43 protein-coding genes, 1 tRNA gene, 1 rRNA gene and 1 pseudogene (1 of these 46 running past the window's edge) are annotated in these 57671 nt (G+C 72.0%); 33 read left to right on the top strand and 13 right to left on the bottom strand.

Translation table 11 applies throughout. The features are described 5' to 3' along the window. Positions 1–82 (top strand): 5S ribosomal RNA (gene rrf, locus ACFYM6_RS32230); the annotation flags it as partial. 92 nt (positions 83–174) lie between these two features. Here rrf and ACFYM6_RS32235 read toward each other — a convergent pair. After that, a complete protein-coding gene (locus ACFYM6_RS32235; protein WP_387281243.1) occupies positions 175–1806 on the bottom strand; it encodes a hypothetical protein in 1632 nt (543 codons plus the stop codon). Here ACFYM6_RS32235 and ACFYM6_RS32240 point away from each other — a divergent pair. Together ACFYM6_RS32240 and ACFYM6_RS32245 are read left to right on the top strand one after the other, a co-directional pair. Then, a pseudogene (locus ACFYM6_RS32240) lies at positions 1783–2512 on the top strand (hypothetical protein); the annotation flags it as partial. The gene ACFYM6_RS32235 and the pseudogene ACFYM6_RS32240 sit on opposite strands and share 24 nt — an antisense overlap. A 436-nt stretch (positions 2513–2948) precedes the next feature. Then, positions 2949–3968 (top strand): HAD-IIA family hydrolase, encoded by a 1020-nt coding sequence (locus ACFYM6_RS32245; protein WP_387281244.1) that lies wholly within the window; start codon positions 2949–2951, stop codon positions 3966–3968. A 28-nt stretch (positions 3969–3996) separates the two neighbouring features. On the opposite strand, the gene ACFYM6_RS32250 is transcribed toward ACFYM6_RS32245, so the two are convergent. Beyond that, complete coding sequence (locus ACFYM6_RS32250; protein WP_387281245.1) at positions 3997–4332, bottom strand: alkyl sulfatase C-terminal domain-containing protein; 336 nt, start codon at positions 4330–4332, stop codon at positions 3997–3999. Positions 4333–4445: 113 nt separating this feature from the next. Here ACFYM6_RS32250 and ACFYM6_RS32255 point away from each other — a divergent pair, with 113 nt between their 5' ends. The 5 genes from ACFYM6_RS32255 (at position 4446) to ACFYM6_RS32275 (ending at position 11295) form a co-directional block, all read left to right on the top strand. Next, positions 4446–4970, top strand: a complete 525-nt coding sequence (locus ACFYM6_RS32255; protein ID WP_387281246.1) for a hypothetical protein — start codon at positions 4446–4448, stop codon at positions 4968–4970. Next, positions 4967–5179, top strand: a complete 213-nt coding sequence (locus tag ACFYM6_RS32260) for a hypothetical protein (RefSeq protein WP_387281247.1) — start codon at positions 4967–4969, stop codon at positions 5177–5179. The genes ACFYM6_RS32255 and ACFYM6_RS32260 overlap by 4 nt, the downstream gene beginning before the upstream one ends. 23 nt (positions 5180–5202) lie before the next feature. Then, entirely contained in the window at positions 5203–6063 is an 861-nt protein-coding gene (locus tag ACFYM6_RS32265) for a TlyA family RNA methyltransferase (protein ID WP_387281248.1), read from the top strand. Further along, complete coding sequence (locus ACFYM6_RS32270) at positions 6060–6944, top strand: NAD kinase (RefSeq protein ID WP_073833321.1); 885 nt, start codon at positions 6060–6062, stop codon at positions 6942–6944. Before ACFYM6_RS32265 ends, ACFYM6_RS32270 begins: the two co-directional genes overlap by 4 nt. Before the next feature lie 610 nt (positions 6945–7554). Next, positions 7555–11295, top strand: coding sequence for a S8 family serine peptidase (locus ACFYM6_RS32275; protein WP_387281249.1), 3741 nt, complete (start codon positions 7555–7557; stop codon positions 11293–11295). 45 nt (positions 11296–11340) lie between these two features. On the opposite strand, the gene ACFYM6_RS32280 is transcribed toward ACFYM6_RS32275, so the two are convergent. Further along, positions 11341–12327, bottom strand: a complete 987-nt coding sequence (locus tag ACFYM6_RS32280) for a helix-turn-helix domain-containing protein (protein ID WP_387281250.1) — start codon at positions 12325–12327, stop codon at positions 11341–11343. 90 nt (positions 12328–12417) lie between these two features. Between ACFYM6_RS32280 and recN the strand changes: the two genes are divergently transcribed. From recN to ACFYM6_RS32325, 9 genes are all read left to right on the top strand, one after another. After that, a complete protein-coding gene (recN, locus tag ACFYM6_RS32285; protein ID WP_387281251.1) occupies positions 12418–14175 on the top strand; it encodes a DNA repair protein RecN in 1758 nt (585 codons plus the stop codon). 118 nt (positions 14176–14293) lie between these two features. Further along, positions 14294–15472: a putative cytokinetic ring protein SteA gene (gene steA / locus ACFYM6_RS32290; RefSeq protein WP_387281252.1), complete on the top strand. Its 1179-nt coding sequence runs from the start codon at positions 14294–14296 to the stop codon at positions 15470–15472. Positions 15473–15499: 27 nt separating this feature from the next. Further along, positions 15500–16453 (top strand): copper transporter, encoded by a 954-nt coding sequence (locus ACFYM6_RS32295; protein ID WP_387281253.1) that lies wholly within the window; start codon positions 15500–15502, stop codon positions 16451–16453. A gap of 58 nt (positions 16454–16511) precedes the next feature. After that, positions 16512–17375, top strand: coding sequence for a hypothetical protein (locus tag ACFYM6_RS32300; protein ID WP_387281254.1), 864 nt, complete (start codon positions 16512–16514; stop codon positions 17373–17375). Between the two features lies 1 nt (position 17376). Then, positions 17377–19050 carry a murein biosynthesis integral membrane protein MurJ gene (gene murJ, locus ACFYM6_RS32305; protein ID WP_387281255.1) on the top strand — a complete coding sequence of 558 codons (1674 nt, stop codon included), beginning with the start codon at positions 17377–17379 and terminating at the stop codon, positions 19048–19050. Between the two features lie 115 nt (positions 19051–19165). Then, positions 19166–20299 carry a glycosyltransferase family 4 protein gene (locus tag ACFYM6_RS32310; protein WP_387281256.1) on the top strand — a complete coding sequence of 378 codons (1134 nt, stop codon included), beginning with the start codon at positions 19166–19168 and terminating at the stop codon, positions 20297–20299. Beyond that, positions 20299–22626, top strand: coding sequence for a hypothetical protein (locus tag ACFYM6_RS32315; RefSeq protein WP_387281257.1), 2328 nt, complete (start codon positions 20299–20301; stop codon positions 22624–22626). The genes ACFYM6_RS32310 and ACFYM6_RS32315 overlap by 1 nt, the downstream gene beginning before the upstream one ends. Positions 22627–22776: 150 nt before the next feature. Next, positions 22777–24534 carry a CTP synthase gene (locus ACFYM6_RS32320; protein WP_387281258.1) on the top strand — a complete coding sequence of 586 codons (1758 nt, stop codon included), beginning with the start codon at positions 22777–22779 and terminating at the stop codon, positions 24532–24534. Positions 24535–24610: 76 nt separating this feature from the next. Beyond that, the gene (locus tag ACFYM6_RS32325; RefSeq protein WP_387281259.1) at positions 24611–25216 is read left to right on the top strand and encodes an NUDIX domain-containing protein; all 606 of its coding nucleotides are present in this window, start codon (positions 24611–24613) and stop codon (positions 25214–25216) included. Positions 25217–25285: 69 nt separating this feature from the next. Here ACFYM6_RS32325 and ACFYM6_RS32330 read toward each other — a convergent pair whose 3' ends face one another. Next, positions 25286–25540: a TM2 domain-containing protein gene (locus ACFYM6_RS32330; RefSeq protein WP_083673085.1), complete on the bottom strand. Its 255-nt coding sequence runs from the start codon at positions 25538–25540 to the stop codon at positions 25286–25288. 287 nt (positions 25541–25827) lie between these two features. Between ACFYM6_RS32330 and ald the strand changes: the two genes are divergently transcribed. From ald to ACFYM6_RS32405, 15 genes are all read left to right on the top strand, one after another. Continuing rightward, positions 25828–26943, top strand: a complete 1116-nt coding sequence (gene ald, locus ACFYM6_RS32335) for an alanine dehydrogenase (RefSeq protein ID WP_387281260.1) — start codon at positions 25828–25830, stop codon at positions 26941–26943. After that, the gene (locus ACFYM6_RS32340) at positions 26940–27947 is read left to right on the top strand and encodes a site-specific tyrosine recombinase XerD (protein WP_387281261.1); all 1008 of its coding nucleotides are present in this window, start codon (positions 26940–26942) and stop codon (positions 27945–27947) included. The genes ald and ACFYM6_RS32340 overlap by 4 nt, the downstream gene beginning before the upstream one ends. Before the next feature lie 189 nt (positions 27948–28136). Further along, positions 28137–29060: a ParA family protein gene (locus tag ACFYM6_RS32345; protein WP_387281262.1), complete on the top strand. Its 924-nt coding sequence runs from the start codon at positions 28137–28139 to the stop codon at positions 29058–29060. 41 nt (positions 29061–29101) lie between these two features. Further along, entirely contained in the window at positions 29102–30076 is a 975-nt protein-coding gene (locus tag ACFYM6_RS32350; RefSeq protein WP_387281263.1) for a segregation and condensation protein A, read from the top strand. A gap of 31 nt (positions 30077–30107) precedes the next feature. Next, on the top strand, positions 30108–31139 hold the full coding sequence (gene scpB, locus ACFYM6_RS32355) for an SMC-Scp complex subunit ScpB (RefSeq protein WP_387281264.1): 1032 nt from the start codon (positions 30108–30110) through the stop codon (positions 31137–31139). Continuing rightward, positions 31126–31896 (top strand): pseudouridine synthase, encoded by a 771-nt coding sequence (locus tag ACFYM6_RS32360; protein WP_357441600.1) that lies wholly within the window; start codon positions 31126–31128, stop codon positions 31894–31896. The genes scpB and ACFYM6_RS32360 overlap by 14 nt, the downstream gene beginning before the upstream one ends. Before the next feature lie 189 nt (positions 31897–32085). After that, positions 32086–32766 carry a (d)CMP kinase gene (gene cmk / locus ACFYM6_RS32365; protein WP_387281265.1) on the top strand — a complete coding sequence of 227 codons (681 nt, stop codon included), beginning with the start codon at positions 32086–32088 and terminating at the stop codon, positions 32764–32766. Next, a complete protein-coding gene (gene der, locus ACFYM6_RS32370; protein ID WP_387281266.1) occupies positions 32763–34169 on the top strand; it encodes a ribosome biogenesis GTPase Der in 1407 nt (468 codons plus the stop codon). Before cmk ends, der begins: the two co-directional genes overlap by 4 nt. Positions 34170–34339: 170 nt before the next feature. After that, positions 34340–34413, top strand: a tRNA-Pro gene (locus tag ACFYM6_RS32375). A gap of 113 nt (positions 34414–34526) precedes the next feature. After that, positions 34527–35486 (top strand): tyrosine-type recombinase/integrase, encoded by a 960-nt coding sequence (locus tag ACFYM6_RS32380; protein WP_387281267.1) that lies wholly within the window; start codon positions 34527–34529, stop codon positions 35484–35486. 101 nt (positions 35487–35587) lie between these two features. Beyond that, positions 35588–36736 carry a hypothetical protein gene (locus ACFYM6_RS32385; RefSeq protein WP_387281268.1) on the top strand — a complete coding sequence of 383 codons (1149 nt, stop codon included), beginning with the start codon at positions 35588–35590 and terminating at the stop codon, positions 36734–36736. A gap of 463 nt (positions 36737–37199) precedes the next feature. Next, the gene (locus tag ACFYM6_RS32390) at positions 37200–37535 is read left to right on the top strand and encodes an AbrB/MazE/SpoVT family DNA-binding domain-containing protein (RefSeq protein ID WP_387281269.1); all 336 of its coding nucleotides are present in this window, start codon (positions 37200–37202) and stop codon (positions 37533–37535) included. Further along, entirely contained in the window at positions 37532–38551 is a 1020-nt protein-coding gene (locus ACFYM6_RS32395) for a tyrosine-type recombinase/integrase (RefSeq protein ID WP_387281270.1), read from the top strand. The genes ACFYM6_RS32390 and ACFYM6_RS32395 overlap by 4 nt, the downstream gene beginning before the upstream one ends. A 222-nt stretch (positions 38552–38773) precedes the next feature. After that, complete coding sequence (locus ACFYM6_RS32400) at positions 38774–39403, top strand: hypothetical protein (RefSeq protein ID WP_387281271.1); 630 nt, start codon at positions 38774–38776, stop codon at positions 39401–39403. A 119-nt stretch (positions 39404–39522) separates the two neighbouring features. Then, positions 39523–40362, top strand: coding sequence for a sigma-70 family RNA polymerase sigma factor (locus ACFYM6_RS32405; protein WP_387281272.1), 840 nt, complete (start codon positions 39523–39525; stop codon positions 40360–40362). A gap of 62 nt (positions 40363–40424) precedes the next feature. Here the strand turns inward: ACFYM6_RS32405 and ACFYM6_RS32410 are convergent, their stop codons facing one another. Both ACFYM6_RS32410 and ACFYM6_RS32415 read right to left on the bottom strand, forming a co-directional pair. Next, on the bottom strand, positions 40425–40889 hold the full coding sequence (locus ACFYM6_RS32410) for a hypothetical protein (protein ID WP_387281273.1): 465 nt from the start codon (positions 40887–40889) through the stop codon (positions 40425–40427). A gap of 176 nt (positions 40890–41065) precedes the next feature. Beyond that, on the bottom strand, positions 41066–41689 hold the full coding sequence (locus ACFYM6_RS32415) for an endonuclease domain-containing protein (RefSeq protein WP_387281274.1): 624 nt from the start codon (positions 41687–41689) through the stop codon (positions 41066–41068). Between the two features lie 212 nt (positions 41690–41901). Here ACFYM6_RS32415 and ACFYM6_RS32420 point away from each other — a divergent pair, with 212 nt between their 5' ends. Continuing rightward, entirely contained in the window at positions 41902–42303 is a 402-nt protein-coding gene (locus tag ACFYM6_RS32420) for a hypothetical protein (RefSeq protein WP_387281275.1), read from the top strand. Between the two features lie 54 nt (positions 42304–42357). Here the strand turns inward: ACFYM6_RS32420 and ACFYM6_RS32425 are convergent, their stop codons facing one another. The 7 genes from ACFYM6_RS32425 to drmD all read right to left on the bottom strand — a co-directional run. After that, complete coding sequence (locus tag ACFYM6_RS32425) at positions 42358–43647, bottom strand: nucleotidyltransferase (protein WP_387281276.1); 1290 nt, start codon at positions 43645–43647, stop codon at positions 42358–42360. After that, the gene (locus ACFYM6_RS32430) at positions 43644–44246 is read right to left on the bottom strand and encodes an SLATT domain-containing protein (protein ID WP_387281277.1); all 603 of its coding nucleotides are present in this window, start codon (positions 44244–44246) and stop codon (positions 43644–43646) included. The genes ACFYM6_RS32425 and ACFYM6_RS32430 overlap by 4 nt, the downstream gene beginning before the upstream one ends. A 749-nt stretch (positions 44247–44995) precedes the next feature. Beyond that, positions 44996–45706 carry a DISARM system phospholipase D-like protein DrmC gene (gene drmC / locus ACFYM6_RS32435; RefSeq protein WP_387281278.1) on the bottom strand — a complete coding sequence of 237 codons (711 nt, stop codon included), beginning with the start codon at positions 45704–45706 and terminating at the stop codon, positions 44996–44998. Beyond that, on the bottom strand, positions 45696–47762 hold the full coding sequence (gene drmB, locus ACFYM6_RS32440) for a DrmB family protein (protein ID WP_387281279.1): 2067 nt from the start codon (positions 47760–47762) through the stop codon (positions 45696–45698). The genes drmC and drmB overlap by 11 nt, the downstream gene beginning before the upstream one ends. Continuing rightward, a complete protein-coding gene (gene drmA / locus ACFYM6_RS32445; RefSeq protein ID WP_387281280.1) occupies positions 47759–51460 on the bottom strand; it encodes a DISARM system helicase DrmA in 3702 nt (1233 codons plus the stop codon). Before drmA ends, drmB begins: the two co-directional genes overlap by 4 nt. Next, entirely contained in the window at positions 51457–55521 is a 4065-nt protein-coding gene (locus tag ACFYM6_RS32450; RefSeq protein ID WP_387281281.1) for an Eco57I restriction-modification methylase domain-containing protein, read from the bottom strand. The genes drmA and ACFYM6_RS32450 overlap by 4 nt, the downstream gene beginning before the upstream one ends. Then, a protein-coding gene (gene drmD / locus ACFYM6_RS32455; RefSeq protein WP_387281282.1) for a DISARM system SNF2-like helicase DrmD crosses the window boundary here: on the bottom strand, positions 55521–57671 show its 3' portion. The gene runs 1017 nt beyond the window's last position; 2151 of the gene's 3168 nt are visible here — the last part of the coding sequence; its start codon lies off the right edge, out of view — the gene reads right to left on this strand; it ends in the stop codon at positions 55521–55523. Before drmD ends, ACFYM6_RS32450 begins: the two co-directional genes overlap by 1 nt.

Genomic DNA, 57671 nt, shown 5'->3' on the forward strand with positions numbered 1-57671 from the left:
CATTCCGAACCCGGAAGCTAAGCCCTCCAGCGCCGATGGTACTGCACTCGGGAGGGTGTGGGAGAGTAGGACACCGCCGGACAATCTTTCCAGTCGAGGGGCGCCCCAGCAGGGTCGGCCCTCGACTGCGTTAGCGTCCTTGGCGACGCACTCAGGAAGGATGTACCTGTGAGTTCAGGACCGCACGGCGGAGATCGCCCCCGTCGTTACGAGGACCGCGCCGAGCGTGGGCAGGGGCGCGATGACGCCCGCCGCGACGACCGTCCCTCGTACCGGGGCAGCCGCGACGACCGCTCGGGCGGCTCGCGCGGCGGCTACGGCGGTGACCGCCGCGAGGGTGGCTCCCAGTCGGGTTCCCGCGACGGCGGCTTCCGCAGCGGCCAGCGCGAGGGCGGTTCCCGCCGTGACGACCGTGAGGGCGGCTTCCGCGGCGGTGAGCGCCGCGAGGGTGGCTTCCGCAGCGGTGACCGTGAGGGCGGCTTCCGTGGCGGTGAGCGTCGCGAGGGCTTCCGCCGCGACGACCGGAGCACCGGCTTGCGCCGCGATGACCGCCAGGGCGGCCTCCGCGGTGGCGACCGTCGGGATGACCGTGACGGTGGCCCGCGCGGCGGTGACCGCCGCGAGGGGGGCTTCCGCCGGGACGGCGGAGCGCCGCGCGAGGGCGGTTTCCGTGGCGGGGACCGTGAGGGCGGTTTCCGTGGCGGGGAGCGCCGTGAGGGCGGCTTCCGTGGTGGCGAGCGCCGTGAAGGTGGTTTCCGTGGTGGCGAGCGCCGTGAGGGCGGTTTCCGTGGTGGCGACCGTGAGGGTGGCTTCCGTGGCGGGGAGCGCCGTGAGGGCGGCTTCCGCGGCGGGGAGCGCCGCGAGGGCGGCTTCCGTGGTGGCGACCGCGAAGGTGGCTTCCGTGGTGGCGACCGCGAAGGTGGCTTCCGTGGTGGCGACCGCGAAGGTGGCTTCCGTGGTGGCGAGCGCCGTGAGGGCGGTTTCCGTGGTGGCGACCGTGAGGGTGGCTTCCGTGGTGGCGAGCGCCGTGAGGGCGGTTTCCGTGGTGGCGACCGTGAGGGTGGCTTCCGTGGTGGCGAGCGCCGTGAGGGCGGCTTCCGCGGTGGCGACCGTGAGGGCGGCTTCCGCGGTGGCGACCGCGAGGGTGGCTTCCGTGGCGGCGAGCGCCGTGAAGGTGGTTTCCGTGGTGGCGAGCGCCGTGAGGGCGGCTTCCGCGGCGGCGACCGCGAAGGTGGCTTCCGTGGCGGCGAGCGCCGTGAGGGCGGCTTCCGTGGTGGCGAGCGCCGTGAGGGCGGCTTCCGTGGTGGCGAGCGCCGTGAGGGCGGCTTCCGCGGCGGCGACCGCGAGGGCGGCATCCGGGACGGCGAGCGCCGTGAGGGCTTCCGCCGTGACGGTGGGGCGCCGCGCGAGGGCGGCTTCCGTGGCGACCGCCGCGAGGGCGGTTTCCGGGGCGGGGAGCGCCGGGAGGGCGGCTACCGGGGCGACCGCCGCGAGGAGCGCGAGGGTGGGTTCCGTCGCGAGGACAACCGCGAGGGCGGTTTCCGGGGCGGCCGGGAGCGTACCGAGCGGGACGGGGAGCGCCGGGGCTACGGCGACCGGCCGCGTCGGGACGACGGCCGGCAGGGCGGCTTCGGGCCGCAGCGGGAACGGCGGGACGACCGGTTCGAGCGTGCCGAGGGGCGTACGGGCGAGCGGGCGGCGGAGCCGGCGCTGCCGGACGAGGTGGTCGCCAGCGACCTCGACTCCACCGTCCGGGCCGAGCTCCTGTCGCTGGCCAAGCCGGTGGCGGAGACCGTCGCCCGGCACCTGGTCGCGACCGGCCTGCTGATCGACGACGACCCGGCGGAGGCGCTGGCGCACGCCATGGCGGCCCGCCGGCTCGCCTCGCGGATCGCGGCGGTGCGGGAGGCGGTCGGGCTGGCCGCCTACCACGCCGGGGAGTGGCAGACCGCCATCGCCGAGCTGCGCACGTACCACCGGATGACTGGGCTGCAGAGCCACCTGGCGGTGCTGGCCGACTGCGAGCGGGCGCTGGGTCGCCCGGAGCGGGCGATCGACCTGTTCCGTGGCGCGGACCGGGAGAAGCTCGACCAGGCCGTCGCGATCGAGCTGCTGATCGTGGCCGCCGGGGCGCGGGGTGACCTCGGGCAGAAGGACGCGGCCGTGGCGATGCTCCAGGTGCGCGAGCTGACCACCGACTCGACCGAGGCGTGGGCCGGGCGGCTGCGCTACGCCTACGCGGACGCGCTGCTTGCCGTGGGCCGCCGCGAGGAGGCCCGGGAATGGTTCTCCCGGGCCGCCGACGTGGACGCCGAGGGCGAGACCGACGCCGCGGAGCGACTGCTGGAGCTCGACGGCGTGATCATCGAGGGCGACGACGAGGACGACGAGGAGTTGGCGGCCGGACCGGGTGCTCCGGGCGGCGTGCCGGCCCAGCCGGACGCCGACCTCACCGGCGGCTCCGCGGAGGACGCACTGGACCGCCGGGACGACGACGCGGACGACCTCGACGACGAGGACGACGACGAGGACGACGAGTTCGACGAGGACGACGAGTTCGACGAGGACGACGACCTCGACGGTGACGCGGCCGAGGACGCCGCCGGTGGCGACCGGGACGACATCGCCGACGACGAGGACGACGACCTGGACGACGACGACGTGGACAGCGACGCGCGGCTGCGCGGCGGGGACCTCGACGGCGCGGACCTCGAGGGCGAGTCCGCCGGTTACCGCGACCGCAACGCCGCCGACCTCGGCGACGACGAGCTGACCGACGCCACGGCCCGGTCGCTCGCGGACGACGCCACGGCGACCGGGGATGCCACGACGGCCGACCCGGCTGACGGACCCGGCGACGGCTCGCCGGCCCGTTCCGCCGAGGCGGGCGGTACGGCGGAGGCGCCCGGCACCGCCGAGACGGACCGCAGCGCGGAGGCGGACCGCCGGTGACCGAGAACGCCGGGGCACGGCTGGTCGACGGGTACACCCTGGTCGTCTTCGACCTGGACGGGGTGATCTATCTGATCGACCGGCCGATCCCCGGCGCGGTCGAGGCGGTCGCCCGGCTGCACGCCGACGGCCGGGCCGTGGCGTACGCGACGAACAACGCCTCGCGCCGCTCCAGCGAGGTGGCCGACCTGCTCACCGGCATGGGCGTGCCGGCCCGGCCGGAGGAGGTGCTCACCTCCGCCGCCGCGACCGCCGAACTGCTGCGCGACCGGCTGCCGGCCGGCGCGCCGGTGCTGGTTGTCGGGGCGGAGGCGCTGCGTGCGGAGCTGCGCGCCGTCGGCCTGTGCCCGGTGGCGACGGCCGACGAGGAGCCGGCCGCCGTGGCCCAGGGCTACGGCCCGCAGGTCGGGTGGGTCGACCTGGCCGAGGCGTCCCTGGCGGTCCGGGCCGGGGCGCCCTGGTACGCGACGAACACCGACCGGACGCTGCCCAGCCCGCGTGGCCCGTTACCGGGCAACGGTTCCCTGGTGGCGGTGCTGCGTACCGCCCTGGGCCGGGACCCGGACGTGGTGGTGGGCAAACCGGAACCGGCGCTCTTCGCCACCGCCGCCCGGCGCGCCGGCGAGGGGCGGACCCTGGTGGTCGGCGACCGGCTGGACACCGACATCGAGGGCGCCCGCCGGGCCGGGCTGGACAGCCTGCTGGTGCTCACCGGCGTCAGCGGCCTGCCCGAGCTGCTGGCCGCCCCGGAGGAGCGCCGACCGGCGTACGTCTCCGTCGACCTGGCCGGGCTCTTCAACCCGGCGGCGGTGGTCGGGGTGCCGGGCGCGCCGGACGGTGGCGGCTGGTCGGTGAAGGTGGCCGACGGCGGGCTGATCCTGGACGGCGCGGGACGCCCGCTCGACGCGCTCGCCGCGCTCTGCGCGGTGGCGTGGTCGACGGGCGTCGGCCCGCGGGTGCGGCCCGCGTCCCCGGCGGCGGCGGAGGCCCTCGCCGCGCTGGGCCGGCCCGACTGACCTCCCCGGGCGGCCGGGTCCGCTTGGGTCAGAGCAGCTTGCGGAGCTTCATCAGGTCGAACGGGTTCGCCTTGATGGACACCCGCCGGGCGGCGAGCGCCTTGGCGAGGTCGAGCTGGCCGTGCACCAGCGCGACCAGGTCGTCGCTGGTGGCGTTCAACGCGATCTTCGCCTTCGGGTCGTCGCCTTCGGTCAGGTCGACCAGCCGGCCGCCCTCCAGCTTGCCGTGGAACGCCGTGTCCAGGTCGGTGATCCGGCACACCAGGGTGCGGTCCAGGTCGATCCGCTCCTGCGCCTCCGCGTGGCCGTTCAGCCGGGCAGCCAGCTCCTGCAACGCCTGCCGGCACTCGTCCACGCTGGCCACATCGTCTCCTCACCACGCCACGCCGTTCTCCCCGGCACCGTACCGCAAGGGGACGTCCGGGGTGCCCGGTAGCGTGAACACCTGCACACCCCGCCCCGTGGAAGGACTCAGGCATGCAGGACGCGTGGCGCGCCTATCTCGAGCTGGCCATGGGCCTGACGGAGGCGCCCCGGAAGAAGGCCCAGGACACCGTGCGACGCGCGGTCGGCCAGGGCGGCGCCACCGCCGCCCAGCTCCAGGCGCTCGCCGAGGAGCTGGTCTCCACCGGCCTGGCGAACCGGGAGGCGCTGACCAAGCTGATCCGCTTCGAGGTGGACCGGGCGCTGGGCGCGGTCGGGCTGGCCACCGCCGACGAGGTCGCCGAGCTGACCCGCCGGGTGCACGAGCTGGAACGGCAGCTGCGCGAGGCGAGGACCGCCCCGACCCCGGCCGAACCGACCGCCGCGGCCCCGGTTTCCGCCCCGCCGGACCGGCCGGCGCCCACCCCCAGCAAGGCGGTGGCGAAGAAGGCCGTGGCGAAGAAGGCGATCGCGAAGAAGCCGGCCGCGACGGTGTCGCGTACCTCGGCCGAGGAGGCGCCGGTCAGGCCGGCGAAGAAGGCGGCCGGCCGCAAGCAGACCGGCGGTGCCGCGTCGTGACCGCCCCGTACCGCCCCGGGCCACCGCCGGGGGCACGGCCGGCGCCCGCCCCCGTCGAGGACGTGGGGGATGCCCGGCACCCGGCGGTGGACGCCGCGGTGCACGCCATGATCAACGCCGAGGCGCTCTCCCCGGCGGACCAGATCGCCCAGTACGAGGCGGCGTACGAGACGCTGCGCGAGACCCTGGCCAGCATCGACCAGGCCTGAGGAGAGGCGGAGAAGAACCACCCATGGCACGTCGTACCCGGCTGGATGCCGAACTCGTCCGCCGCGGCCTGGCCCGCTCCCGCGAGCAGGCCGCCGCGCTGGTGGAGGCCGGCCGCGTCCAGCTGCGGGGGGTGCCGGCCCGCAAGCCTGCCGCGATGGTCGACCCCGCCGACCCGCTGCTGGTCACCGGTGCCGATCCCACCGCCGAGTACGTCTCCCGCGGCGGCCACAAGCTGGCCGGGGCGCTCGCCGCGTTCGGCCGGGACGGGCTGACCGTCGCCGGCCGGCGCTGCCTGGACGCCGGCGCATCCACCGGCGGCTTCACCGACGTGCTGCTGCGCGCCGGCGCCGCCGAGGTGGTGGCGGTCGACGTCGGGTACGGGCAGCTGGCCTGGTCGCTGCGGAACGACGACCGGGTGCGCGTGCTCGAGCGCACCAACGTCCGTACCCTCACGCCGGAGGCCGTCGGCGGCGAGGTCGACCTGACGGTGGCGGACCTGTCGTTCATCAGCCTGCGGCTGGTGCTGCCGGCGTTGGCCGGCTGCACCACCCCCGCCGGCGACCTGGCGCTGATGGTCAAACCGCAGTTCGAGGTCGGCAAGGAGCGGGTCGGCGCCGGTGGCGTGGTCCGCGACCCGGAGTTGCGTGCGGAGGCGGTGCTCGACGTGGCCGCCGCGGCGGCGCAGCTCGGCCTGGGGCTGGCCGGCGTCGCGGCGAGTCCGCTGCCGGGGCCGAGCGGCAACGTCGAGTTCTTCGTATGGTTACGCCGGGACGCGCCCGCCGCGGACCCCGAGCGGGTCCGCGCGGTGGTGGCCGCCGGCCCGCAGGGCTTCCCGCCTCCGGCCGACGCGCCGGAGCCCACGACGGAGGAGGTGTCCGGGTGAGCCGAACCGCTCTGCTGGTGACGCACACCGGGCGTCGGCGCAGCACCGAGCACGCCCGGGCGGTGGCGGCGGACCTCATCGCGGCCGGCTTCGAGGTGCGGGTGGTGGCCGAGGAGGCCGACGATCTGGATCTGCCCGGCGTGGTGCCGGTGACCGGACTGGAGGCCGCCGAGGGCGCCGAGATCGTCTTCGCGCTGGGCGGGGACGGCACCTTCCTGCGCGCCGCCGAGCTGGCCCGACCGGCGAAGGCGCCGCTGCTCGGCATCAACCTCGGCAAGGTCGGCTTCCTCGCCGAGGCGGAGATCGACGACCTGGACAGCGCGGTACGCGACGTGGTCGGGCGCAACTACACCGTGGACGAACGGCTCACCCTGGACGTGACCGCGGAGTTCGACGGCGGCCCGACCATCGAGTCGTGGGCGCTGAACGAGATCAGCGTGGAGAAGGGCGAGCGGGCCCAGATGCTGGAGCTGCTGGTCGACGTGGACGGCCGGCCGCTGTCCCGGTACGGCTGCGACGGCGTGGTCTGCGCGACCCCGACCGGCTCCACCGCGTACGCGTTCTCCGGTGGCGGCCCGGTGGTCTGGCCGGAGGTGGAGGCGTTGCTGCTGGTGCCGATCAGCGCGCACGCGCTGTTCAGCCGCCCCCTGGTGACCGCGCCGACGTCCACCTTCGCGATCACGGTGGACCCGTTCACCACCCTCGCGGTGCTCTGCTGCGACGGGCGGCGGGTGTACGACCTGCCCCCGGGAGCCCGGGTCACCGTGCGCCGGGGTGCGCTGCCGGTGCGCATCGTCCGGCTCAAGGCGCGGCCGTTCACCGACCGGCTGGTCGCCAAGTTCGACCTGCCGGTGCAGGGCTGGCGGGGCAGCCGCCGCTGAGTGCGGGCTCAGCGGTCGGGGCGCACCGGCATCGTCCGGTCGGCGTACCCGTGCCGCGTCGCCAACGGGTTACCGTAGGGGCCTCCCCCGACGGCGGTGTGCCGCCGCCGGGGCCGGCAGCGACCGTCGAGTGGGCGGTCATCGGGGCGTACGGGCTGCGCTGAGGTGGAGTCCGGGCGGGGCGGTAGGCCCGTGTCCGCCCGGACGCGCGGCCCGGCGGCCGTGGGCCTGGCCAGGGGGTGGTCGGGACCGCGGCGGTCGGGGTGCCGGAGGAGTCGCGGGCCGGCCGCGGCGGGCGGACCGGTTGAGCCGGACCCGATCGGGTGTCGACCCCGATCAGGTCGGTGGATCGGCGAGCCGTCGCCGGAGGAAGCGACGGCTCACGAGCCGAGCGGCGAAGCGCTCGTCCGGCACCCCGGCCATCAGCCATACGGTCCCCGATCGGCAACCCGCCGGCCATCCGGCGGTCCGACCCCGGCCGGCCGTTGTCCACCTGGCGACATGTCGCCGATGCGGCAGGCCGCAGCTAGTGACCTTCCGATGATCTCCGTCGCAGACTCCGAGCGGTCGGTCTCCTGGGACCGGCCCTCGGAGTAGAGGAGCGCATCGCATGCACTGGCCCCCACGCTGGCTCGCCGCCGGCGCGGTCGGCGCGTTGGTGGTCGGGTTCGCCGCACCGGCGTCCGCCGACCCGCCCGCCCGGACCACCGCCCCGGCACCGGCCGCGTCCATCCCGGGCCCCGCGCCCGCCCGCATCACCCTCATCACCGGCGACCGGGTCGAGCTGGCCCAGGCGGCCCCCGGCCGGGTCGCCGCCACCGTCCACCCCGGCCCCGGCCGCGAGCGGATCCCCTTCCAGACCGTGTCGGCCGACGGCGGGCTGCGCGTCCTGCCCAGCGACGTCGTGCCGTACGTCTCCGCCGGGGTGCTCGACGCCGACCTGTTCGACGTGCAGAAGCTGGTCGCCGAGGGGTACGGCGACGCCGCGCAGGGCGCCCTGCCGCTGATCGTCCGCTACCAGGAGCCGGCCGTCGGCCGGCTCCGACCGCTGGCCGGGGCCACCGCCGCCCGGCCGCTCGAGAGCATCAACGGAGCGGCGCTGCGCGTCGCCAAGGGCGACCTCGGCCAGCTGTGGAGCACGCTGAAGGTCGCGCCGGCCGCGCGGACCGCGGCGAACGGGCCGGTGCGGCTCGGCGCCGGCATCGCCCGGGTCTGGCTGGACGGGCGGGTCCACCCGGCGCTGGAGCACAGCGTGCCGCAGATCGGGGCCCCCGCCGCCTGGGCGGCCGGCCGGGACGGCGCGGGCGTGCGGGTCGCGGTCCTCGACACCGGAGTCGACGCCACCCACCCCGACCTGGCCGGCCGGATCGCCGAGACGCAGGACTTCACCGGCGGCGGCAGCGCCCGTGACGGGCACGGCCACGGCACCCACGTGGCGGCCACCATCGCCGGCAGCGGCGCGGCGTCCGACGGGCTGCGCAAGGGCGTCGCGCCCGGCGCGAAGCTGCTGATCGGCAAGGTGCTCGACGACGGCGGCAGCGGCTACGACTCGGGGATCATCGCGGGCATGGAGTGGGCGGCCCACTCCGGCGCGAAGGTGATCAGCATGAGCCTCGGCGGCCCGGCCACCGACGGCACCGACCCGATGAGCCAGGCGGTCGACGACCTCACCGCCGAGACCGGCGCGCTGTTCGTGATCGCCGCCGGGAACGAGGGCGCGGCGGGCACCGTCGGGACGCCGGGCGCGGCCGCTGCGGCGCTCACCGTCGGCGCGGTGGACCGCGACGACAACCTGGCCGACTTCTCCAGCCGTGGTCCGCGCCTGGGCGACAACGGCCTGAAGCCGGAGATCACCGCGCCGGGCGTCGGCATCGTCGCCGCCCGCGCCGCCGGCACCGCCATGGGTACGCCGGTGGACGACGCGTACACGCGGGCGTCCGGGACGTCGATGGCGACCCCGCACGTCGCCGGCGCGGCGGCGATCCTCGCCCAGGAACACCCGGACTGGACCGCCGGGAAGCTCAAGGACGCGCTGGTCAGCACGACGAAGGCGAACCCCGCGCTGACCGTCTTCGAGCAGGGCGGCGGCCGGGTCGATGTGGCCCGCGCGCTGGGCCAGCGGGTGTACGGCTCGGCCACCGCCGACTTCGGCCGGCTGAACACCGGCGGTGTGGCGGTGGAGCGGACCGTGACGTACACCAACGGCACCGGCGCCGTGCAGACCCTGCGGCTGGCGCTGCAGCTGCGCAACCTGGACACCGGTGCGGCCGAGCCGGACGGGGTGTCGCTCGACGGCGCGGAGGTGACGGTGCCGGCCGGCGGCAGCGTGAACGTCCCGCTGCACGCCGACCCGGCGAAGCTGGACCGCGGGGTGTACGGCGGGTGGCTGGTGGCGACCGGTGCGGACGGTGTCGCCGTGCGGACCGCCATCGGCCTGACCCTCAGCGGCCCACTGCACTCCGTCACCATCAAGGCGCTGGACATGCAGGGACAGCCGGGCGGCGCACCGGTGGTGACCCTGTTCGGCGAGCACCGGGAGTCCGACCAGCTCGGCTACCTCTTCCGCGGGATGGAGTGGCAGGTGCAGGTCGAGGAGGGCCCGTACCTGCTGGAGGGGCTGATCGAGCACGGCGCCCCGCTGGACGAGCAGCTCACCCTGGTCACCGACCCCGAGCTGACCGTCGACCGGGACCTGACCCTGGTGCTCGACCCGCGCAAGGGCACGCCGGTGCGCATCGAGACGCCGAAGCCCAGCGAGCAGCGGGACACGCTCAGCTTCTACGAGCACCGCGTCTTCGGCAACGGCCGGCAGGTCGACCACGGCGTGATGGCGTTCAGCACGGTCCAGCAGGTGAACGTCACGCCGACCCGGCCGGTGCGCCAGGGCGAGTTCGAGTTCGCCTCCCGCTGGCAGCTGGTCGCGCCCATGGTGGACGCCCGGGTCAGCAACGTCTCCGGTCCGCTGGACATCAACCTGCTGGGCCGGTCGCCGGCCCCGGCCGGCCGGCGGAAGCTGCCGCTGGTCTGGGCGGGTGACGGCAGCGCCGCCGAGCTGGCCCGGGCCGGGGTTCGGGGCGCGGCCGCGCTGGTCGCCGGTAGCTACGACCGCGCCGAGGGGGACCAGATCGCCGACGCCACGGCGGCCGGCGCCGCGATGGTGCTCATCGTCCGTCCGGCGGACCGGAGCGCATGGACGGTCTGGCGTCCGGACGGGGACCGGCTGCCGATTCCGTCGTTGGTGGTCGCGTACGACGACGGGCAGCCGATGATCGCGGCGGCGAAGAGCGGCCGGGCCACCCTGGACGTGACGCTGACCGTGGACAGCCCCTACCTCTACGACGTGTGGCAGGTGTCGCAGGGACGGGTCCCGGATCGGATCCTGCACCGGGTCACCGCGGACAACACCGCCGAGGTGACCGCCCGCTACGCCGACACCGGCGGATTCGACTGGGCCAGCGAGCAGCGGTTCGGGTGGCGTCCCTGGCAGCAGTACTCGTGGAACGACGACCAGCGGATGGTGCATACCGGCACCGTGCGGCAGGAGTTCGTCAGCGCCGGGGACTCCTGGTGGCAGCAGCGGGTGCTGCACCGCCTCCCCTGGTCCGACTGGGGCCCGCTGGTCGGCGGGCTCGTCCAGCCGCCCCGGCGGTACGCCGCCGACGACCGGGTCACCGAGACCTGGCACGGCGCGGTGGTCCGGCCGGCCGTGCCGGCGGGCGGCGGGGCGCCGGTGCCCACGCGTACCGGCGACACCCTGAACCTGCGGGTGGCCGAGTTCGTCGACGCGGACGGCCACTCCGGACCGGCCCGGTTCAGCGAGGAGTGGGACAGGGTGCAGGCCCGGCTGAGCCGGGACGGGGAGCAGATCGCCGACCTCTCCCGCGACTGGGCACCGGTGCCGACCACCCCGGGTGCGGCCCGCTACCGGCTGGACCTCAGCACCGAGCGGTCCTCCGAGGAGTGGCGCTGGGCCACGCGTACCGAGACGGCGTGGCAGTTCACCTCGGCCCGGCCGGCCGGGGACGCCGCCCAGCCGCTGCCGCTGCTGCAGGTGGACTACCAGGTCCCCGCCGACCTGCACGGCGAGGTGCCCGGCGGCCGACCGCACCAGCTCGGGCTGACCGTGCGCCAGCCGGCCGGCGTGCCGGCGCCGACCGGCGTCGGGATGCGGGTCGAGGTGTCCTTCGACGCCGGGCGGACCTGGCAGTCGGTGCCGGTCCACGGCTCGGGCACCCGGTTCACCGCCATGGTGCCGGCCGGGCACGGCACGGTGTCGTTGCGGGTGCACGCCGATGACCGCGCCGGCAACAGCGTCGACCAGACCGTGCTCGACGCGTACGGGCTGCGCTGACGGGGGACGGGGCGGGGCGGCTCCCGGCCGTCCCGCCCCGTCGCCTCAGATCCAGCCCCGGCGGGCGGCCTGGAAGGCAAGCCCCGGCCGGGTGTCCACGCCGGCGACGGTCATCAGGTCGGCCAGCCGCCGCTGCACGGTACGGCGGCTCACCCCCAGCTGGGAGGCGATGGACTTGTCCGGGACGCCGGCCACGAACAGGGCGAGCAGCCGAACCTCGTCGGGGTCCGGCCGGTAGCCGTCGACGGCCGGCCCGTCGACCGGCGGGGCGGACGAGCGCAGCGGCGTGGATATCCGCCAGTAACTCTCGAAGAGGGCGATCAGCGCGTCGAGCAGTTGGCTGCGGCCGATCACCGCGGCGCTCGGTTCGCCGCTCTCCCGGTCCGGCACCAGCGGGCAGATCGCCGTCCGGCCGTCCACGATGGCCAGCCGCACCGGCAGCCGGTCCAGCACCCGGGCCTGCTCTCCGGCGCGTACGCCCCGCTCGATGTCCTCGAGCCCGCCCGGTTCGAGGAGCATCTCGCGCTCGTAGATGGCCCGGTAGCGCACCCCGCGGGCCAGCGCGTCGAACTCTTCGACGTTGTCCTGGCCGGGCATGGCCAGCGGGTTGGCCCGGCAGAACCAGAGCACCTCGACCCGGGCGCCGTTCTGCGCGTCCCGCAGGCGCTCGCGGAGCACCCGCGCCCCGGTGATCACCTCCACCAGGTGGTCGGCGTCGTGCCGCCGCATCCCGGCGCGGTACTCCTCGGTCAGCTGGGTGACCGCCGCGCGGGCCGCCTCCAGCGCCTCCTGCCGGCGCAGCAGCGCCTCACCGAGCGGGACGTCGGGGGCCAGCGGCCGCAGCGGCGCGTCCGGCTCCGGCCCGATCGGCAGCACCAGCCCCTTGCCACGCAGGGCCTCGAGCTGCGCGACGACCTCCGCGCGCGGCCGGCGGAGCCGCTCGACGAGCTCCTCGACCCGGGCCGTGGTGAGCTGGACGAGGGAGCGGTACAGCTCCTCCTCGCCGGGGGTCAGGCCGATCACGTCCAACACGGGGCAGAACTGTACGACGTCGAGCGCCGTGCCCCGATGCGGCGTTGCCGGCTGGTCAACTGTCGGGGGCCGCGTCTACTGTCAGGTGCTGTGCTGGAAGAGCTGCGCATCACCGGACTGGGCGTCATCGAGGACACCACGCTGCCGTTGACCGGCGGGATGAACGTCATCACCGGGGAGACCGGTGCGGGCAAGACCATGGTGGTGACCGGCCTCGGCCTGCTCTTCGGCGGCCGGGCCGACGCCGGTCGGGTGCGCGCCGAACCGGGCCGCGCGGTGGTCGAGGGGCGGCTGCGCCTGCTCGGCCGGGTGGCCGAGACGGTGCACGCCCGGGTCACCGACGCCGGCGGCGAGCCCGACGAGGACGGCTCGCTGCTGCTGAGCCGTACGGTCACCGTGGAGGGCCGCTCGCGGGCGCATCTGGGCGGCCGGAGCATGCCGGTGTCGATGCTCGGCGAGGTGGGCGAGCAGGTGGTGGCGGTGCACGGCCAGTCCGACCAGCTCCGGCTGCTGCGCCCGGCCGAGCAGCGGGCCGCGCTGGACCGGTTCGCCGGCCCGGGGCACGAGAAGCTGCTCGACGCGCTGCGCGAGGCGTACACCCGGTGGCGGGCGGTGGTCGACGACCTGGCCGACCGGCGGCGCAACGCCCGCGAGCGCAACCAGGAGGCCGACCTGCTCCGCCTCGGCCTCGACGAGATCACCCGGGTGGACCCGCAGCCCGGCGAGGACGACGAGCTGAAGGCGGAGGCGCAGCGCCTGGAGCACGCCGAGGGGCTGCGCACCGCGGCCCAGCTCGCCCAGCAGTGCGTGGCCGGCGGGGTCGAGGCGGCCGACGACACTCCCGACGCCACCGCGCTGCTCGGCACCGCCCGGCGCACCCTGGAGGCGCAGGCCGGCACCGACCCGGCGCTCGGCGAGCTGGCCGTCCGGCTGGAGGAGGCGGCCACCCTGGTCGCCGACGTCTCCGCGGAGCTCTCCGCGTACCTGGCCGCGCTGGACGCCGACCCGGCCCGCCTGCAGGCCGTCTACGAGCGGCGGGCCGCACTGCGCGGGCTGACCCGCAAGTACGCCGACGACGTTGACGGGGTGATCGCCTGGGCCGAGCGGGCCCGCACCCGACTGTCCGACCTGGACACCTCCGACGAGCTGCTCGACGAGCTGGAGAAGGAGTCGTCCCGGCTGGCCGGAGAGGTGGCCGAGCTGGCCGGGCGGGTCGCCAGCTCGCGTCAGGAGGCGGCGGTCCGCTTCGCCGAGCAGGTCACCGTCGAGCTGGCCGGGCTGGCCATGCCGCACGCCCGGATCGAGGTGGCGGTGCTGCCGCGCCCGGTGGGGCGGGCCGAGCCGAGCCTGTCGGTCAACGGGGTGGAGGCCGGCGTCGGCCCGGACGGCGCCGACGAGGTGGAGTTGCGCCTGCTGGCTCACCCGGGCGCGCCCGCGCTGCCGTTGCAGCGGGGCGCCTCCGGCGGTGAGCTGTCCCGGGTGATGCTCGCCATCGAGGTGGTCTTCGCCGGTTCCGGTGGCCCGCCCACCCTGGTCTTCGACGAGGTCGACGCGGGCGTCGGCGGCCAGGCCGCGGTGGAGATCGGCCGGCGGCTCGCCCGGCTGGCCCGCAGTCACCAGGTCCTCGTGGTCACCCACCTGCCGCAGGTCGCCGCGTTCGCCGACCGGCACCTCGTGGTGGCCAAGGACACCGGGGGAGCGGTGACCACCAGTGGGGTACGTGTGGTGGAGGACACCGAGCGGGCCCGGGAGTTGGCCCGGATGCTCGCGGGTTTGCCCGATTCCGATCTGGGTATCGCCCATGCCGAGGAACTCCTGGCCGTGGCGGCCAAGGAAAGGCGCCCGTGATCCCCGGATTGTGAGCGCAAGCACACCAGCGTGCGCCGTGGTGTGCTTCCCTGGGTAGGCGGCCCTGCTCAGGCATGTCGCGACAGCAATACCTGCCTCACATGCCAGGATGGTCACGATGCGTCTACCCACGTTGCGCCGGACCCGGAGCGCGGACCCGGGCTCAGTCCTCGGCACCGCGCGCCTCGACCGCCGGACGAAGCGGCTGGTCGGCCGGCTCCGGCCCGGGGACATCGCGGTCATCGACCACGTCGACCTGGACCGGGTGGCGGCCGACTCGCTGGTCGCCGTCGGGGTCGCCGCCGTGCTCAACGCCAAGCCCTCGGTCTCCGGGCGGTACCCGAACCTGGGCCCCGAGGTGCTGATCTCCGCCGGTATCCCGCTCCTGGACGACCTCGGCGAGAGTGTCTTCGAGCAGATCCGCGAGGGCGACCAGGTCCGGATCGAGGGGAACACGGTCTACGTCGGCGAGGAGCCGGTGTCGCACGGCGCGCTCCAGGACGCCGAGACGGTGGCCAAGTCGATGGCCGACGCCCGGGAGGGGCTGTCGGTGCAGTTGGAGGCGTTCGCCGCCAACACGATGGACTACCTCAAGCAGGAACGCGACCTGCTGCTCGACGGCGTCGGCGTACCGGACATCGAGACCCAGGTCCAGGGCCGGCACTGCCTGATCGTGGTCCGGGGATACGACTACAAGGCCGACCTGGACGTGCTGCGCCCGTACATCCGGGAGTTCAAGCCGGTGCTGATCGGCGTGGACGGCGGCGCCGACGCGCTGGTCGAGGCCGGCTACACCCCCGACATGATCATCGGTGACATGGACTCGGTCACCGACGACGTGCTGCGCTGCGGCGCCGAGGTGGTCGTGCACGCCTACCCGGACGGCCGGGCGCCCGGCCTCGCCCGGGTGACCGCCCTCGGTGTGCCGGCGATCACCTTCCCGGCCGCGGCCACCAGCGAGGACCTGGCCATGCTGCTGGCCGACGAGAAGGGCGCCTCGCTGCTGGTGGCCGTCGGCACCCACGCCACCCTGGTGGAGTTCCTCGACAAGGGCCGGGGCGGCATGGCCTCGACCTTCCTGACCCGGTTGAAGGTGGGCGGCAAGCTGGTCGACGCCAAGGGGGTGAGCCGCCTCTACCGCCAGGGCATCTCCGGCTCCTCCCTGCTGCTGCTGGTCCTGTCGGCGGTGGCCGCGATGGCCTCCGCGGTGGCGGTCTCCACGGTCGGGAAGGCGTATTTGGGCGTGGTCTCCGAATGGTGGGACAATTTTGTGTTCCAACTCGGCCAGCTCTTCTAGCCCCCGACCGATCAAGAGGCTGCAAGCGTGATCAATTTCCGCTACCACGTGGTGTCCCTGACCGCGGTCTTCCTGGCGTTGGCGATCGGCCTGGTGGTCGGCACGGCCGCCCTGAACGGGCCGGTCGCCGACTCGCTCAAGGAGAACGTCAACGCGCTGCGCAAGGACAACCAGCAGATGCGCCAGACGGTCAACAGCCTCCAGAAGGAACTGGACATGGAGGAGGACTTCGCCGCCCAGACGGCGCCGCTCATCCTCCCCGGCAAGCTGGCCGGCCGCCGGGTGCTGGTGGTCAGCCTGTCCACCGGCCGGGAGCACACCGAGGGCGTGGTGAAGATGCTCCAGCTCGCCGGGGCCAATGTCACCGGCCGGATCGACATCCAGGACAAGTTCATCAGCCCGGACAGCGCGACCAACAACAACCTGCTGGAGCTGGCCGTCACCGCCGCCCGCCCCAACAGCGTGCCCACCGGCAACCTGCCGGGCAACGGGCACGGCGTGGAGACCTCCAGCGCCCTGCTGGCCAGCGTCCTGCTGGACCGGCCGGCGGGCAGCCCGCCGGTCACCGACGCCGATCGGAAGGTGGTTCTGCAGACGTACGCGACCGCCGGGTACCTCACCTCGGAGAACAACAAGGTCGCGGGGCCGGCCGAGGCGGTCGTGCTGGTCACCGGGCAGCCGTACGTCGACAAGGACTCGGCGAAGAAGGACGAGTCGGTGGTGAAGATCGCCGAGCAGTTCGACCACAACGGCGCGCTCGTGGTCGGCGGCATGGGCTCGGCCGGCGGCAACGTGGTCGCCGTGGTCCGGGGCGACCCGGTGCTCTCGCAGACCATCTCGACCGTCGACAACGCCAACACCGTGCAGGGTCAGGTCGTCACCACGCTCGCCCTGGTGCAGCAGCTGACCGAGAAGAAGTCCGGCCAGTACGGTGTCGGTGACAACGCCGCGGGCGGGCTGCTGCCTAAACTGCCGCAGTGACCGAGCGGGCGTCCGCTCTGCACCGCGTCGCGCTGGGTATCCGGATCGGAGGAGTCGCGTGAGACTGGGTCGGCTGCTGGCCGTCGGCGCGGGGGCGGTAGCCGCCCGCTACGTGCTGCGGGCGGTGGGTACATCGCCAGGCGCGCCGGCGCTCGAGCGCACCAACTTCCGCGGTCGCACAGTCACCCTGGCCGCCGGTCCGGCCCTGGCCGTCGGGGCCGCCACCGCGGGCGCACTCGGCGCGGGCAGCGCCCCTGCCGGCGCCGCCGCCCTGGTCGCCGGCGTGGGCGCCGGCACGGTCGGGCTGTACGACGACGTCGTCGGCGCGCGCCCCGAGCAGAAGGCGGCCAAGGGCTTCGCCGGGCACCTGGCCGCGCTGCGCGAGGGCCGGGTCACCGCCGGACTCGTGAAGATCGTCGGGGTGGGGGCGGCCGGCCTCGGCGCGGCCGTGCTGCTGGCCGCCGACCGCCGGGTCGCCGCCCATCCCCGCCGGCAGCGCGCCGGCGCCTTCGGCCGCGGGCTGGACGTGCTGCTCGGCGCCGGCGTGGTGGCCGGTACCGCCAACCTGGTCAACCTGCTCGACCTGCGCCCCGGCCGGGCGCTCAAGTCGGGGATGCTGCTCGGCGCGCCGCTGTCCACCGGCCCGTACGGCGGCATCGCCGCAGGCGCGGTCGGGGCCGCCGCCGGGCTGATCCGGGACGACCTCGACGAGCGGGTGATGCTGGGCGACAGCGGCGCGAACGCGCTCGGCGCGCTGCTCGGGGTGAGCCTGGCCGCGCGTACCGGGCCACTGGGCCGGGCGGGAGTCCTCGCCGTGCTCGCCGCCCTCACCGCCGCCAGCGAGAAGGTCAGCTTCACCCAGGTGATCCAGCAGACCCCGGGACTGCGGGAACTCGACGCGCTGGGCCGACTCGACGCCTGACGTGACGAAACCGGCCCCCCTCGCCGGCGCCGGCCGGGTGGCCGGAGCGGCCGCACTCATCGCCGTCCTCACCGTGGTCAGCCGGCTCGCCGGCTTCGGCCGGACCGCCGTCTTCACCTGGGTTGTTGAGCGCAGCGACCTCGGCGGCATGTACGTGATCGCCAACACGGTCCCGAACATCATCTTCGAGATCGTCGCCGGTGGTGCCCTCGCCAGCCTCGTCGTGCCGCTGCTGGCCCGACCGGTCGAGGCCGGCGATCGCCGCGAGGTGGCTGCCATCACCGGAGCCCTCTTGACCTGGACGCTGACCCTCCTCGTGCCGCTTGCCGTCCTGGTCGCACTGCTGGCCGGCCCGATTGTCGGGCTGCTCAGCGAGGGCCGCTCACCGGCCGAGCTGGCTGCGGGTGCCCGGATGCTGCGGGTCTTCGCCCCGCAGCTGCCGCTGTACGGCGTTGGCATCGTGCTGACTGGCGTGCTCCAGGCACACCGGCGGTTCGCCTGGCCGGTGATCGCCCCGCTGCTGTCCAGCGTCACGGTCATCCTCGCCTACGTCGCCTTCGGCGTCGTCGAAGGGCGGGACGTCAGCGTGGCCCGGGTCAGCGGCCCAGGCGAGCTGATCTTGTCGGGGGGCACCACCATCGGGGTGGTGGTGCTGTCGCTGTCGCTGCTGGTGCCGCTGAGCCGGCTGCGGCTGCGGCTACGACCCGGGTACGCCTTTCCGGCCGAGGCCCGGATGAAGGTCGGCGGGCTGGCCGTGGCGGGCGCGGTGGCGGTGACCGCCCAGCAACTGGCTCTGGCGGTGATTCTGAAGCGGGTTTCCGGCGGCCCGGTCGGTTCCCCCCAGGTCTACAACCTGGCGCAGACGATGTACCTGCTGCCGTGGTCGGTCCTGGCCGTGCCGCTGGCGGTGGCGGCCTACCCAACTCTCGCTGCTGCCGCTGTCGGCGGGGACGATGCGGGGTACCGGCAGACGCTGGCATCCGCCACGCGAGGCGTGTTGTTGTTCAGCTGTCTGGGTGCGGCGGCTCTGGTTGGCACCGCCGAGGCGGTGGGCCATTTCTTCCCGCTCGGGGCCGGGACGGCGGCGGCCATCGTCGGCTTTGCGCCCGGCCTGATCGGCTACGGGCTTTTCGCGGTCCTGTCGCGGGCGCTCTACGCGCGCGGCGCGACCCGGTCGGCCACCGCCGCGATCACGATCGGCTGGCTGGCCGTCCCGGTGGCGGCCGTGCCGCTGTCGGCAATGCTGCACCAGGGCGACCGGGTGCTCGCGGTCACCCTGGCCAACTCGGTCGGGATGTTGCTGCTCGGCGGCCTGCTGCTCGCTGCCGTGCTCCGCTCCGCCGGCCGGGCCGCCCTAGCCGGCGTCGGTCGGGCCGGGGCCGCCGGCCTGCTCGCCGCTGCGGTCGCGGGGCTCGGCGGGGCCGCCACCGCCCGCTGGCTCGCCGGCCTCGGGACCCCGACGGCATCCGGGGCGCTCGTGCAGGGCATGCTGTCCGGGGCCGTGGTCGGCGCCCTGTTCCTCGCCGTAGCCTGGCTGACCGATGCGCGGGACGTGCGGCCGATGCTCACGGCCGTGACCCGTCGGCTCGGGCGGCGACGACGGCCGGCCGTCGACACGCCGGAGGAGCAACGCCCCCCGGAGCGGGGCGACGGGAAGGAGACTCTTACCCGGTGAGCGCGAGGAGTGGCCGGGTTTGCGAGCCCCGCAGTCGCGAACGGAGGGCAGGCACGGTGAGCGCGAGGAGTGAGCCGGGTTTGCGAGCCCCGCAGTCGCGAACGGAGGGGGCGTAATGACGGGCGCCTCGGCGGCGCCGCGGTGGCCCGGCTCGGTCGCCCTGGTGCTCGCCTCCAGCACCGGCGGGGTGGGGCAGCACATCCGCTCGGTGGCCCGCGGCCTGACCGCCGCCGGTGCGTCCGTGCTGGTCTGCGGCCCGGCCGCCACCCAGGACCAGTTCGACTTCACCGGGGTGGGTGCCCGGTTCGCGCCGGTGGAGATCCCGGCCAGCCCCACGCCGGCCGACGCGCGGGCGGTCGCCGCGCTGCGCCGGGCGCTGTCCGGCGCCGAGGTTGACGTCGTGCACGCCCACGGGCTGCGGGCCGGCTTGGTCGCCGTCCTCGCCCGGCCGGCCGCCCCGCTGGTGGTCACCTGGCACAACGCCGTCCTCGCCGGCGGGCTGCGCGGCCGGCTGTCCCGGCTCGCCGAGCGGATCGTGGCCCGCTCCGTGCGGGTCGCCCTGGGCGCCTCCGACGACCTGGTGGCGCGGGCCGCCGCGCTGGGCGCCGCCGACGCCCGCCTCGCCCCGGTCGCCGCGCCGACGCTGCCGCCGCCGCGCCGCCGCCGGGCCGCCGTCCGCGCCGAGTTCGGGGTCGCCGCCGACCGCCCGCTCATCCTCTCCGTGGGCCGGCTGCACCCGCAGAAGCGGTACGACATCCTGGTCGATGCCGCCGCCCGGTGGCGTACCCGGAACCCGGCGCCGGTGGTGGTGATCGCCGGCAGTGGGCCCGCGTACCTCCAGCTCGCCGCGCGGATCTCGGCCGCCCGGGCCCCGGTGACCCTGCTCGGGCACCGCACTGACGTGGCCGACCTGCTCGCCGGCGCCGACCTCGCCGTGGTGACCAGCGACTGGGAGGCCCGGCAGCTGTTCGCCCAGGAGGCGTTGCGCGCCGGCGTACCGCTGGTGGCGACCGCCGTCGGTGGCCTGCCGGAGCTGGTCGGCGACGGCGCGGTGCTGATCCCGGCGGGCGACGTCGACGCGGTGGACACGGCGGTGCGCGCCCTGCTGGACGACGAGGCCGGGCGGACCGACCTGGCCCGCCGCGGCGCCGCCCGGGCGGCGACCTGGCCGACCGAGGCGGACACGGTGGCCACCCTGGCCGCCCTCTACGCCGAACTGGCGCCCGAGCTGTCAACGGGGACCCGGTGATGCTGCGTCGACTGACCCCGGTCCTGCTGACCCTGCTGGTGGTGGTGCTCGGCGTCACCGCGCTGACCGCCCGGCCGCAGCACGGCAGCCCCGGCCGCAGCGCCGACTTCGTGGTGCTGGCCGGGGTGGCCGGGCTGCGCTGGGACGACGTGGACCCGGAGACCACCCCCACCCTGTGGCGGATGGCGGAGGAGGGCTCCATCGGCTCCCTCTCGGTACGCTCCGCGCACCGGCCCACCTGCCCGGTCGACGGTTGGCTCACCCTCGGCGCGGGCAACTTCGCCGCCTGGAACGGCAGCCGCCCGGCAGGTGGCTGCCCGGCCGCCGGAGTGACCGTCGAGCGGCCCGACAGCCTCGGCGCCAACCTGCCCGACCAGGAGAGCGTCGTCGCGTACAACCAGGACAAGCTCGCCTGGGGGGCCACCCCGGGCGCGCTGCCCGAGTCCGTGCGCTGCTCGGTGGCGGTCGGGCCGGGTGCCGCGGTGGCCGCCGCCCGCCCGTTCGGCCGGGTCGACCGGTACGAGCCGGTCCTGCCCGCCGCTCCGGCCCGGCTGCTCGGCTCGTGCGTGCTGAGCATCGTCGACCTGGGCAGCGTCGACGGTGAGAACCCGGCGACCCGGACCGCCCAGGCCCGGCAGGTGGACGCCCAGCTCGCCCGGGTGCTCGCCGCCCGGCCGCCCCGCTCGGCGGTGCTGGTCGCCGGCGTCGGCGACACCGAGGCGCCGTCCCGGCTGCAGGTGGCCATCGCCCACGGTCCGGGCTGGGAGCGGGGCTGGCTGACCTCGCCGAGCACCGGCCGGGAGGGCTACCTGCAACTGGTCGACCTGGCCCCGACCGCCCTGGCCGCGCTGGGCCGGCCGATGCCCGAGCGGCTCTTCCTCGGCCGGCCCGCTGTGTCGGTCGGCGGCCGGCCGGACGACCTGCGTGCCGCGATCGACGCGCCGGCCGACGCGGACCGCGAGGCGGCCGCCCAGCGCCGCGTCGCCGGCTGGTTCTTCGGCCTGCTCGCGGCCGCCCAGGTGGCCCTCGCCGTCGCGGTGCTGCCCCTGCTGCGCCGGGCCCGCCGGCATGCCGGCCCGCACGGACCCGAACCGGTGTCCCGGCGGGTGGTGGCGGTCGTGGAACTGCTGCTGATCGCCGCCGCACTCGCCGTGCCGGCCGCCCTGCTCGCCGATGCGGCGCCGTGGTGGCGGGGGGAGTACGCCGGCTGGTGGTTCGGCCTGGTGACCGTCCTGCTGATCGTCGGTGGCACGGCCGCCGTCCGGTTCAGTCCGGGCTACGAGCGCACCCTCGGCCCGCTCGGCGCGGTGGCCGGCCTGGCCGCGCTGGTGGTCGGGGTGGACGTGCTCACCGGCTCCCGGTTGCAGCTCAACGGCGTGATCGGATACTCCGCCCTGGAGGGCGGCCGGTACACCGGGCTGGGCACCGTCGGGCTCGGCGTGTTCGTCGCCGGCTCGCTGCTCTGCGGCGGCTGGCTGGCGCAGCGCGTGCCCCGGGCCTGGCGCCTGATGATGATGGTCGCGGTCGGCGGCGCCGCCGTGGTCGTCGTGGGCAGCCCGTATCTGGGGGCGGACTCGACCGGCGCGATCGCGCTCACCGCCGGGGTGAGCGTCGCCGCCGCGATCTGCACCGGTGGCTGGCTGACCGTGAGCCGGCTGGCCTGGGCCACCATGGCCGCGCTGGCGCTGACCATCGGCTACGCGGTCGTCGACCTGCGCCGCCCGGCGGTCGAGCGGGGCAGCGTCGGCCGTTTCCTGGCGGCGCTCGGCGACGGCACCGGCGGGCTCACCGTGCACCGCTCCAGCGCCGCCAACCTGCAGACCCTGGTGGACAGCCCGCTCACCGTGCTGGCCCTGGCCGGTGCCGCGCTGGTCTGGCTGGCCCTGCTCCAGCCCTGGGGCGGGCTGATGCGGCTGTTCGGCATCTACCCGGCGATCCGGGCGGCGATGGCCGGCACCGGCGTGGCCGCCGGCATCGGCGGGGTGCTGGGCGGTTCGGCGCTGGACGTGGCCGGGGCGGCAGGTGCCCTGGTGGTGCCGATGGCGGCCCTGGCGGCCCTGCGGGTGCTCGACCATTCCACCGACCGCACCCAGCCGGGCAGCGGCCGGCCGGGCGACGAGAGCGGGCTGCGGCCGGGCGGCCCCGGTGACGACGGGGACCATGTCAGGAGCGGGCACCCGCCCCGAACCGCCGACCCGGGTGCCGACGACGGCGGCGGTTCCGGCGCCTCGGAAACCGACGAGGGCACGCAGGCCCGGGCCGACGCGCGCCCGGCCCGGGTGCCCGCCCCGGCCCGCCCGGCATCGACGGAGGTCCCCACGGCGTGAGCCGGACCCGGCTTCACGTGCGCCGACGCCGGGTGCCACGCCGGTCCGGGCCGGGAAACGTGTTACCGTGGAATCCCGTGGATCGCGTGATCACTTCGGTGGTCGGCACGGCGGTTCGCACGACCGCTACGGACGACACGGGAGCAGGCCTTGGCCCCTTCAGCACGGACGACCAGGCACATTTTCGTCACCGGGGGCGTCGCCTCCTCGCTGGGTAAGGGCCTCACCGCCTCCAGCCTCGGCACCCTGCTGACCGCGCGCGGGCTGCGCGTGGTGATGCAGAAGCTCGACCCGTACCTCAACGTCGACCCGGGAACGATGAACCCGTTCCAGCACGGCGAGGTCTTCGTCACCGAGGACGGCGCCGAGACCGACCTCGACGTCGGCCACTACGAGCGGTTCCTCGACCGGGACCTGTCCGGCAAGGCGAACGTCACCACCGGGCAGATCTACTCGGCCGTGATCGCCAAGGAGCGGCGCGGCGAGTACCTCGGCGACACCGTCCAGGTCATCCCGCACATCACCAACGAGATCAAGTCGCGGATCCTCGGCATGGGTGAGCCGGACGCCGACGGCCAGGTGCCCGACATCGTGATCACCGAGGTCGGCGGTACGGTCGGCGACATCGAGTCGCTGCCGTTCCTCGAGGCGATCCGTCAGGTCCGCCACGACCTGGGCCGGGACAACTGCTTCTACCTGCACGTCTCGCTGGTGCCCTACCTGGCGCCGTCCGGCGAGCTGAAGACCAAGCCGACCCAGCACTCGGTGGCGCAGCTGCGCAGCATCGGTATCCAGCCGGACGCCCTGGTGCTGCGCTGCGACCGGGACATCCCGGACAAGGTCAAGGAGAAGCTCTCCCTCTACTGCGACGTGGACCGGGAAGCGGTCACCGCCGCCCCCGACGCGCCGAGCATCTACGACATCCCCAAGGTGCTGCACCGTGAGGGCCTCGACGCGTACGTGGTGCGCCGGCTCGGCGTCTCGTTCCGTGACGTCGACTGGTCCCGCTGGGACGACCTGCTGGAGCGGGTGCACCAGCCGCAGCACACGGTGACCGTGGCGCTGGTCGGCAAGTACGTCGACCTGCCCGACGCGTACCTGTCGGTGAGCGAGGCGATCCGGGCCGCCGGTTTCGGCCACCGGGCCCGGGTGCAGCTGCGCTGGGTGCCGAGCGACGACTGCGTCACCCCGGCCGGGGCGGCCGCCGCGCTGGCCGGCGTGGACGGCATCGTCATCCCGGGCGGGTTCGGCGTCCGCGGCATCGAGGGCAAGATCGGCACCGCCCGGTACGCCCGGGAGAACGGCGTCCCGCTGCTCGGCCTCTGCCTCGGCCTGCAGTGCATGACCATCGAGGTGGCCCGCCACCTGGCCGGCCTGGACGGGGCGAACTCGCTGGAGTTCGACGAGGAGGCCCGGCACCCGGTCATCGCCACCATGGCCGACCAGGAGGACATCGTCGCCGGCAAGGGCGACCTGGGCGGCACCATGCGCCTCGGGGCGTACCCGGCGAAGCTGGCCGAGGGCTCGCTGGTCGCCGAGGCGTACGGCAGCACCGAGGTCAGCGAGCGGCACCGGCACCGGTACGAGGTGAACAACGCCTACCGCGACCAGCTCACCAAGGCCGGCCTGCAGATCTCGGGCACCTCGCCGGACGGGCGGCTGGTCGAGTTCATCGAGCTGGACCGGAAGCTGCACCCGTTCTTCGTGGCCACCCAGGCGCACCCGGAGCTGAAGAGCCGGCCGACCCGGCCGCACCCGCTGTTCGCCGCGTTCGTCAAGGCCGCCGTCGCGTACTCCCAGGCCGATCAGCTTCCGGTCGACCTGGCGACCGCCCCGCCGGAGGCCGCAGCCGCGAAGGCGAGCCGCAACGGCGCCGCCGCCGCGGCGAAGGCGACGTCCGCGCCGTGAGCGAGCGGAGCGAGCGAGCCAGCAGGTGCAGCGGCGCGGCGCCTCGCGCCGCCGTGGAGCGGAGCGAGGGGGCGGCGTGAGCGCGGTCGAGCACCGGTACGAGGTGACCGCGCACCGGGAGATCTGGTCCGGCCGGATCTTCCAGGTGGTCAGCGACGACGTCACCATGCCGGGCGGCGGCACCGCGACCCGCGACTACGTCACCCACGTCGGCGCGGTGGCCGTGGTGGCGCTCGACGACGCCGGCCAGGTGGTGCTGATCCGGCAGTACCGGCACCCGGTCGGCCGGCACCTGTGGGAGCTGCCGGCCGGGCTGATGGACGTCAGCGGCGAGGACCTGGCCGCCGCGGCGGCCCGGGAACTGGCCGAGGAGGCCGACCTGACCGCCGGGACCATCGACGTCCTGGTCGACCTGCACAGCTCGCCCGGCTTCTCCAACGAGGTGGTCCGGGTCTTCCTGGCCCGCGATCTCGCCGACGTGCCCGCCGACCAGCGGCACGATCGGCGCGACGAGGAGGCCGACCTGCAGGTGGTCCGGGTCGGGCTCGACGAGGCGGTGCGGATGGTGCTGGCCGGCGAGATCACCAACGCGGCCTGCGTGGCCGGGGTGCTCGCCGCCGCCCGGGCCCAGGAGACCGGCTTCACCGAGCTGCGCCGGCCGGGGGCGCCGCTGCCCCGCTGAGCCGGATCGGACAGACAGCGGGGCCGCGCGGTGGTGACACCGCGCGGCCCCGCTCGTCGATGCCGGCGCTCAGTCGCGCAGCGGGCGTCCCTGGCCGTCGACACCGCCGTTGACCAGGATCAGGATGCCGTCGACGAGGCCCCAGATCGCACCGAAGCCGCAGGTCACCAGGGTCACCACGAGCTGGATCACGCCGATCTTGACATCGCCCATGTAGAACCGGCCGATACCGAAACCGCCAAGGAGGATCTGCAGGATGCCGGCGACGATCTTGCTCTTGTCCGAGACACCCTGCGGGGGGTACTGCTGGTAAGGAGTGGTCATGAGCGGACACCCTAGTGATCCAGAGGCGTCCTGTCCGCACTGGCACTCCAACGGTGGGACGATGTTTATCCAATAGTGTCCTGACGGCTGATGCGGCTCCACCGCCCAGCCCGGTTCATGCCTGACACATCGTCAGGACCACCGGGCACCGGATGTCACTGTGCTGCCCTCCGCGGAGTTCGCACGGGCCTAGACTGCCGCCGGCGGGACCGGTGGACTGCGTCGGCAAAGGGGCCGCCGCGGCGCCGCAGCCGGGGTGAGCAGCCCCGAAGGAAGGTGTCTGCATCGTGAAGGTCGGAATCCCCCGCGAGGTCAAGAACCACGAGTACCGGGTGGCGATCACGCCCGCGGGCGTCAACGAGTTCACCCGCCACGGCCACGAGGTGTTCGTCGAGTCCGGCGCGGGCGTCGGTTCCAGCATCACCGACGACGAGTTCGCCGCCGCCGGCGCGAAGATCCTGCCCACCGCCGACGAGGTCTGGGACGCCGCCGAGCTGGTGCTCAAGGTCAAGGAGCCGATCGCCGAGGAATACCACCGGATGCGTGAGGGGCAGGTGCTCTTCACCTACCTGCACCTGGCCGCCTCCCGGGACTGCACCGACGCGCTGCTCGACCGCAAGGTCACCGGCATCGCCTACGAGACCGTCGAGCTGCCCGACCGCTCGCTGCCGCTGCTCGCCCCGATGTCCGAGGTGGCCGGTCGGCTCGCCCCGCAGGTCGGCGCCTTCTACATGATGCGCACCGGCGGTGGCCGGGGCGTGCTGCCCGGCGGCGTCTCCGGCGTGTACGCGGCCAAGACCGTGGTCATCGGCGCCGGCGTCTCCGGCATGAACGCCGCCGCCATCGCGCTCGGCCTGCAGTCCGAGGTGCTGCTGCTGGACAAGAACGTGGCCCGGCTGCGCCAGGCCGACGCCATCTACCGCGGCCACCTGCAGACCGTCGCCTCCAACGCGTACGAGATCGAGCGGGCCGTGCTCGACGCGGACCTGGTCATCGGCGCGGTGCTGGTCCCCGGCGCGAAGGCGCCGAAGCTCATCTCGAACGAACTGGTCTCCCGGATGAAGCCGGGCAGCGTGCTCGTCGACATCGCCATCGACCAGGGCGGCTGCTTCGAGGACTCGCGTCCCACCACGCACGCCGACCCGGTCTACAAGGTGCACGAGTCGATCTTCTACTGTGTGGCGAACATGCCCGGCGCGGTGCCGAACACCAGCACCCACGCGCTGACCAACGTCACCCTGCCGTACGCCCTGGAGTTGGCCAACCGCGGCTGGCGGGAGGCGCTGCGGGTCGACCCGGCGCTCGCGCTGGGCCTGAACACCCACGCCGGTCACGTGGTCTACGGCCCGGTCGCCGAGGCGCACGGCATGGACGTCCTCCCGCTGGCCGACGTCATCGGTTGAGGGGCGACAGCCTGACCAGCACAGTGGACGGGGCCGGCCCGGGCGAGCAGCCCGCGCCGGCCCTGCGCCGTGCCGTCCGGGGCTATTTGGACCATCTCACCGTCGAGCGGGGACTCTCCGCGAACACCCTCGCCTCCTATCGCCGCGACCTGGAGCGCTACCTGGCCACCCTGGCCGGCGCCGGGGTGACCGACCTGGCCGCCGTCGGCGCCGCCGAGGTGGAGAGCCATCTCGCCCGGCTGCGGGCCGGCGACGCCGAGCACCCGCCGCTGGCCGTGTCCTCCGCCGCCCGCGCCGCCAGCGCCGTGCGCGGCCTGCACCGCTTCGCGCTGCGCGAGGGCCTGGCCGGCGCCGATCCCAGCCGCGACGTCCGCCCGCCCACCCCGCCCCGCCGGCTGCCCCGCGCCCTGCCGGTCGAGGACGTGCTCCGGCTGCTGGAGACCGCCGGCCCGGTCACCGCCGCCGGCGACGCGGCGCCCCGCGCGCTGCGCGACCGGGCCCTGCTGGAGTTTCTGTACGGCACCGGGGCGCGCATCTCCGAGGCGGTCGGCGCCGCGGTGGACGACCTGGACCTTGACGAGGGCACGGTGCTGCTGCGCGGCAAGGGCGGGCGAACCCGGCTGGTCCCGATCGGCGGGTACGCCGTCGAGGCGCTGCGCGCCTGGCTGGTCCGGGGCCGTCCGGCGCTGCTCGCCACCGGGCGGGGCACCCCGGCCGTCTTCGTCAACGCCCGCGGCGGACCGCTGACCCGGCAGGGCGCCTGGGCCGTCCTGCGCCGCGCGGCCGAGCGGGCCGGCCTGCCGGTGGACGGCCCCGGCGCGGCATCCCCGCACACCCTGCGCCACTCCTACGCCACCCACCTGCTCGACGGCGGCGCCGACGTCCGGGTGGTGCAGGAACTGCTCGGTCACGCCTCGGTGACCACCACCCAGGTCTACACGTTGGTCACTGTGGACCGGCTGCGTGAGGTGTACGCGACCGCCCACCCGCGGGCCCGCGGCTGACCGGTGGCGGGCGGCTCGGGGCCGTCGGCCGGCCGACACGCCGACCCGGTACCGAACGCGCTGCTGGCGGGTGGCGTACAGTCGGCATCGGCGCGGACCTCATGGGCGACACCGGGGTGCGCAGCGGCGCCGCGAAGGACGTCGGACGGCTCCGACACCGGGTGGTCGTCGGGAGGGGGCAACGAGGACATGGCTGGCAACGAGAACCGTGCCGAGACCTGGACGTCGGAGCTCCGCGAGCAGCAGGCGACGCTCGGCTCCGACCTCGGCCCCGCCGACCCGGCCGCGTACACCATGCGCAAGCCGATCCCGGAGCCGATGCCGACCGACCGGCACGGGCCCGCGCGGATCATCGCGATGGCCAACCAGAAGGGTGGCGTCGGCAAGACCACCACCACCATCAACCTGGGTGCCGCGCTGGCCGAGTACGGCCGCAAGGTGCTGCTGGTGGACTTCGACCCGCAGGGCGCTCTCTCCGTCGGTCTCGGCGTCAACCCGCACAACCTCGACCTGTCGGTCTACAACCTGCTCATGCAGGACGACGTCACCGCCGACGACGTGCTGATCAAGACCGATGTGGCCGGGCTGCACCTGCTTCCCGCCAACATCGACCTCTCCGCCGCCGAGATCCAGCTGGTCAACGAGGTCGCCCGGGAGATGGCCCTGGCCCGGGTGCTCAAGACGGTCCGCAAGGAGTACGACTACGTCCTGATCGACTGCCAGCCCTCGCTGGGCCTGCTGGCGATCAACGCGCTGACCGTGGCGCACGGCGTGCTCATCCCGCTGGAGTGCGAGTTCTTCAGCCTGCGCGGCGTCGCGCTGCTGCTGGACACCATCGACAAGGTGCGCGAGCGGCTCAACTTCGACCTGGAGCTCGAAGGCATCCTCGCCACCATGTACGACAGCCGCACCACCCACTGCCGGCAGGTGCTCCAGCGGGTGGTGGAGGCGTTCGGCGACAAGGTCTACCAGACCGTGATCACCAAGACCGTGAAGTTCCCCGAGTCGACCGTGGCCGGCGCGCCGATCACCACCCTCGACCCGGCCTCCTCCGGCGCCCGCAACTACCGGCAACTGGCCCGTGAGGTGATCGCCGCCCAGGCGGAGCGATAGGCCGAACGCCGGGTGTCCGGAGCGTGGACTACGGTTTTCCGGTGACCGCACCGCCCCTCGACCCGCCGGCGTCACCCGACGCCGGCGATTCCGTGGCCGCCGCCGAGCTGGCCGCCGAAGTCGACGGCGTGCTGCCCGCCGGCCCGGCCACCGTCGAGGCGGCCGCCGCCGGGGAGGGCAGCGGCTTCACCGTCCGGCTGGCCAACTTCACCGGCCCGTTCGACCTGCTGCTCCAGCTGATCAGCAAGCACAAGCTCGACGTCACCGAGGTGGCCCTGCACAAGGTCACCGACGAGTTCATCGCGTACATCCGGGCCATGGGCGACCAGTGGGACCTGGACGAGACCAGCGAGTTCCTGCTGATCGCCGCCACCCTGCTCGACCTGAAGGCGGCCCGGCTGCTGCCCGCCGCCGAGGTGGAGGACGAGGAGGACCTGGCCCTGCTGGAGGCCCGGGACCTGCTCTTCGCCCGGCTGCTGCAGTACAAGGCGTACAAGGAGGCGGCGGCGCACCTCGCCGAACTGGAGGCGGTCGGCGGCCGCCGCTACCCCCGGGCGGTCACCCTGGAACCCCGGTACGCCGACGCGCTGCCGGACCTGGTGCTCGGCATCGGCCCGGACCGGCTGCTCAAGCTGGCGCTCAAGGCGATGACCCCGAAGCCGGTGCCCGAGGTGTCGATCGCGCACGTGCACATGGTCCGGGTCAGCGTCCGGGAGCACGCGGAGATCATTTCGGCGCGGCTGCGCCGGGCCGGCACGGCCACCTTCTCGTTGCTCTGCGCCGACTGCGAGATCACCCTGGAGGTGGTGGCCCGCTTCCTCGCCCTGCTGGAGCTCTACCGGCAGGGGCTGGTCGCCTTCGTCCAGGAGCAGGCCCTGGAGGAGTTGACCGTCCGCTGGACCGGCTCCGCCGACGGCGACACCGAGCTGACCATCGACGAGTACGCCGGCTCCCCGGAGCCGGCCGCCCCGGCGGCCGCGACCGCCGGCGACGACCCGGCAACGACGCAGGAGTGACCCCGATGAGCGAGCGAAGCGGAGTGCCGGCATGAGCGACGAGGAGGGCCGCGACTCCCTGGCCGACCAGGCCGCCGCCTGGGTCCCGCCCTGGGAGCGCCCCGCACCCGCGAGATCCGCCCCCGCCGAGCCCACCGCTGAGGCAGATCCGGAGGTCGCCGCGGCGGCCGAGCCTGCCGCGACCGCAGCGGCGGCGCCCGAGCCCGCCACCCCGGAGCCCGAGCCCGCCGCTGAGCCCACGCCCACCACTGCCGAGCCCGAGCCCGCCGCTGATCTCCGCAGGAACGGGTCCCCGGAGTATTCGCCCCCTTCCAAGATCCCCACGCCGTCTGACCCGGCCGCCGATCTTGGTGCGGCGGTGCCCTTGGAGGGGCCGGGCGGTACCAAGATCTCCGAGGCGCCGACGGAGGCGGTCGGCGGGGAGTTGGCGGGGGAGGGCGGTAGTGCGGGCGTACGCCTGAAGCAGGCGGCGGGGCGGCGGCGGGTGACGGCGGCGCCGGAGCCCGCGCCGGAGCTCAGCGACGCCGAGCTGCGCGGCGCGCTGGAGGCGATCCTGCTGGTGGTGGACCAGCCGGTCAGCGAGCTGACCCTGGCCCAGGTGCTGGAACAGTCCCCGGAGCGGATCGGCCCGATGCTCGACGACATCGCCGCCGGCTACACGGCCGCCGGGCACGGCTTCGAGCTGCGCCGGGCCGCCGGTGGCTGGCGTCTCTACACCCGCCCGGAATACGCCACCTACGTGGAGCGGTTCATCCTGGACGGGCAGTCTGTGCGGCTCACCCAGGCCGCGCTGGAAACCCTGGCAGTGGTCGCCTACAAGCAGCCGGTGACCCGGTCGCGGATCTCCGCCATCCGGGGCGTCAACTGCGACGGGGTGATCCGTACCCTGGTCTCCCGTGGCCTGGTCGAGGAGTGCGGCACCGAACCGGACAGCGGGGCCTTCCTCTACCGGACCACCACCATGTTCCTGGAGAAGCTGGGGTTGAACTCGGTGGACGACCTGCCGCCCCTGGCCCCCTTCCTCCCCGACGACGTAGAAGAGCTTGCCGATGCGACGCGATGACCGTGCCCCCAAACCCGACGCCCCCGTGTACGAGGGCGCCGAGCGCCTGCAAAAGGTGCTCGCCGCCGCCGGGGTGGGTTCGCGGCGCGCCTGCGAGGACCTGATCTTCCGGCGCCGGGTCACCGTCAACGGCCGGGTCGCGCAGCTCGGCGACAAGGCCGACCCGGCGCACGACGTCATCCACGTCGACGGGGAGCGGCTCCAGGCCGACACCCGGCTGGTCTACCTGGCCATGAACAAGCCCCGCGGGGTGGTTTCCACCATGGCGGACGAAAAGGGACGCGCGGCGCTGTCGGACTTCCTCGGCAACCGGGTGGAGCAGCGGGTCTACCACGTGGGGCGGCTCGACGCGGACAGCGAGGGCCTGCTGCTGCTCACCAACGACGGCACCCTCGCCCACCGGCTCATGCACCCGTCGTACGGGGTGCAGAAGACCTACCTCTGCGAGGTCACCGGTCCGATCCCGCGCAACCTGGGCAAGCGGCTGGCCGCCGGGGTCGAGCTGGAGGACGGGCCGGTGAAGGTCGACTCGTTCAAGGTGGTGGACACCTTGGGCAAGACCGCCCAGGTGGAGGTGAGCCTGCACGAAGGGCGCAAGCACATCGTCCGGCGACTGCTGGCCGAGGTGGGGCACCCGGTGAGCCGGCTGGTGCGGACCGCGATGGGGCCGATCCGGCTGGGTGACCTGCGCGCCGGGCGGACCCGGCGGCTGACCAACGCCGAGGTGGCCGCCCTGTTCAAAGCGGTAGGCGACTGACCCCGGACGTTCCGGGTACCGCTGACGGTAGGCTTCGTCGCGGTCCAGCGGGCCGTCGTGGCGCGGATCGCGCCCGGCGGCACCGTGCGCGGGCCGTCCCGCGACGGCGGGCATCATTGACGATGGACAACCGCTCAACGGCGCCGGAGGAACCGGCGACCCGCGAGATACGGGCTGAGGAGGAACACGGTGGGGCAGAACGAACGGACCGGACGGTGCGTGGTCGCGGTGGACGGGCCATCCGGTTCGGGTAAGTCCACCGTCTCGCGGCGGCTCGCCGTCAGCCTCGGTGCCCGCTACCTCGACACCGGCGCCATGTACCGGGCGGTCACCTGGGCGGTGCTGCGCTCCGGCGTCGACCTGACCGACCTCGAGTCGGTGGCCAAGGTCGCCGGTGAGGTCGACCTGCGCATCGGCACCGACCCCCAGGGGTACGGCGTGATCGCCGACGGCGTCCACGTGGAGAAGGAGATCCGGGGCCCGGAGGTGACCGCCGCGGTCTCCGCGGTGGCCGCCGTGCCGGCCGTCCGCGAGCAGCTCGTCGCCCGGCAGCGGGAGATGATCACCAACTCCGACCGGATCGTGGTCGAGGGCCGCGACATCGGCTCGGTGGTCGCCCCGGACGCCGACCTGAAGGTCTACCTGACCGCCTCGGAGTCGGCCCGCGCCCAGCGACGCAGCGCCGAGGACGCCGCCGACATCGCGGCGACCGCCGCCGACCTGGCCCGCCGCGACCGGCTCGACTCGACCCGCGAGGTCAACCCGCTGCAGCAGGCCCCCGACGCGGTCGTGCTGGACACCACCGAGCTGGGCATCGACGAGGTCGTCGCCCGGCTGCGGGCGCTGCTTACCGAACGGGGCCTGGCGTGACCGAGGAACTTGGCGGCTGGGTCGAGCTGCGCGACCCCGAACTCGAGGCCGGCGAACCGTCCGGCCCGCAGCCCGTGGTGGCCGTGGTCGGCCGGCCCAACGTGGGCAAGTCGACGCTGGTCAACCGGATCATCGGCCGCCGCCAAGCGGTCGTCGAGGACATTCCCGGCGTCACCCGCGACCGCGTCCCGTACGACGCGCAGTGGAACGGCCGGGCGTTCACCGTGGTGGACACCGGCGGCTGGGAGCCGGACGCGAAGGACCGGGCCGCCGCGATCGCCGCGCAGGCCGAGACCGCCGTCGCCACCGCCGACGTGGTGCTCTTCGTGGTGGACGCGACGGTCGGCGCGACCGATGTGGACGAGGCCGCGGTGAAGATGCTGCGGCGCAGCGCCAAGCCGGTGATCCTGGTGGGCAACAAGGCCGACAACACCGCCGTCGAGATGGAGGCGACCGCGCTGTGGTCGCTCGGCCTCGGCGAGCCGTACCCGGTCTCCGCGCTGCACGGGCGCGGCTCCGGCGACCTGCTCGACGCGATCATGGAGGCGCTGCCCGAGGCCCCGAAGGTGGTCGAGTACCGCCCCCGCGGCCCGCGCCGGGTCGCCCTGGTCGGCCGCCCCAACGTCGGCAAGTCCAGCCTGCTCAACCGCTTCTCGGGCGAGGAGCGGGCGGTGGTCGACTCGGTCGCCGGCACCACCGTCGACCCGGTCGACAGCCTGGTGGAGATCGGCGGCGAGACCTGGCAGCTGGTGGACACCGCCGGCCTGCGCAAGCGGGTCGGCAAGGCCAGCGGCACCGAGTACTACGCCAGCCTGCGGACCGCCTCAGCGATCGAGGCGGCCGAGGTGGCGGTGGTGCTGCTCGACGCCAGCGAGGTGATCAGCGAGCAGGACCAGCGGATCCTGTCCATGGTCGTCGAGGCCGGGCGGGCCCTGGTCATCGCGTTCAACAAGTGGGACATGGTCGACGCCGACCGCCGGTACTACCTGGACAAGGAGATCGACCGGGAGCTGCGCCGCATCCCCTGGGCGATCCGGCTCAACCTGTCCGCGAAGACCGGCCGGGCGGTCGACAAGCTCGCCCCGGCGCTGCGCAAGGCCCTGGCCAGCTGGGAGACCCGCATCCCCACCGCCCAGCTCAACCAGTGGCTCACCGCCCTGGTCCAGGCCACCCCGCACCCGGTGCGCGGTGGTCGCGCGCCGCGCATCCTGTTCGCTACCCAAGCCGGGGTGGCCCCGCCGCGGTTCGTGCTCTTCACCACCGGTCCGCTGGACGCCGGCTACCAGCGGTTCGTCGAGCGCAAGCTCCGCGAGGAGTTCGGCTACGAGGGCACCCCGATCGAGATTTCGGTACGCCCGCGCAAGAAGGTGGGCCCGGGCGGGCGCGGCAAGGCCCACGGCTGAGTCTCCGCCCGTCCTGAAGCCGCCGGGGCCTCCCCGGCGGCTTCTCCTTTCCTAGGACGCTTTAGGGGGAGTGGGGCCGGGCGCCCGCGACGCGGGAGGGGCCTCTGCGCAACCGGGAAGATCCTGCGCTAAGCTGTACCGGCTGCCGCGGGCACGACCAGCGGGAGCATCGGGACGTGGCGCAGTTTGGTAGCGCACTTGACTGGGGGTCAAGGGGTCGTCGGTTCAAATCCGGCCGTCCCGACAGCGAGAGGGTTTCCGCAGGTCAGCGACTTGCGGAAACCCTCTTTTCATTGCTTGGCATGAATGCCCGGTCTAGCACGCCGCTGTTGGACTCCTTGACTCGGGCAGGTTGTCATGCCACTCCTCGATCTTCAGAAGCTCACCGTCGGACTATCCCGGACCTGGGCCGGGTTCCTTCGGGACTGGGACCGGTCGCTGCGGGCCGGGAACTATCCGCAGACCACCCGCTACAACTACCTGCTCGCCGCCGCGCAGTTGGGCCGCTATCTGGGGGAGCACTCGCCGGATCCGGATGCCGAGGATGCGGCCGAGGATCCGTGTGCGGTGACGCGGGCGCACGTGGAGGCGTTCCAGGCGTGGATGATCGACACCAGGTCCGCGTCGACCGCGTTGAACAAGCACAAGGGGTTGCAGCAGTTCTTCAAGTGGCTGCTGGTCGACGAGCAGGCCATCGACCGATCGCCGATGGAGCGGGTTCGGCAGCCGAAGACGCCCCGGAAGCTGATCCCGGTCATGCGCGACGAGGACACCGGCAAGCTCCTCGACGCGTGCAAGGGCAAGGGCTTCGCCAACCTCCGCGACGAAGCGCTGATCCGGCTGTACTGCAACACTGGCGCCCGCCTGTCCGAGGTCGGCAACCTCCTAATGGCAGATATCGACCTGAACACCGAGTCAGTGCACTTCCACGGCAAGGGCGCCAAGGACCGGCGGGTACGGTTCGGACCCAAGACCGCCCGGGCGCTCAGCCGCTACCTGCGGGCCCGGGGCAAGCACAAGGGCGCCGCCCTGCCGAACCTGTGGCTGGCGGAACGAGGCAGCGCGGCCTTGAATCCGAACGGCATCAAGATCCTCCTCAAGCGGCTGGGTAAAGCGGCCGGGGTGCCGGATGTGCACGCGCACCGGTGGCGGCACAGCTTTGCCCACGAGTGGAAGCGCGCCGGTGGGGACACTGGAGACCTGATGCTCCTGTTGGGCTGGACATCGGAGGACATGCCCCGTCACTACGGTGCGAGCGCGGCGGCCGAGCGGGCGCAGGAGACGCAGGCACGACTGGGAATCGGCGAGCGAGTGTAGTTTTCGGATGGCTGACGCGATCACGCACGGCAGGGCCCAGGGCCGTGCGTGATCGCGTCGTTACCGGTAGGCTGCGGCGGGCCTTCGGGGGAGGGGTGGCGATGACGCGGTACGCGGTCGACGAGAGCCGCAGCGAGCTTGTGGCGACCTGGGAGACCGGCTGCGGGTCTGTCGCGATTCGGGTCGCGCCGCTCGCGGCGAGCATCGAGCCACGACAGCGGCTGGCGTTGGCAGCCGAGTTGTCGGGCTTGTCGAAGGCGCTCTGGCGCTGCTATACGCATCCGGCGAGCGCCGCTGACAGCTTGGAGATCAACTCCGAGGGCTGGCGGCGAGAGCAGACCCGCAATGAGTTTGCTTCCGTGACCGCGCATATCAGGAAGCCGAGCCTGCCTGACAGCAACGGGATGTTGATGGTGTCGTACGACCCGCTGGAGGAACGCGCCCATCGAGTGGGCCGTTGCCTGCACGCTGCCGCGGACGCGGATCTCACTGCTGCGGTGGTCGCCGATGTCGAGGCAGAGGTAGCGGCGGTGGAGGGTGCCGAACTCGGGGACCTGTCGGGACGCTCGGCGCAGGCCGTGCAACTGACGCGCCAAGCTGCCTCGCCGGTCCAGGTTGCCGCTGCCGACCGGATTCTGATGAATGACCCGCTTGGCGGAGAAGAGTTGTTTCTGGAGCTCGATCCGACCTCGGCATGTGTGGCGGCGGCGCACTGGCTGCAGGCGGCCGCCGACGTGGCGGCGGAGGCCTCCAAAGGCGCCGCGAGCGACGTCTTGGTAGAGGCCGACGACATTGAAGCGTTGCCGCACGCGACACCCACCGCGCTCCTGGAGTTGATGGAGATCGGCCTGTCGCCGACAGACGTGGTGACCAGGATGATCTGCGATGGCATGGCGATCGCTGAGGGCGAGGCACCCGACATCGATGACCTACGAGAGAAGATCGAGGAAGCCGACGAAGAAGCCGAGCAGTTCAGGGCGGGCGGAGCCGAAGCGGTTGGCGAGATCGCGTCGATTCGGCTGACCACTCTGGACCCGCTGCGTCCCGCTCGCGACATGCTCGAGGACCTACTGTCCGGCATTCGCGGATGCTGGCTTCTCTACCGCGAGTACGCCATCTCCTCAGCCGACCTTGAGGACACCGTGTCCCGCGACGAACTGGACGACGAGATCGACGATGCGTTCCGCAACGAAGTACGTGCCCGAGCGGCTGCTGACCGGCACCGACTCGACCTTGAAGACCGCAAATAGGCAGCAGGCAGGTATTGGCGTGAGCGGGAGCGCGCCCCGCGCCAGCGATCGCGCCATGCGCCATGGCGTGACACCGCGCCCGCTCGTCCGCTAGATGACCGACGGCCAAGCCGAAGTTGATGATGGAGTACATCCTGCCCGTCTTGTCTCCTGGGGACGGACAGCACGGATAACCGGGTGTTCAAGTCCCCCCTCGGACACAAACTTGCGGCACCTGTGCCGTACCTGACGTACTGGTGGTCAAGCGTCATTGACCACGCGAATCTGATCTTCCCGATCACCTCCGGCGGCTTCGCGCCGGCCGACGGTGGTGGTCGATGTGGCTGAGCCCTTGGTGGCTTCCGTCGTCCCTCCGGTCCTGCTTTCAGACGAGGGGCGCTCTGCTCGGACCAGCTCTGGTGGCCCGCTGCGTCGGGCACCGTTACCGATGCCTGCGCTCCCGCGGCAGCGCACCGAGGCGAGGATGTATCGCCTGGCTTCGGTGGACAGCAGTGGCCGGATCCGTGATCGGTCGATCATCGGAGCAATGGGCTGGGAACCCGGTGCCCGCCTGGACATCCGTCAAGGCGGAAACGTCATCGTCGCGCGCCGAGATCGCCAGGGAGTCTTCACTGTCACCGGCCAAGGGCACCTGTTGCTGCCGGCCGCGGTACGGCACTGGTGCGGGCTCGCAGCCGGCGAGCGCGTCCTACTGACCGCGGACCGCGCCGCGAACTTGCTCGTGGTGTACCCGCCTATCGCCTTGGACGAGATGGTCGCCCAGGCCGAGCGCGCGGTGCTGGGTGGTGATCCGGCATGAGCGCGGGCACGGCGAGCAAAGCGGAACTGGAGGCCGCCCGGCTGCTGCTGTCGCGGATGGGCATCTCCCCGGCGGACCTGGTGGCGGCGTCGTCGGACCGTCCGCCGGCACCGACGTTCGCCGAGTACGTGCCGGTCGTGGCGGCTGCCGTCACCACGGGCACGCGACGGGCGTACGGCTCGTACTGGAAGCGCGTGGTCGAGCAGTGGGGCACGCGGCGCATTGACGAGCCGACGCCGTCGGAGATCGAACGGTTGGCGGAGTACGTCAAGACGCACGTGGTGGCCCGGCGCAACGCCCGGGGTGGGCGAAGTGCGGCGGAGCATCTGATCGCCGCGTTGCGGTGCCTGTACAAGCGGGCCGTGGCCGACGGGTACATCGCTGCGGTGGACAACCCCGCCCTCAAGGTGGCCAAGCCGCGGCGGCTACCCAGCACCAGACGAGCGGTGGCCGACAGCAGGTTGGCGGAGATCAACGCCGTCGCTGCCAGCACGGGCGACGACCCGGCGCTGGACAGCCTGCTGCTGCGGCTGCACACCGAGACGGCGTGCCGCCGGGGCGGTGCGCTGGTCCTGCGCCCAGTCGACCTGGACCCGGACCAGTGCCTCATCCTGCTGCGGGAGAAGGGTGACACGGTGCGGTGGCAGCCGGTGTCGCCGACGCTGATGAGGCATCTGCAGCAGCATGCCGAGGAACGCCAGGCGACGGGAACTGACCAGCTGCTGCGTTACCGCAACGGGCAGCCGATCACCTACCGGCGCTACGACCATCTGTGGGTGCGCATCGGTGAGCATCTGCCCTGGGTCTACGTGCAGCAGATCAGCACCCACTGGCTGCGGCACACGACACTGACGTGGGTCGAGCGGAACTTCGGCTATGCCGTGGCGCGCGCCTACGCCGGGCACTCCGACAGCGGCAGTGACGCTGGCACCACCACTACGTATGTCCGGGCGAGTCTGCAGGAGGTCGCCGCCGCTCTAGCGGCCCTGACCAACGAGCCCCATCCACTGGCCTGAGCTCGAACCGACCGCGGGGTGGGGCTGGTTGCTACGTCCAGACCCACCCCGCCTAATCGGCTTCGCGCCAATCGCGACGCCAGCCCGGATGGGTGTTTCAGTGGCGATGCGACCGAGGCGGCACCGGGCCGTTGACACCGCAACCCACCTCACCATGCATCGATCAGCAAGCGGGGCGCTCGATCCGAGAAAGTGTCATACGGTGGGCCTACCGTGGCGGCTGTGATCTCTGACTTCACCGCCGCGTGGGTGCCGTTTCAGCCGGTCCGGGAGTTCGTCACCGCTGCTGCCGTGGCGATGCGCTGGGCGGAGGGCCAGGCTGCGCAGCGCCGGCTGTCCGCCGTCCTGGTCACAGACCGCAAGGGCGAGTACCACGGCGAAGTGCTATTCGAGCCGTACCTGAAGGGCCGGCACGCCTCGCCGCGATCTCCGCGCGTCGACGTGTGCCCCGGGGCGGTGATCGCGCACGTACCCACGCCGGAGGCGCTGGCGGTGGCGACGCGGCTGGCGCACGGCAACGCCCTGGTCGTGGTAGAGCATCCGAGTCCATGGCGATTGGCCGGCTGGGCCGGCGCCATCGGCGCGCTCGACCTTGACACCGGCGAGACCACCCTGCTGGACCTGCGGCTGCGCGAGTACCTGGACGAGCTGGTGCGCTACGGCAACAACGGTTATGCCCGCGGGTACGGCCGCGACGGAGCCCAGCGGGTGCTGGCCGACATGGCCGCTGCCGGGCTGCTCGAGCGGGACGTCGTGCTCAGCGCGCTGAGCGCCTACGACGTCTCGCCGCGCGCCCAGCTGGTCATCGCCGGCCTGATCGACAAGGTCACGCCGATGACGACTCGCCCATGACCTGCGGTTACCCCCTTGAAAAAACTTGGAGAAAGAGTGGCGGGTAATCGGAGCGGCCGCACATAGGAGAGGACGTCCGGTGAGTCCTTCAGCGGACGCACCGCACCGAGAAAGGCGCCATGCACCCGGAAGCCGACGAGCCGACGGACGATGTGGCGGGATCGGGACTACAACGGGAACCGACCCGCCGCAACATCGCTGTCCCCGCTTCCTGGCTTGCCGACTTCGCTGGTACCCGCGAGGACCATGACCTCGACGAAACCGTCCGCGCTCTGCGCCGACGTGAGCGTCTGGCCGAGGACGCCGACTTGGTCGCCTGGCTGCGTCGGTACAACTTCACCGGCCGGGACTACGACCTGTTCGCCACCGAGCTGGCCCGATACGGGTACGCCGTCATGGTCGCTTGGATCCGCCAAGGCGCCATCTTCGGCAAGTGCCGCGAGCGCGGAACCGGCCTGCCCGAGCCGCCGCTCGGGGCACTCAGCCGCCCTGACGTCGCCGAGGAACTCGCCAACGAGACCGTTGCCAAGGCGCTGCGATCCTTTCGCGACACCGTGCTGATCCCCGGCCGGTGGAACCCGGCCCGCGGCGCCTCGCTCAAGACGTTCTTCATCGGCCAGTGCCTGATCCGCTTCCCGAACATCTACCGCGCCTGGCTGAACAACGAGGTCCACCACGATCTGCTCGTCGACGAGCTCACCCTCTTTGACCACCCCGCCAGCGGCGGCCCGCCCGTCGACCCGGCCCAACTCGCCGTGCTCCGCCAGGAGGTGGACGTCCTGCTGACCGGCGCCCCGCCCCGCACCCGCACCATGCTGACGCTCATCCTTGCCGGCTACACCCAGGCGGACGTCGCCAGCCTGCTCGGCCTCACCGAGAATGCCGTACAAAAAGCCTTGTCCTACTACCGCACCCGCCTGACCGCCCCACAACCCGCCCATACCCGAAGGGGGGCATGAAGCCCATGCCGCAGCCCACCCCGGACCACCACCCGCGACCCTCCGCGGCGACCGGGAAGTCGTCAGAGTCCACGATCCAGGCCAAGATCGAGCGCTCCTCGCTCGGCACCGCCGACGCCCGTGCCATGCGCGCCCGCACTTCCACCGCGACCGCCCGCGCCATCGTCGCCCGGGCGGCTGGAGCGGCCCCGCGTACCCCCCACAGCAATCTCGGCCGGAAAACCGGCCGAAAGAGTGGCGGGTAACCGGCCGACCAGCACATATGCCTCCGGCAGGAGCGGTCCAACCGAGACTGCACTACCAGAGGAGATGATCATCATGGCTCGAGGCGGCTCCCGCACCGTGGCCCGCAGCGCCAGCACAGGTCGGTTCGTCCGCAGCAGCACGGCGGTGCGGTCGCCGCGGACCACCACAACCGAACGCGTCGGACGCGGGACAAGCAACACCCGCACCGTCAACCGCAGCGCCAGCACCGGCCGATTCGTGACGGCAGCCACTGCGGCCCGGCACCCGGGGACGACGATCACCCAGCGAGTCTGACGCGACCCGCGATCGTGAGCCCTTTCCCCACCCGGGAGAGGGCTCACAATGCTTACGCCGTTGTGGCGCCGGCACCAGACGGACTGAGATGCCCCGGGGACCGCATCGTTCCGACCCTTAGCTCCGGGTCGGGGCGATGCCGACTTCGGGGCCGATCCGTGGCTCACAGATCGTTGTCGGCAAAGTTCAGCCCGAGCTCGTTGGCCCTTGTCCGCTGCTGCGCGGTCCGTCGAATGATCTCGTCCCACACCGGCTCACCGACGGCGATCGCCGCTGCGATCCACCCGCCCGCGCCCTGAGGGTCACCGGTGCAGTGGTAGCAGCGGCAGTCCACCCCATCCCTGATCCGCCGGTCGCGATGGATGCGCCCACCGGCGGCGAACCTGTTCGCCTCCCAGGGATCGATCCCGGCCCGTGTCAGGTAGGTGCGGGCAGCTTCGATCCACCGTCTCGGCGACAGCATCGCGTTGCCATGCAGCTCGACCAAACCGAGGTTCCCGTTACAGCCGGCGCACAGAAGACCCCGTACGCACCGACCGCACGACTCTCGTCCCGGGCAGCACAAGTGGTCATGGTCGACCGGCAGGGGCACCAGTCCGACCGGGTAGCGCCATGCCGGGCCGCCGCAGATTCCGCACCCGCCGCCCTGCGCCCGCAGTAACTCACGGTACCGAACCGCAGTAATGCGGTGCCGTAGCAGCGCCTTCTTCGGTGCCTCCAGGCAGCACACCTCGGAGGTGGGGTGCGTGGGGATCAGCCCCAGCAGGCGGGCGTCGACGAGCGTCACACGCGGATTATGGCGGGCGGGTACGTCACCGAACGCGCACGACTGCGGAGCCTGGAAACCCCTGGCTGCCCCGTACTGCCGACTGGCAGGGTTGCGTATTCGTTCTGTGCGAGTTCTCCGCTACCAGCCAGCCGCTGTTACAGATTGTGATCGGACTTCTTCGCCATGCCGCGCCAGTAAGCGAGGTTGTGGCGGGTAGTCAGGGTGTCGGGGTGGTCGGGGCCCAGGACCCGCAGGCAATCGTCGAGCAGCTTGCGAAGCAGCGCGAGACGGCGGTGCTGGGTGATGGGGGTCTGCTGGCCGGGACGGTAGGAGGAACCCTCAGCCTGGGCATGCGCCCGGCACGGGGCGGCTCAGGCCAGAAACGGTTTGAGGAGTTGCCGCTGGTGCGGGTGGTGATCGACGAGCCAGCGGTCGAGGTCGTTCTGCCGCAGCGTGGCGAGGGTCAGCTTCTGCTGCTGGCCCAGTCCAGGAAGTCGCCGGCGCGGAGGACCTGCTGGCCGAGGTCGTTGCGGGTGGCGCGGCTGACGGGTCCGCGCGGGGGCGGCGTACCACGTGCCCACGTGCGCGGCCTGGTCGATGGTGAACGCGAGTATGCCCGACTCTCTGCATAGAGCCCGGCTTTCCGACCGCCGACCAGTAACGACGAGCATCATCGCTCTGTAGCGCTATGCCGCGTTGGTGCTGATCGGCACGTCGATGACGTCCCGTGCGACCACGATCCCGTCCTTGACGATGTAGCACTCGACGACGTGCTCCCCGCGGAAGCTGGTTCGCTCGTGCCTCACGCCGGGGCGGCTCGACGAGATGATCTGGCCGCGGATGTTGTTCCGGCGCTCGGCCTCGTCCCCTCGGTTCAGTACCTTCCACTTCACGTCATACGGCTCCGGGACGCTGCACTCGATGATCGTGAAGTCGAGGCCCTTGTTCGCGAGGAGCGGAGTCCGGTCGCGGAGCATCATCCGCAGCAGGGTCGGTCGCCAGCCGTTCTGCGTGACCTCGCAGTCGATCGTCACCGAGTGCCCGATGTCGACGGGGAACAGGTTCTCGATGAACTCCTCCGTGTCGCTGAACGAAGGGGCGGACTTGGTGGTCTGAAGCGGAACCGCCGTGCCGAACACCTCGCGCCACTTCTTGTTCGCAGATGCCTTGCCCTCGTCGGCGATAGCCTCGAGGCAGCGGTTGTATGCCTTCTTCGCCTTCGGCTGGAACCGCTTCTTCACCGTCACACGCTGGTTGCTCCCCAGCGCGAGGTAGTAGTCCTTGTCAGGCTCGTCCGCGAGGAACTTGAAGAAGTCCCGGACCATAAAGTCGAACCAGAGAGACCCCTTGTCGTCGTACTCGGTGGTGGTCGAGAAGAACCGATGTACCAGCGTGTCGATAAGCAGGCCGCCCATGACCACGCCGTTCGTGTCCTTCCACGCCCGGGCCATCCGAGCGAGGTGGCGCATGTTCTTCGACGTGCGATCGTTGCAGTCCTTGGTCGCCGTGATCTCGTGGCGCGGCTTGGTGACCTTCCAGCTCTCGGACTTCGTGTCCGGGTAGTCGAAGGTGCCGTCAGCGTTCTCGAAGGCCGGCTGAACCTCGAACTTGAACTTGTTGCTGGTGAACTGCACCCGCACGACGCACTGGTCGACCTGGATCTCGGTGTTGGGATAGCGAGCCTTCAGGTCATCCCGGACGCGGTTGAGGATCCTCCGCGGCCCAGTCTCGCTGTCGTAGCTCGAGCGGAGGTTGGCCGGGAGGATGTAGATCATGTCGAGGTCGGATACCCCACGGATCGCCGTGTGTCGCCCGTAGGAGCCCACCATTAGCCGGTTCGCGGTGGATCCCTCGACCGACCTGAAGTCCTTGTTCAGCGCCTTGGTGATCTCATCCCGACGTGCGGCGATGGTGGTGCTGGCGTCGCCGACCTTCAGGTTCTCGAGAAGGGTGTCGAAGATCTCCGATACCTTCATGCGGCCGCCTCGCTCTCGTTGAGCCGGAGGGCCTGCGGGAGGAAGAGGTCGATCTCGCGTGACGTGAAGGTCAGCTCCTCGTTGTTCTTAAGTCCGTCCTGCGCCTTGCCATATGCCTTGGATGTGGTCCTGGGCGCGTCGGCGTAAGCCGCACGCGTGGCCTCCTGGAGCTTGTCACGGCGCTCACGGGCATCGGACGCCGACGTCGCGCCGGACATCAGGTCGGCGATCAGAGACAGGTACGACTCGCGCACGTCCCACAGGCGCGAGGCGATGTCGCGGTGCGCCTCGGACTCCTCGCCGAACTTGAAGCTCTTCGTCGCGAGGGTCAGCGCGGTGACGATCAGGGCGATGAACGACGTGACGAGGCTGGCGATCTGCGGGCTCACGAAGTTCCCGAGCAGCGCCGCGAGGAACGTGCCGGCGCTGGCCGCCGTGAAGACGACAAGCGCGGCCTGCTGGCTGCGATGCTTCCGGAAGCATAGGTCGGCTTGCTTTTCGTGGGTCTTGTGGCTGTAGATCACACGACCGAACGTCTCCCGCACCTGGGCCAACAGGTACTCGTCTCGCTCTGTCTTGACGGCGGGGTCTGTCGCCATCTCTCCCCGTTCGCTAGACCAAGAGGTGCGCACCCCCGGTGGGTTCCTCCCCGGCTGCACGTGCCGCGGAAGAGCGACGGTCACTGACTATCGCTGCGCTCAGACTTAAGTATGGATGGGACCACCGACACTCCTGGTGCCCGAGCAACTCTTCCTCAGCCTCGGGGTTGTGTGGCGGCGGGCCCGTACGCAGTGGGGTACGGGGCGAGCAAGATAAGGCCATTGCTTATCGATCTCCGGCCGGGGGCGCGGTCGTAGATTGGCAATGAGCCCACGCCATGCCCGCCGCGTCGCCTTGGCCGGCGCCGGTAGCCGCCGGCGCTGACGTCGTCCGGCAACGCTCGACGCGCACAGTGGCGACCATGGACAGTAACCAGCCTGATCGGCCTCGTGAGGTGCGGCACCGTGCGCACAACCGGCCGGCCTGTCCGCACGTGGTACTGCTCGGGCTGTCCAATGAGGAAAAGGGTGCGGTTGACGTTGCGGCGGCGGCCGTGCAGCTGACCCCCACCGGCTATGCCGCCAAGTCGGCCGTCGCCGCTGCGTCCGCCGGAAAGGCGTGCGCGGCCGCCGTGGCACGGCTTGACGAGGTGATCTCCTCATCGATAGGAGGCTACGGTAATCACGCGGGTGCACGACGCGGGTCGGGGGTCGGCGGGCCCGGGCAAGGCGGAAGAACGCATAAACCGCAACTGGTAGTTCTGCGCCGACGACACCCGCGGTATCGGGCTTCCTGCCGAGCCACCCGTTCAGGTGACATGTTCGTAGAGGACGCCATGTTTGCTGCGCATGAGGGTTTCGATCGACGCCGCGAGGTTGGTGTCATGCACTAGTAGTCCCAGCTCGATGTTGGAGTTCTCAGCGCTGTAGGAGAAGTTCGCACTGGTGAGCAGGGTTATCGTGCGGTCGACGACGATGAACTTGGCATGGCTGACGAACGGATGGTGGCCTCCGGGTAGGGTCAGCGTCCGGAGTACTGTCGCCTTGGGTAGGTGGGCTGCGACGGCCGCCGGAGCGCCGACGTGGGCGTCGAGGTACACCGTGACGCTTAGGCCGGGGCGCGCTGCCGCGTTCTTCAGGGCAGTCCACATGCCTGAGTGCGGGGTGAAGTTGAAGCTTGAGCAGACGATCGACATGCGAGCGTCTTCAATGATGCGTTGAGCTTCGCTGGTAAGGCGGCCCGTCGTGGCCTCGACGCCGGGCATCGTCCAGACCGGGGTAATGGCGGTTCGGGCCGAGCGCGCACCTGCGATAGCCCGGAGCATGGCGACCGAACCGTCCCGATGCTCTTGGCCAAGTTCCGCTGCGGTGAGTAGACGTTTTACCTCGCTGCGGCGGGCGGCGTGCACCTCTTTCAGTGCTTGGCCGGTGGTGCCGCCGGCTTGCAGTACGGCGGCGAGTCGCTGTGCCTCGTAGGCGGTCAGGAAGGCGCCGAGCGCTTCGTAAGGGTCAGTAGACATCGATGGTGCCGAAGAAGCCGGGGACCCGTTCGTCGTCGATGCTGGGCAGGGTCAGCAGGAACCGCCGGTCGAGGAACCGGTTGGCGCGTTCGCAGGAGGTTTCCGAGGCGAAGCTGCAGCAGTGGCAGGCAGCGCCGTGCAGGAAGTCCTCACCGTGCCGCGGCGTGCGTTGGCCGCAGACGGGGTCGGATGAGCAGCGGCCTGCTCTGCGGAGCGCGTCGAGCAGGAGCCCGTGGAGTCGTTCCGGTTGGCTGAGGGCCACGAGACCGCCGAGGGTTCCCTCGCTGTCGGAGGCAGTGGTGCAGATGAGCAGTCCGGCGGCGGCGGGGCGGTCGGGGGTGGCGGGCCATGCGTAGAGGCGTTCGCTGAGGCTGGCGGCACCGTAGCCGCAGGACATCGCCATCTGGCGGATGAGGATATGCGCGAGGGTGTGGATCAGCCAGTAGCGGGGTGCGGGGAACCGGGTGTCCGGGTCGATCTGGGCGGCGGTGGCGGAGAAGCGCCTGGAGAAGTTGTGCCGGTGGGCTTCGCGGTGCGCCCGCCACAGCGCGGTGGGCAGGATCTGCGCTTCCCAGGCGGCAACGGCATTCTCGTCCAGTTGCAGGAAGATGCCCTCGCCGCGGTCCTCTGTGGCCGGCACCCAGGTGGGTCTGCCGTCCCGGGTGAGCTTGACGAGCCGGCTCGCGAGGTCGTTGACCCGGTCCATCTCGTCGATGCGGGTGAAGCCGATCACCGCGTTGACCTTCTTCATCCGGTTCACGGCGATGACCCGGTGCACCTGCTTCGGCAGGTCGGCGGCGGTGGGCATCTCGGTGACCATCAACCCGCTGGAGTCCTGCTGCTGCGCGAACAGGCTCGGCTTCTGCAGGTAGTCCCACTCCGGCACAAGCAGCTCGACTGGGTCCCAATCGCGTAGCCTCTCCCGACGCTCCTCCTCAGACGGTGGTGGGGCGAGTGCCTCGGCCGCCGCTGCGGTTAGCTGCTCGTCGGTGACTCCGGCGATGTCGCACTTGTTCGCGAGGAGAAGCGAACGAAGCACCTTCGGCAGGGCCGCGTAGTCGGCCAGTTCCTCCGAGGTCAGGTGCGTACGGAGTTTCGTGGCGAGTGCAGTCTGCTTCTGCTCCTCGTCGCGGGGCATGACGATGATCGACTGGGTCGAGGCGAACCAGAGGTTGGACGCGCCCATCATCATCAGCGAGGTGTCCAGCCCACACTTGGGGTCGAAGGCGTTCAAGTGCGGGTGCCGGCCCCGGCAGGTCGGCAGCTTCCGCTTGCCGGCCTCGCCCTGAGCCTCGCCCATGCCGCGCCGCTGTTGGCAACGTTCGCAGGTGATGACCGCGCCGGCTCCCTGACCGATGTTGCTGTCGCGCAGTTTCAGGTCCGGGTGCGGGGCGGCGGGGCAGGTTCTGCCGCGGTGCACCCACAACGCATACGGGAACTCGTCGAGGTGGCCGTTGGCGCAGGCGAGCAGGTAACGGGCGGGCACCGCCGGGCTGCGCCTGGCCTTTCCCTTCGCGGGAGCCTTGGCCTTTCCCTTCGCCGCCCCCGCAAACGTACGGCCGGGACAACTTGCGTGTTCGAAGGTCGCCAGGTCGGGCCGGAACGGGTGGGTGTTGGTGTAGCTGAACCGCGACAGCGGCCCGAGGTAGTCGCAGCCGGTGCACCGCAGCCACTGCGGGAACACCCGGGCCGGGATGCCGAGGTCGGAGCCCTCCTGTGACATCGCACGAGCCTTTGGCTGCCACGGGAAGGGCCGCAGTTGCTGCACGCGGGACCCGAGGTGAAGCTGGACCACCTTGAGCAGCCGTGGTTCCTCGATCGTCGGCACGGTGGGCCGCCGCCGCCAGATCGGCTCCCAGTCGTCGAGGCCGGCCGGCATGATTGAGAACTGCGGCAGGTCCATGATCGAGCCGACACCGTAGGTGTAGAGCAGCGACGACGGGCGGGCCGAGCCGACCTTGGCCCGGTTCTTGACGTTTGACTGCTCGCTGTCGGCGAGCGGGTCCAACGGCTGCGCCGACTCGAAGATCATCTGCGCCGTGTCGTCGTCCGTCACTCGTCTTCTCCTTCGGGCAACTCCCACGCCGGCGCGTCGTCGGGCTCGACGACGAACAGCCGCTCGGGTATGGGGCTGACCAGCAGGTTGATCTCCGGCTGGACCTCCCGCATCGAGTGCGCGACGACGAACGGCGCGCGGTCCGGCAGGCCCTGGTGGGCCTTCGCGTTCTCCGGGCTGATCAGCAACGGCAGGTAGCTGTCGTTGTCGCCGGTGCGCTCGTACACCAGGGTCTTGCTGAGCTTTCCGGCGTACTTTCCGCGCGCGTTCCACTGGTCCAGCCGATTGATCAGCCGCTGGTGCGCCTGCGCCATCAGGTCGTCGAGCTGGGCCGCTGGCCGGATTCGGGCGTAGAGCCGATCGACTAGGGCGGCGAGAGCGTCCTGTTCGTCACGGACCCGCCATGCGGCCCGTTCCGGCGACAGCCCGTCGTCGCGGTGCGCCTGCAGCACCCGCGCCGCGCTGACCAGCACCCCGTCGATGCCTCGGTCCAGAGCCGTCGGCGAGAACGGGGTGACCGACAGCGCCTCCACCTGTGCGTAGAACGTCTCGTGGTAGTGCCGGAACTGTTCGTAGTGGGCCAGGTCGCGGGGCCGCGCCCAGTTCCCGAGCGCCACGACCAGCCCGGGACGGCCGCAGTCCTCACCCGGGCGGCCGACGTCGCGGCCCACCCGCGAGGACGCCTGGATGTACTCGGCGGTGTTCTTCGGCTGCCCGACCACCAGCATTAGTCCGAGGCGCTGCACGTCGACGCCGACCTGCAGCATCGAGGTGGCCAGCACCACGTCGAACGGGTCGGCCTTCGGCCGCTCCATCCGCCCGCCGGCCTCCTGCTGTTCGAGTCGCTGCCGCATCGCCGCGGTCGTGGCGTAGTTGGGGTCGAACTCCAAGGCCAGGTTGTCCAGGGTGCGTCCGATGTCGACCGAGGCGATGCGGGAGGTCAGCTCGCCAGTGACCAGCCGCCCGTACGAGCCGAGCCGCCGTGGGAAACCCGAGCCGGGGCGGGGTTGCCGGACGCGGTTCTGCACGTCGTCGGCCACGTAGCGGGCCATACCGGCCAGTTCCCGGGTCGCGTTGAAGTAGCCCACCAACGTCATGTACGGATCGGCGGCGGACCCACTGCGGTCGAACAGCAACTGCCCCGCGAGCAGCAACACCTCGGCGACCCGGATCTCCGCGCTCGACAGCCGCACTCCCTGCGCACTCACCCCGATGTAGCGGCGGCCCGGGGTGGTCGGCCCGATCGGCAGCTCCTGCGAGAAGTACGTGTCCGCCACGTCCAACACCTGCGGCGGGAAGATCTGTACGCCGCGCCCGTACAGCCCTCGCACCTGATCGTCGGCGCGACGTACGGTGGCCGTCGACGCCACGATCATCGGCCGGACCGGTTTCCCGTCGGCGGTCTCCCACGAGGCGAGGGTCTCCACGACCACCTCGAACAGCCCCACCGCGGTGCCCAGCGCCCCGGTGATCAGGTGCAGCTCGTCCTGGATGATCAGATCCGGCGGCCGGAGCCGTCCGACCGGGCGAACGGTCGCGGCGGGCAGGCCGGGCTCGGCCTGGTGACCGGTGGTGACGCTACAAGCCGTGTAGTCGGGATGTACGTAGCCGTGCCGACCGCAGTGCCGCCCGACGTAGCCGAACAGCGATGCCGCCTCACCCTCGCGGGCCAGCCGGGCGAACTTGTCGACCGTCGCGATTACGAACGCCGGCGGCATCCGGTAGATCTCCTCGTCCACCGTCAGCATCGGCAGGCCCTCATCCACCTGACCGCCCTTGGCGAACGGGCACTGCCCCATGTCGTCGCCGCAGAAGACCAGCACCCGGCGGGTCGTCTTGACCGGCTTCACGTTCGCGGCGCCGATCGGGCTGCCGCACCACGGGCACCGCTGCACCTGCAACACCGTCAACCGGTGCCCGCCGTACGCGTTGGCCTTGCGCAGCTGCTCGTCTGCCTCGTCCCACCGCTTCGGGCTCACGTCGGTGCCGACCCACAACCCGATTCGGAACGGCTTGCTACCCCAGGTCGCCTCGTCCCGGCGGCGAACCAGCTCCGCCGCGCACACCAGCGTGGTGGCCCGCTGGAACTGCTGCGCGGTGAGCAGCCGCAACGTGTACCGCATCAACACGGCCACCCCGTCACGCCCGTCCAACGGCCCGTCGGAGGACGCCACCACCTGCTGCCGGCGACGGATCGCGAACGTGTACGCCGCCAGACCCAGGTACGCCTCCGTCTTGCCACCACCGGTTGGGAAGAACAACAACTCCACCCGCGACAGCTCACCGCTGCGCGTCGCCGCGGTGGGGTTGGTCAGCGCTGGCAGCTGCATGAGGATGAACGCCAGCTGGAATGGTCGCCATGACGATGGCTTTTCCCGCTCGTCGGCCTCGACCTGATCGCGGGCGGCGTCGAACGACAGGCTCGGGTCGGAGCTACGCAACGCCCCGATCCGGGAGTGAATCCGCTGGTCCCGCATGACCTCGTTCATGAACCGGAAGCACGCGAACGCTTCCGGATCAGCCACCACGTGCGCCAGCCCGTCCGCCAGCCGCTGCTGTGCCGCGCCTGCCTCGTCCACGATCTCCTCGGCCAGGTCCCGCAGATGCTCGGGGAGCTGCGCCGCCTTCGCGGCTTCACCGGCGAGCCAGGTCCGGTACCCGTCCACCAGCGGGGCGAGCCCATCATGAACCTGTTCAGGGCTGGCCGTGGCCAGTGCGTCCATGCCCAGCATTGCGCCCGTGACCGACCGCGCCTGCGTCTGCGGTGTCTCCGCGACCGGCAGCCACGTCGTCCACACCGCCGTCGCCCGCCGTGCCCCCGGCTCCGCCCGCCAGTCCACCGAGCAGGTCCGCCCGACCGCGAACTCCAGCCGGTTGCGGTACTGCAGGTGCAACCGGCGCATTTCGTCGTCGTGCTCCGGCCACTCCTGCTCCATGACGTCGCGCACCGGCAGGAACACCGCCGCACCGTCCGCCTCGACGTGCAGCTTCGTCTGGAACAGCCACTCGTGCACCGGAATCGTCGGCGGCGTCTCCCGGTCATTGACCAGCGCGATTTCGATCAACCGCCGGCCGAAACGCGCGTCGTCGTAGGCATCGATCCGCAGACAGATCTGCCCAGTCAGCACCCGCGTGTACGTCCGGCCCGACGTCAGCTCGGCCACCGCGATCTTATCGACGATCCCGACCGGCGTCCGCCGATACCGCCGCACCGCCCGGCCCCGCTTGTCGACCTCACCGGTCTTCACACTCTCGTAGGTGCCCCACGACGCGGTCACTGTGAACTCGGCCAGATCGTTCGGCACCTGGAACCGCAACCCCATCGACGACGGAATCATCAGCCCCTGCTTCGGAGCCTTGTCGTCGGCGTCATCCTCCTCGCCCTCGACGTCGGTGCCGTCGGCGGACTCGACCGGAATCCCACGCTGGGCATGAAAACCCGCCGCATCAGATCGGATGCCTACCAGGCCATACCCGTCCTCAGAGCCGGCCGGATCAGCATCGGGCTCGGTCAGCTTCACCGGCGCGATATGCCCCACCAGGTACAGCTGACGCGGGCTCACCGCCAACAGCTCCTCCGGACCACCCGATGGCCCGAGCAGCTCACGCTCCAGGATGTCGACCAGATTCTCCCGAACCGTGTACGAGGTGCCGTCCGGCTCTTGCGCGAGCTGGAAACCCGGCGCCGAGTCAGTCACAGGAGCGCCTCCTGGCCCTCGTGAACCACTGGCTTTTGCTGGCGGGCAGTCGCCTTCTTCGCCGCCTTCGGTCGCTGCACCGCCGCGCGGCGCAGGTTCTCCGCGAGCAATCGGTCCAAGATCTCCACCCGCGCCGCCGAACTCACCGTCCATCGCGTCATCTGACGGTACGTGTGGAAGCCATGCTCCAGCGGCACATCCGACCAGTCGTACGCCGCCATCACCGCCTCGTCCAGTTCCATGTGAATCTGTCGCAACTGGGCCACGTCCGGATCGTCACCGTCAGCGATCCGTGGGTCGTTGATCAGGTTGTACAGCTTGGTCAGCCCCAGCCCGCGCCGCAGCATGACCTCGCGCCGCTCGACGTCCAGCATCCGCCCCGCCTCAGCCAACCGGTCAGTCGGCTCCGGCCGCGGAAGCGTTTCGAACACATCCGACGGTGCGTATCGCACCCGCGTTTCCAGCGTCGAGCCGTATGTAATCGCCCACATCTGATGCAGACTCGACGACAGCACCGCTTGATCCGCGAACGAGTCGGTCGCGAAGACCACGACCTGATCACTGTTCACAGCCCCCGTCGGAATGCGCATCGGCATCACCGGCTTGCTCACCCGCGCGATCACCAGGATCTCGTCCAGCCCGGCAATCGCCCTCCGGACGCCGAGGCCGACTCGGCCGAATCGCCACCAGTTCTCACGGCGGTCCTTGGCCGGGTTGATGTCCCGCTCGGGCTTCACTAGCGCCTTGACCCGTGCGAACGGCTTCGAATACTCGGCGGCGCGTTCCATAGTCCAGTCTGCGAAGTCGATCACCCAGCGGGAGGCGGAGCAGTCCGGACGGGAGTTGAGGTCCTCGCCGTTGAGGTATGGGAACAGCACCTCGCCGTTGCGTTCGTCCTCGGTGATCCACGCCTGGGCTTCCTCGGGTTCCAGGACGAAGCCCATGCCGAGCACGTAGCAGCCGATGTACGCCATGTTCTCGTTCTCAGTTAGCTGCGCCGGGGTGCCGTCGACCTGCCCGGCCGGTTCGAGCAGCGTGGAGATGCGCGGCACGACCACCCCGTCCGCGACCCGGTCGGCGGCATCGGCGACTGGGCCAAGGCTCCCCCAGACCGCCGCGTACTCCAGGTTGGCGCTGGCCGATGGCCAGGAAGCGCTCTGCACAGCTCGGGTGATGGTAAACCCACTGGCGGCGATGCGATCGAGGCCGACCTGGCGGGTGTCGCCCTGGGCGATGGTGTTGGTGGCGATCAGACCAAGCGTCCCGGACGGGCGCAGCAACTCGACCGCCCGCAGCAAGAAGTAGGCGACCAGATCGGCGCTACCCCGGGTGCCGTCCGCGATCTGGTGAATGAACCAGTCCCGGACTCTGGTGCCCATCGCGCCAGTGAGTTTCTGGCCGCCGAGGAAGGGCGGGTTGCCGATGACGGCATCGAAGCCGCCATGATCGACCACCACGTCCGGAACTTCGAGCACCCAGTGCAGCGGCTGCCAGCGTTCGTAGTCCGTCGCGACAGTCGGGGTCAGCCCCTCTTCCAGGATCAGGTCCAGGGACTCGGGATCGGCGGCCGTGCCGTCGGCCGGCATCGCGGCGGTCACCGCCTCGGCCAGGTTCTCGTACGCTTCGTCCAGGGCTTTGCCGGGTTTGCCGCCGAGGCGGAGCCCGGCGGCGATGACCCCGTCGGCTGCGGTGCGTAGGTCGGCGGTGATCTTGCGAGTCTGATTGAGCTGGCGGCGTTTGGCGGTGGCGCTGCGCATGGGGTCGTGTTCGCGTACCTCGCTGGCGAGGTCGCGGCGGATATCGACGGCCCGCCGGATGGTGGCGTCCACATCCTGGGCCGTCAGTCTGGCCTGCTGGTGGGTGGGTGCCTCGATGTGCAGGGTGCGGAGTTGGCGTAGGTTGGTGAGGCCGAGCAGGGAGTTGCCGTGCAGGATCTTGTCGTCGACGAAGGAGAACGGTAGGTCGCGGTCGAGGGAGACCAGCCAGAGCGACAGCTTGCACATCTCGACGGCCATCGCGTTGATGTCGGCGCCGTACAGGCAGCGGGCGACGACTTCACGGATCGCGTGTTGGCCGAGGTCGCGCCGGTGGGCGTTGGCAGGGTCCTCGTCGATCCATGCCTCGACGAGGCGGGCGGCGAGGTAGCGGGCGGCGGCGACCAGGAATGCGCCGGAGCCGGCGGCGATGTCGGCCACCTTGAGGTTGAGGATCTCGCCCGCGCCGCGCACTTTCCACGCGCCGCTGCTCTCAGGGACCTGGTGCGGGCCGGGGGAGTAGCAGAGCGGTTCGAGGGCGTGCTTGACGACATCCTCGGCAAGGTCTTTCGGGGTGTAGTGGGCGCCGGCGTTGCGCCGTGACGGCGTCTCGGTGACCACCAGGCCGCCGTCCAGGACGACGGTGGGGCGGTCGCGCAGGTCGGGCCGGGTGATGGTGGCCCAGGGGAGCAGGCGTGCGCGCAGGTCGTCGTCATCGGTCACCGCGCGCAGCATGCGGTCGGCGTCGTCGCCGGGCGGGGCCGACAGCCGCCTCGCGAGGGCGTTCGCACTTGGCGGGGTGGCAGCGGGCTGGTTCTCCTTGAGCCAGGCGATGATCGCGGTGGCCAGTTTCGCCGGAGTCGCATTGGCGTTGACGAGCTGCTCCAGCACGGTCAGCGGGATCTCCGGCTCGGCGCCGGTCGCGCCGACGATGCCGACGTGGGTGTCGCCGGTGACCCGGGTGCAGGAGTAGCCGAGCAGCCCTTCGTAGATGTAGCCGATCTGTTCCACGTCGACGTCTCGGAACGAGATCCGGCGGGCGTCGCCGCCCTTGAGCTGGGCGACCTGCACCGAGCGCAGGACGTGCAGCATGACCCGGTCGGAGACGGGCATGGCGAGGGTGCCGTTGTCGTTCGCGGCGATCAGGAACGGGTACTGGTCCGGGTCGAACAGCGATCCGCCGTACGCGGGCATTCGCATGTTCTCGAACGACGCGCCCCGGTAGAGGGCCTGGCTGGTGGCGAGCAGCCGGTGCCAGGTCAGATAGGTGCTGTCCAGCGATTCCTCGCCGTCGCGCAGCCGGCGCTGTTCCAGGTCGTCGAGTTCACCGCTGATGCCGTACCCCTGCAGGAAGAGCTCGCTCTGCGGCAGCAGGCCGCGCTCCTCGGCGAAGAGCAGGAAGACGACGCGCATCATGACCGTGACGGCGGCGGAGTAGGTGTCGTGCGGGTCGACCGGGAGCGGATCATGCAGGCCGCGCCTGTGGTGGTCGGCGGCGGTCTCGGCGAACGCCTGGATCAGCAGCTCGACGGCGCGGCGGACCTGGGCGCCGAGGGCCTCGGTGATCTCCTCGGCGGCGGCGACGGACTCCTCGAACAGCTTGGGGAGCCGCTCGTTGGGGTCACCGCCGATGATGTACTGCCGGGCGATGACGGTGAGGAAGGCGTTGCGGGTCAGAGGTTCCTCGACCCAGGTCTGGGCGTCGACGATGCCGGAGGCGACCATCGCGTCCGGCCGGGCGCAGACCAACGCCCACCAGCGGCCGTCGGTGACGATGCCGATCGCGACGCCGGCGCCGCGCAGCATCGCTTCCATCCGGTCGATAGCGGTGGCGGCCCAGCCGTCGGCGCCGGTGGCGTGCAGGCTGTCGCACTTGTCGACCACGCCGACCAGCGCGCCGATGCCGTCCGGCCCGTGCAGCGCGGCCTGCGGGGTGACGGAGATCCGCCGGTCGGGCGAGTGCGCAGTCACCCCGGGCGCGCAGTCGGGACCCCAGGCCAGCGAGGTACGCCAACCGACGACGTTCCGCAGGACGGTCTGCACCCACCCGTCGCGGACCTCGGCGTACTTGGCCTGAACGATCTCGTCGTCCGGGTCGATGTCGAGGGCCTCCCAGGCGTGGTCGAACGCGGGCCTGGCCTCGCGGAGGACGTCGAGGCGTTCGGGGCCCAGGGCGGGCATGCCCTGCGGCCACACCCGCTTCAGCGGCGGGATCGCCAGGAAGGGGCCATCTGTCTCGACCAGTTCCAGCCACGCCCGGTGCAGCTCGGTGGCCGTCTTCGGACGGAAGGTACGGGCGGTCCGCATCAGCGTGAACCTCCTCGCTGGGCGTCGGCCGGGGTGAGCGCGAACACCACCGCCGCGGCGGTGGTGTGTGGCTTGACGTCGCGGTACCGCTCGATGATCGCCGCGATCTCCCGCTGCTCCTCGTCGCCGAGCTCGTCCAACCGGCGGCGCATCGTGTCGATGTCGCGGCGGCGCTGCCGCTGCTGATCATCGGGGAAGAGAGCCAGTTGGTCCTGCATCTCGGCGCTGGTGAGCTGGTCCAGCGACTCGTTCAGGTTGCGGCGGAACGCGGCGAAGATCTCCCGCGCCCGGGTGACGTCGGCCTCCTCGCGTTTGGCGAGCTGGTCGCTGACCCGCTGATGACGGGACTCGGCGCGTCGCGTCATCGAGTCGAGCAGCCGGGACCGCAGCGGGGACTCCGGCTCGTTCCACTCCCTGGCCAGGTCGGCGCGGACGTCTGCAGCGGCCAGCGTCAGCCTGCCGGCGTCGAGGGCCTGGTCGAGCAGTTGCTCGGCGCGTTCCTCGGCGATGGTCCGCCGGCCCCGCAGGCGTACGCCGGCGAGGAAGATCTCCTCGTGCAGGCGTAGCCCGCCCCGGCCGACCAGCACCATCCGGGTGACGGCCGCGACAAAGGACTCCTCCAGCCCATCCACAACGACTGCCGTGACCCGGTGCAACGGCGCGTCCGCGCTCCACAGCGACCGGCGTAGCAGCCGCTGAGCCTTCTTCACCAGCGGATGGCCTAGGTGGACGTAGACCAGGTCCTTGCGACCGGCCGCGGCCTTGTCGTCGAACGTGATCGGCCGCAATACGCCCGGCTCGGAGCGGGTGTCCAGGCCCTTCAACGTCGACTGCCAGGCCGGACCGAGCGGCGGCACGGCGAACACGGCTGCGTCGGTCCGGTCGTCGCCGGCCACCACCAGGGGCGGCTGGTGGCTGATCCGCAGCGCGGTGTCGACCACCCGCCGCAGATTCTCCGGCTCCAGGTGCAGCTCCGCCCGACTGTCGGCGTAGCCCTTCTCCAACTGGGTCAACCGGCTGTTCAGGTCCAACCCGCCGGCCAACGCCTTGTTGATCACGGCGTTGCCGTCGAGCGCCGCCTTCTTACGCCGTCCCGCTGAGGAACGGGTGAAGTGGTCCTGGATCTCGTCGGCGATGACCTGGTTGACCGACCCGAGGTCACGCGCGACCGTCACCACCTTGCGGGCGATCCGGCCCATGAACTCCATGTCGGCGGCGTACAGGGTCGCCGAGCGGTCCGGGGAGAACTGGAACACCAGCGGGGTCTGCTGCTGTCCGTACCGGTCGATCCGGCCGATGCGCTGCTCCAGCCGTGACGGGTTGAACGGGATGTCCAGGTTGATCAATCGGTGGCAGTGGTCCTGTAGGTCGATTCCTTCACCGGCTGCGTCGGTGGCCAGCAGCACCCGCACGGGGTTCTTCGCCGGCTCGGTGGTGAAGTGCTCGCGGATCAGCTCCCGCTCGTCGGTTGGCGTCTGCCCCTGGATGATCTCCAGCACGTCGCCGTAGCCCTGCTGGACCAGCACCCGGTGCACCCATTCCAGAGTGTGGGCGTACTCGGTGAACACCACGACGCGTTCGTTGGACCAGAACCCGCCCGGTCGGCAGATTGCGTCCAGGGCCGTGATCAGCTCATTGAGGCGGGAATCGGGTCGGCTCTCGAAGCTCAGCCCCCACTCGGCCAGCCGCTGCAACTCGGCTGGCGCGGCGGCGACCAGCGGGTCGGTGGACTTGCTGTGCCGCAGGGCTGTCGCCTCGTCCTGCTCCCACAGGCCTTCCTCCTCGTCGGCCTGCCCCTCGCCGAGGATGTCGTCGTAGTCCCAGTCCGTCGGCGCCTGGCCCACGAACCGCGAGGCGAGGTACGACTGCAAGGTCATGCCGAAGGCCCACGGGCTCGACAAGAACCGCTTCTTGAACAGCATCGCGGTGATGTCACCGGACTCGCCGGTTCCGTTCGCCTTCGCACTCTCGGTGAGAATCCGATCCAGCAGAGCGAACATCTCCTGCTCGTCGGCGCGCGGCGTGAACGGGATGATCCGCAGCTCCCGCGGCCGGAAGCCCTTCTCCGGCAGGTCCGACTTCAACCGCCGAACCGTCACTTCGCGCAACGCCCGCTCGTCCAGCAGCGCACCACGGCTGAACCGGCGCGA

It is taken from the genome of Micromonospora sp. NPDC006431, assembly GCF_042870725.1.
GTDB lineage: Bacteria > Actinomycetota > Actinomycetes > Mycobacteriales > Micromonosporaceae > Micromonospora.

Coding starts and splice junctions, on each gene's coding strand:
- ACFYM6_RS32255 (WP_387281246.1), top strand. CDS start 4,446: ATGCAGGACGCGTGGCGCGCCTATCTCGAGCTGGCCATGGGCCTGACG.
- ACFYM6_RS32265 (WP_387281248.1), top strand. CDS start 5,203: ATGGCACGTCGTACCCGGCTGGATGCCGAACTCGTCCGCCGCGGCCTG.
- ACFYM6_RS32275 (WP_387281249.1), top strand. CDS start 7,555: ATGCACTGGCCCCCACGCTGGCTCGCCGCCGGCGCGGTCGGCGCGTTG.
- steA (WP_387281252.1), top strand. CDS start 14,294: ATGCGTCTACCCACGTTGCGCCGGACCCGGAGCGCGGACCCGGGCTCA.
- ACFYM6_RS32310 (WP_387281256.1), top strand. CDS start 19,166: ATGACGGGCGCCTCGGCGGCGCCGCGGTGGCCCGGCTCGGTCGCCCTG.
- ACFYM6_RS32315 (WP_387281257.1), top strand. CDS start 20,299: ATGCTGCGTCGACTGACCCCGGTCCTGCTGACCCTGCTGGTGGTGGTG.
- ACFYM6_RS32330 (WP_083673085.1), bottom strand. CDS start 25,540: ATGACCACTCCTTACCAGCAGTACCCCCCGCAGGGTGTCTCGGACAAG.
- ACFYM6_RS32345 (WP_387281262.1), top strand. CDS start 28,137: ATGGCTGGCAACGAGAACCGTGCCGAGACCTGGACGTCGGAGCTCCGC.
- scpB (WP_387281264.1), top strand. CDS start 30,108: ATGAGCGACGAGGAGGGCCGCGACTCCCTGGCCGACCAGGCCGCCGCC.
- ACFYM6_RS32360 (WP_357441600.1), top strand. CDS start 31,126: ATGCGACGCGATGACCGTGCCCCCAAACCCGACGCCCCCGTGTACGAG.
- ACFYM6_RS32380 (WP_387281267.1), top strand. CDS start 34,527: ATGCCACTCCTCGATCTTCAGAAGCTCACCGTCGGACTATCCCGGACC.
- ACFYM6_RS32385 (WP_387281268.1), top strand. CDS start 35,588: ATGACGCGGTACGCGGTCGACGAGAGCCGCAGCGAGCTTGTGGCGACC.
- ACFYM6_RS32390 (WP_387281269.1), top strand. CDS start 37,200: ATGTATCGCCTGGCTTCGGTGGACAGCAGTGGCCGGATCCGTGATCGG.
- ACFYM6_RS32395 (WP_387281270.1), top strand. CDS start 37,532: ATGAGCGCGGGCACGGCGAGCAAAGCGGAACTGGAGGCCGCCCGGCTG.
- ACFYM6_RS32405 (WP_387281272.1), top strand. CDS start 39,523: ATGCACCCGGAAGCCGACGAGCCGACGGACGATGTGGCGGGATCGGGA.
- ACFYM6_RS32425 (WP_387281276.1), bottom strand. CDS start 43,647: ATGAAGGTATCGGAGATCTTCGACACCCTTCTCGAGAACCTGAAGGTC.
- ACFYM6_RS32430 (WP_387281277.1), bottom strand. CDS start 44,246: ATGGCGACAGACCCCGCCGTCAAGACAGAGCGAGACGAGTACCTGTTG.
- drmC (WP_387281278.1), bottom strand. CDS start 45,706: ATGTCTACTGACCCTTACGAAGCGCTCGGCGCCTTCCTGACCGCCTAC.
- ACFYM6_RS32450 (WP_387281281.1), bottom strand. CDS start 55,521: ATGCGGACCGCCCGTACCTTCCGTCCGAAGACGGCCACCGAGCTGCAC.